The organism is Clostridium aromativorans, assembly GCF_020908015.1.
Classification (GTDB): domain Bacteria; phylum Bacillota; class Clostridia; order Clostridiales; family Clostridiaceae; genus Clostridium_B; species Clostridium_B aromativorans.
This window is the reverse complement of record NZ_JAJJPB010000020.1, coordinates 1-57,671: the sequence shown is the minus strand read 5'-3', so window position 1 is coordinate 57,671 and position 57,671 is coordinate 1. Positions and strand designations below refer to the sequence as shown.

At 32.4% G+C, this 57,671-nt stretch carries 55 protein-coding genes, 1 other RNA gene, 1 pseudogene and 1 riboswitch (1 of these 58 running past the window's edge); of the genes and pseudogenes, 7 read left to right on the top strand and 50 right to left on the bottom strand.

All coding sequences use genetic code 11. The annotated features are described in order from the left end of the window. On the bottom strand, window positions 1–356 hold the 5' portion of the coding sequence (locus tag LN736_RS13855; protein ID WP_150358177.1) for an MEDS domain-containing protein. It extends 199 nt beyond the left edge of the window; the window shows 356 of its 555 coding nt (coding positions 1–356); the start codon lies at window positions 354–356; its stop codon lies beyond the left edge, outside the window. A 331-nt stretch (window positions 357–687) separates the two neighbouring features. On the opposite strand from LN736_RS13855, the gene LN736_RS13850 reads away from it, so the two are divergent. Next, the gene (locus LN736_RS13850) at window positions 688–1,785 is read left to right on the top strand and encodes a putative NPN-dependent ornithine cyclodeaminase (protein WP_150358176.1); all 1,098 of its coding nucleotides are present in this window, start codon (window positions 688–690) and stop codon (window positions 1,783–1,785) included. A 68-nt stretch (window positions 1,786–1,853) separates the two neighbouring features. Here LN736_RS13850 and trhA read toward each other — a convergent pair whose 3' ends face one another. Continuing rightward, on the bottom strand, window positions 1,854–2,504 hold the full coding sequence (trhA, locus tag LN736_RS13845) for a PAQR family membrane homeostasis protein TrhA (RefSeq protein ID WP_229981749.1): 651 nt from the start codon (window positions 2,502–2,504) through the stop codon (window positions 1,854–1,856). A gap of 200 nt (window positions 2,505–2,704) precedes the next feature. On the opposite strand from trhA, the gene LN736_RS13840 reads away from it, so the two are divergent. Then, window positions 2,705–3,382, top strand: coding sequence for a DUF6483 family protein (locus LN736_RS13840; protein WP_229981748.1), 678 nt, complete (start codon window positions 2,705–2,707; stop codon window positions 3,380–3,382). A gap of 24 nt (window positions 3,383–3,406) precedes the next feature. Here the strand turns inward: LN736_RS13840 and ssrS are convergent. The 21 genes from ssrS to LN736_RS13735 all read right to left on the bottom strand — a co-directional run bounded on the left by ssrS (window position 3,407) and on the right by LN736_RS13735 (window position 23,804). After that, a non-coding RNA gene (gene ssrS / locus LN736_RS13835) (6S RNA) lies at window positions 3,407–3,583 on the bottom strand. Window positions 3,584–3,676: 93 nt separating this feature from the next. After that, window positions 3,677–5,467, bottom strand: coding sequence for an aspartate--tRNA ligase (aspS, locus tag LN736_RS13830; protein WP_229981747.1), 1,791 nt, complete (start codon window positions 5,465–5,467; stop codon window positions 3,677–3,679). 198 nt (window positions 5,468–5,665) lie between these two features. Next, window positions 5,666–6,916, bottom strand: coding sequence for a histidine--tRNA ligase (gene hisS / locus LN736_RS13825; RefSeq protein WP_229981746.1), 1,251 nt, complete (start codon window positions 6,914–6,916; stop codon window positions 5,666–5,668). Between the two features lie 81 nt (window positions 6,917–6,997). Then, window positions 6,998–8,428 (bottom strand): coproporphyrinogen III oxidase, encoded by a 1,431-nt coding sequence (locus tag LN736_RS13820; protein WP_229981745.1) that lies wholly within the window; start codon window positions 8,426–8,428, stop codon window positions 6,998–7,000. Between the two features lie 72 nt (window positions 8,429–8,500). Further along, window positions 8,501–9,115, bottom strand: coding sequence for an MBL fold metallo-hydrolase (locus LN736_RS13815; protein ID WP_150357334.1), 615 nt, complete (start codon window positions 9,113–9,115; stop codon window positions 8,501–8,503). A 31-nt stretch (window positions 9,116–9,146) separates the two neighbouring features. After that, a complete protein-coding gene (gene dtd / locus LN736_RS13810) occupies window positions 9,147–9,596 on the bottom strand; it encodes a D-aminoacyl-tRNA deacylase (RefSeq protein WP_179977867.1) in 450 nt (149 codons plus the stop codon). A gap of 23 nt (window positions 9,597–9,619) precedes the next feature. Beyond that, a complete protein-coding gene (locus tag LN736_RS13805; protein ID WP_229981744.1) occupies window positions 9,620–11,794 on the bottom strand; it encodes a RelA/SpoT family protein in 2,175 nt (724 codons plus the stop codon). A 105-nt stretch (window positions 11,795–11,899) separates the two neighbouring features. Further along, window positions 11,900–12,418 (bottom strand): adenine phosphoribosyltransferase, encoded by a 519-nt coding sequence (locus LN736_RS13800; RefSeq protein ID WP_150357328.1) that lies wholly within the window; start codon window positions 12,416–12,418, stop codon window positions 11,900–11,902. Between the two features lie 127 nt (window positions 12,419–12,545). Then, complete coding sequence (locus LN736_RS13795) at window positions 12,546–13,394, bottom strand: DHH family phosphoesterase (protein WP_229981743.1); 849 nt, start codon at window positions 13,392–13,394, stop codon at window positions 12,546–12,548. 162 nt (window positions 13,395–13,556) lie between these two features. Beyond that, window positions 13,557–14,429 (bottom strand): protein translocase subunit SecF, encoded by an 873-nt coding sequence (gene secF, locus LN736_RS13790; protein WP_179978320.1) that lies wholly within the window; start codon window positions 14,427–14,429, stop codon window positions 13,557–13,559. A 10-nt stretch (window positions 14,430–14,439) separates the two neighbouring features. Next, window positions 14,440–15,717 (bottom strand): protein translocase subunit SecD, encoded by a 1,278-nt coding sequence (gene secD / locus LN736_RS13785; RefSeq protein WP_150357322.1) that lies wholly within the window; start codon window positions 15,715–15,717, stop codon window positions 14,440–14,442. Window positions 15,718–15,859: 142 nt separating this feature from the next. Then, on the bottom strand, window positions 15,860–17,218 hold the full coding sequence (gene scfB, locus LN736_RS13780; RefSeq protein WP_229981742.1) for a thioether cross-link-forming SCIFF peptide maturase: 1,359 nt from the start codon (window positions 17,216–17,218) through the stop codon (window positions 15,860–15,862). An 86-nt stretch (window positions 17,219–17,304) separates the two neighbouring features. Continuing rightward, entirely contained in the window at window positions 17,305–17,442 is a 138-nt protein-coding gene (scfA, locus tag LN736_RS13775) for a six-cysteine ranthipeptide SCIFF (RefSeq protein ID WP_150357318.1), read from the bottom strand. A gap of 79 nt (window positions 17,443–17,521) precedes the next feature. After that, on the bottom strand, window positions 17,522–17,893 hold the full coding sequence (locus LN736_RS13770; protein ID WP_150357316.1) for a TIGR04086 family membrane protein: 372 nt from the start codon (window positions 17,891–17,893) through the stop codon (window positions 17,522–17,524). A gap of 87 nt (window positions 17,894–17,980) precedes the next feature. Beyond that, window positions 17,981–18,283, bottom strand: a complete 303-nt coding sequence (gene yajC, locus LN736_RS13765) for a preprotein translocase subunit YajC (RefSeq protein WP_150357314.1) — start codon at window positions 18,281–18,283, stop codon at window positions 17,981–17,983. A 31-nt stretch (window positions 18,284–18,314) separates the two neighbouring features. Further along, on the bottom strand, window positions 18,315–19,445 hold the full coding sequence (gene tgt / locus LN736_RS13760) for a tRNA guanosine(34) transglycosylase Tgt (RefSeq protein WP_229981741.1): 1,131 nt from the start codon (window positions 19,443–19,445) through the stop codon (window positions 18,315–18,317). 65 nt (window positions 19,446–19,510) lie between these two features. Continuing rightward, the gene (queA, locus tag LN736_RS13755; protein WP_229981740.1) at window positions 19,511–20,536 is read right to left on the bottom strand and encodes a tRNA preQ1(34) S-adenosylmethionine ribosyltransferase-isomerase QueA; all 1,026 of its coding nucleotides are present in this window, start codon (window positions 20,534–20,536) and stop codon (window positions 19,511–19,513) included. A gap of 6 nt (window positions 20,537–20,542) precedes the next feature. Next, on the bottom strand, window positions 20,543–21,592 hold the full coding sequence (ruvB, locus tag LN736_RS13750) for a Holliday junction branch migration DNA helicase RuvB (RefSeq protein ID WP_150357308.1): 1,050 nt from the start codon (window positions 21,590–21,592) through the stop codon (window positions 20,543–20,545). Window positions 21,593–21,606: 14 nt separating this feature from the next. Next, window positions 21,607–22,197 (bottom strand): Holliday junction branch migration protein RuvA, encoded by a 591-nt coding sequence (ruvA, locus tag LN736_RS13745; RefSeq protein ID WP_150357306.1) that lies wholly within the window; start codon window positions 22,195–22,197, stop codon window positions 21,607–21,609. A gap of 136 nt (window positions 22,198–22,333) precedes the next feature. After that, a complete protein-coding gene (locus LN736_RS13740; RefSeq protein ID WP_150357304.1) occupies window positions 22,334–22,930 on the bottom strand; it encodes a hypothetical protein in 597 nt (198 codons plus the stop codon). A gap of 52 nt (window positions 22,931–22,982) precedes the next feature. Then, window positions 22,983–23,804, bottom strand: a complete 822-nt coding sequence (locus LN736_RS13735; protein WP_229981739.1) for a ComEC/Rec2 family competence protein — start codon at window positions 23,802–23,804, stop codon at window positions 22,983–22,985. 195 nt (window positions 23,805–23,999) lie between these two features. Further along, a riboswitch (SAM riboswitch) is annotated at window positions 24,000–24,104 on the top strand. 91 nt (window positions 24,105–24,195) lie between these two features. Between LN736_RS13735 and LN736_RS13730 the strand changes: the two genes are divergently transcribed. Then, entirely contained in the window at window positions 24,196–25,368 is a 1,173-nt protein-coding gene (locus tag LN736_RS13730; protein WP_229981738.1) for a trans-sulfuration enzyme family protein, read from the top strand. A 203-nt stretch (window positions 25,369–25,571) separates the two neighbouring features. Here LN736_RS13730 and LN736_RS13725 read toward each other — a convergent pair whose 3' ends face one another. The 5 genes from LN736_RS13725 to rd all read right to left on the bottom strand — a co-directional run bounded on the left by LN736_RS13725 (window position 25,572) and on the right by rd (window position 29,980). Then, entirely contained in the window at window positions 25,572–26,312 is a 741-nt protein-coding gene (locus tag LN736_RS13725; protein ID WP_150357299.1) for a YebC/PmpR family DNA-binding transcriptional regulator, read from the bottom strand. Window positions 26,313–26,410: 98 nt separating this feature from the next. Beyond that, on the bottom strand, window positions 26,411–27,055 hold the full coding sequence (locus tag LN736_RS13720; protein WP_150357298.1) for a YigZ family protein: 645 nt from the start codon (window positions 27,053–27,055) through the stop codon (window positions 26,411–26,413). A 57-nt stretch (window positions 27,056–27,112) separates the two neighbouring features. Beyond that, a complete protein-coding gene (gene pdxR, locus LN736_RS13715; protein ID WP_179977871.1) occupies window positions 27,113–28,519 on the bottom strand; it encodes a MocR-like pyridoxine biosynthesis transcription factor PdxR in 1,407 nt (468 codons plus the stop codon). A gap of 156 nt (window positions 28,520–28,675) precedes the next feature. Beyond that, the gene (locus tag LN736_RS13710; RefSeq protein WP_150357296.1) at window positions 28,676–29,575 is read right to left on the bottom strand and encodes a nucleotidyltransferase domain-containing protein; all 900 of its coding nucleotides are present in this window, start codon (window positions 29,573–29,575) and stop codon (window positions 28,676–28,678) included. A gap of 243 nt (window positions 29,576–29,818) precedes the next feature. Continuing rightward, a complete protein-coding gene (gene rd / locus LN736_RS13705; RefSeq protein WP_150358809.1) occupies window positions 29,819–29,980 on the bottom strand; it encodes a rubredoxin in 162 nt (53 codons plus the stop codon). A 301-nt stretch (window positions 29,981–30,281) separates the two neighbouring features. On the opposite strand from rd, the gene hpt reads away from it, so the two are divergent. Further along, window positions 30,282–30,803 (top strand): hypoxanthine phosphoribosyltransferase, encoded by a 522-nt coding sequence (gene hpt / locus LN736_RS13700; protein WP_150358808.1) that lies wholly within the window; start codon window positions 30,282–30,284, stop codon window positions 30,801–30,803. 61 nt (window positions 30,804–30,864) lie between these two features. On the opposite strand, the gene yunB is transcribed toward hpt, so the two are convergent. Then, window positions 30,865–31,533, bottom strand: a complete 669-nt coding sequence (gene yunB, locus LN736_RS13695; protein ID WP_179977872.1) for a sporulation protein YunB — start codon at window positions 31,531–31,533, stop codon at window positions 30,865–30,867. 136 nt (window positions 31,534–31,669) lie between these two features. Here yunB and LN736_RS13690 point away from each other — a divergent pair, with 136 nt between their 5' ends. Next, on the top strand, window positions 31,670–34,006 hold the full coding sequence (locus LN736_RS13690; protein WP_229981736.1) for a transglycosylase domain-containing protein: 2,337 nt from the start codon (window positions 31,670–31,672) through the stop codon (window positions 34,004–34,006). 86 nt (window positions 34,007–34,092) lie between these two features. Here LN736_RS13690 and sigF read toward each other — a convergent pair whose 3' ends face one another. The 5 genes from sigF to LN736_RS13665 form a co-directional block, all read right to left on the bottom strand. Further along, complete coding sequence (gene sigF / locus LN736_RS13685; RefSeq protein ID WP_150358806.1) at window positions 34,093–34,848, bottom strand: RNA polymerase sporulation sigma factor SigF; 756 nt, start codon at window positions 34,846–34,848, stop codon at window positions 34,093–34,095. A 9-nt stretch (window positions 34,849–34,857) separates the two neighbouring features. After that, complete coding sequence (gene spoIIAB, locus LN736_RS13680; protein ID WP_150358805.1) at window positions 34,858–35,286, bottom strand: anti-sigma F factor; 429 nt, start codon at window positions 35,284–35,286, stop codon at window positions 34,858–34,860. Window positions 35,287–35,302: 16 nt separating this feature from the next. Then, entirely contained in the window at window positions 35,303–35,638 is a 336-nt protein-coding gene (gene spoIIAA / locus LN736_RS13675; protein WP_150358804.1) for an anti-sigma F factor antagonist, read from the bottom strand. A gap of 471 nt (window positions 35,639–36,109) precedes the next feature. Continuing rightward, on the bottom strand, window positions 36,110–36,937 hold the full coding sequence (gene speE, locus LN736_RS13670; RefSeq protein WP_179977874.1) for a polyamine aminopropyltransferase: 828 nt from the start codon (window positions 36,935–36,937) through the stop codon (window positions 36,110–36,112). 119 nt (window positions 36,938–37,056) lie between these two features. Then, the gene (locus tag LN736_RS13665) at window positions 37,057–38,823 is read right to left on the bottom strand and encodes an Eco57I restriction-modification methylase domain-containing protein (protein WP_229981735.1); all 1,767 of its coding nucleotides are present in this window, start codon (window positions 38,821–38,823) and stop codon (window positions 37,057–37,059) included. Between the two features lie 213 nt (window positions 38,824–39,036). Between LN736_RS13665 and pdaA the strand changes: the two genes are divergently transcribed. Further along, window positions 39,037–39,864: a delta-lactam-biosynthetic de-N-acetylase gene (gene pdaA / locus LN736_RS13660; RefSeq protein WP_407647173.1), complete on the top strand. Its 828-nt coding sequence runs from the start codon at window positions 39,037–39,039 to the stop codon at window positions 39,862–39,864. A 132-nt stretch (window positions 39,865–39,996) separates the two neighbouring features. Then, complete coding sequence (locus LN736_RS13655; protein WP_150356176.1) at window positions 39,997–40,413, top strand: RrF2 family transcriptional regulator; 417 nt, start codon at window positions 39,997–39,999, stop codon at window positions 40,411–40,413. A gap of 29 nt (window positions 40,414–40,442) precedes the next feature. On the opposite strand, the gene LN736_RS13650 is transcribed toward LN736_RS13655, so the two are convergent. The 16 genes and pseudogenes from LN736_RS13650 to LN736_RS13575 form a co-directional block, all read right to left on the bottom strand. Beyond that, window positions 40,443–41,171: a WecB/TagA/CpsF family glycosyltransferase gene (locus tag LN736_RS13650; RefSeq protein WP_229981734.1), complete on the bottom strand. Its 729-nt coding sequence runs from the start codon at window positions 41,169–41,171 to the stop codon at window positions 40,443–40,445. Then, on the bottom strand, window positions 41,172–41,825 hold the full coding sequence (locus tag LN736_RS13645; protein ID WP_179977878.1) for a sugar transferase: 654 nt from the start codon (window positions 41,823–41,825) through the stop codon (window positions 41,172–41,174). It lies immediately after the preceding gene. Window positions 41,826–41,884: 59 nt separating this feature from the next. Beyond that, complete coding sequence (locus LN736_RS13640) at window positions 41,885–42,889, bottom strand: acyltransferase (protein ID WP_150356212.1); 1,005 nt, start codon at window positions 42,887–42,889, stop codon at window positions 41,885–41,887. Window positions 42,890–42,915: 26 nt separating this feature from the next. After that, window positions 42,916–44,466, bottom strand: coding sequence for a murein biosynthesis integral membrane protein MurJ (gene murJ, locus LN736_RS13635; RefSeq protein ID WP_229981733.1), 1,551 nt, complete (start codon window positions 44,464–44,466; stop codon window positions 42,916–42,918). Between the two features lie 14 nt (window positions 44,467–44,480). Beyond that, window positions 44,481–45,593: a glycosyltransferase family 4 protein gene (locus LN736_RS13630; RefSeq protein WP_190972164.1), complete on the bottom strand. Its 1,113-nt coding sequence runs from the start codon at window positions 45,591–45,593 to the stop codon at window positions 44,481–44,483. A gap of 36 nt (window positions 45,594–45,629) precedes the next feature. Continuing rightward, window positions 45,630–46,685 carry a non-hydrolyzing UDP-N-acetylglucosamine 2-epimerase gene (gene wecB, locus LN736_RS13625; protein ID WP_150356180.1) on the bottom strand — a complete coding sequence of 352 codons (1,056 nt, stop codon included), beginning with the start codon at window positions 46,683–46,685 and terminating at the stop codon, window positions 45,630–45,632. 22 nt (window positions 46,686–46,707) lie between these two features. Further along, complete coding sequence (locus tag LN736_RS13620) at window positions 46,708–47,454, bottom strand: N-acetyltransferase (protein ID WP_150356181.1); 747 nt, start codon at window positions 47,452–47,454, stop codon at window positions 46,708–46,710. Window positions 47,455–47,523: 69 nt separating this feature from the next. Then, window positions 47,524–48,630, bottom strand: coding sequence for a Gfo/Idh/MocA family protein (locus tag LN736_RS13615; protein ID WP_229981732.1), 1,107 nt, complete (start codon window positions 48,628–48,630; stop codon window positions 47,524–47,526). Window positions 48,631–48,800: 170 nt separating this feature from the next. Continuing rightward, window positions 48,801–50,060, bottom strand: coding sequence for an O-antigen ligase family protein (locus LN736_RS13610; RefSeq protein WP_150356182.1), 1,260 nt, complete (start codon window positions 50,058–50,060; stop codon window positions 48,801–48,803). 23 nt (window positions 50,061–50,083) lie between these two features. Further along, window positions 50,084–51,343 (bottom strand): oligosaccharide flippase family protein, encoded by a 1,260-nt coding sequence (locus LN736_RS13605; RefSeq protein ID WP_150356183.1) that lies wholly within the window; start codon window positions 51,341–51,343, stop codon window positions 50,084–50,086. A gap of 33 nt (window positions 51,344–51,376) precedes the next feature. Next, window positions 51,377–52,600, bottom strand: coding sequence for a glycosyltransferase family 4 protein (locus LN736_RS13600; protein WP_150356184.1), 1,224 nt, complete (start codon window positions 52,598–52,600; stop codon window positions 51,377–51,379). 20 nt (window positions 52,601–52,620) lie between these two features. Continuing rightward, on the bottom strand, window positions 52,621–53,712 hold the full coding sequence (locus tag LN736_RS13595) for a glycosyltransferase (protein WP_150356185.1): 1,092 nt from the start codon (window positions 53,710–53,712) through the stop codon (window positions 52,621–52,623). 16 nt (window positions 53,713–53,728) lie between these two features. After that, window positions 53,729–54,835, bottom strand: a complete 1,107-nt coding sequence (locus LN736_RS13590) for a glycosyltransferase (RefSeq protein WP_179978322.1) — start codon at window positions 54,833–54,835, stop codon at window positions 53,729–53,731. Window positions 54,836–54,862: 27 nt separating this feature from the next. Then, window positions 54,863–56,011, bottom strand: coding sequence for a glycosyltransferase (locus LN736_RS13585; protein ID WP_150356187.1), 1,149 nt, complete (start codon window positions 56,009–56,011; stop codon window positions 54,863–54,865). A 28-nt stretch (window positions 56,012–56,039) separates the two neighbouring features. After that, on the bottom strand, window positions 56,040–57,524 hold the full coding sequence (locus LN736_RS13580; RefSeq protein ID WP_150356188.1) for an O-antigen ligase family protein: 1,485 nt from the start codon (window positions 57,522–57,524) through the stop codon (window positions 56,040–56,042). A gap of 16 nt (window positions 57,525–57,540) precedes the next feature. Further along, window positions 57,541–57,671: pseudogene (locus tag LN736_RS13575) on the bottom strand (Gfo/Idh/MocA family protein); the annotation flags it as partial.

The following is a 57,671-nucleotide window of genomic DNA, read 5'->3' as shown; positions in this document are numbered from 1 at the left end:
AAATCTTCAGCAGAGGTTCTTGAAATCACATAGCCAATTTGCATAATGAACCTTGCCCCTGTATAACCTTTCTCAATATTTTGCCCTATACATTTTGAAAGCTTTACTTTTACTTTTCTCAATCCCATTTTCTTATAGTAGTCCATCATATTAATTACATCAAAATATTCTATATATTTATTGTATTCACCTAGGTACTCTAATAATTTAAAATATATTCTATCTTCGGTACAAATATAGATTTTTTCCCCTTTGTCAGCGCCATCTTTAATATATCGATGCATATTTACGATCAAATGTCCTAATCCACAATAGTAAAATGAAGAATGATATCCAAAAATATTACTGTTAACCATAATTATTATCCTCTTCAAATAGATTTATTATTTATATATTCTACATAATATGTAAATACTCCTTTTAATATTTACTGAAATTTTGCCAAAACATTTCACTATTTATCTACATTTTATTCTGTAATATTTCATAAAATGATATATTTTTGTTCCAATATAATTAATTTTTGTTTATTATATCATAAATCATCTAATTAAGTCGTATTTTTGTCTTATATAATACAAATTTCTGTTTATCATTCAATGTAAAAATCAAATTTCATCACTAGCCTTAAGTCAGTATTTTTTGATATAATTGTATTTAGTTAAATCTATAAGGGAGGTCTTCACAATGAATTTTGAATTACCCGAGTACCATTCACCTAATTTTACAGACGAAATATTTCTTTCCGCCCCTAACGCAGTCACAGAAAAAGTTAAAATAAAAGGGATAGCTCCTGACAACTATCATGCAACTTCTATCTATCCTGAATATTTTAAAATAAATGGTAAATGGATATTGGCACCCGAAAGTCGAATGGACTGCGTAGTAGTTGTAGATAAGCATGACAAACTGAAAGTAAAAGAATTCCGGAATTTAGAAGTAGGAGAAGAAGTAATACTTGGAAGAAGTGAAAATACCAGCGAGGGAATTTTTATTCATATAAATGGATTTGAAAATAATTTCAAATCAGAAAATCAAACATTTTTATTTAGATCTGGAAGAAGCAGAGAAAGCTCCTGCTCCAAAGATTATGATAATTTATATGAACTGTTGAGATATGAAAAAGAACATGGATATATACTATGGGTGTTGGGTCCTGCTGTAGTATTTGATGCTGATTCTAAAAAGGCAATGTCATCTCTTATAGATTATGGGTATGCAAATTGTATTTTTGCCGGAAATGCGCTTGCTACCCATGATCTTGAAGGATCCCTTTTAAAAACAGCTCTAGGCCAGAACATATATACTCAACGTTCTGTAATAAATGGTCACTACAACCATATAGATGTAATAAATAAAGTACGAAAGTGCGGATCTTTTAACAATTTTATTAAAGAGGAACATATAGAAAATGGAGTCATTTACTCCTGTGTCAAAAATAAAATTCCTCTAATACTTGCAGGTTCTATAAGGGATGATGGTCCTCTGCCTTCTGTAATTCCAAATGTATATGAATCCCAGAACACCATGAGGCATTATTGCAAAAAAGCTACTACAGTCATATGCCTGGCAACTCAACTTCACACTATAGCAACTGGAAATATGACCCCAGTATACAAAATACAAGATGGAAAGATAAGACCAGTTTATATATACACCGTGGATATATCAGAATTTGTAGTAAATAAATTAAGAGACAGGGGAAGTTTAGAAGTGACTTCTATAGTAACAAATGTTCAGGATTTTATAGTAAATGTGGCCAATAATCTGACCAATAAAAAATAAAATTACTTTTGAAACAAATATTAAATCACTGCTGAAATATTATATTTCAACAGTGATTTTAGCTATAATTATGAATTGGGAAATAAATATAAAAGTATACAGAAAAAGTGGCACGCACTTCCTCCAATAACAAAAATATGCCATATTGCATGATTATAAGGTATTTTATTCATCATATAGAGAAAGGCTCCCGCAGTATATATGATTCCTCCTGCAACCAAAAGTGCTATTCCCATAGGAGATAGCAGTATCAGAAGTTTCTTCATTGCAAAAATTATTATCCATCCCATAAAGATATACAATAAGGTAGAGGCAATCTCATATTTTCCCACCCAGAATATCTTCATTATTATTCCCAAAATTGCCAGTGCCCATATTATGCCAAAAATTACCCACCCTACAGAACTTCTCAAAATAGTCAAAGTAAATGGTGTATAAGTTCCTGCAATGAGCAAATAAATAGATGCATGATCAAATATTCTAAGAACTCTCTTAGCTCTAACATTGGTTATACTATGATATAGAGTAGAGCCCAAATATAAAATAAACATAGAAATTCCATATATAGTATAACTTATTACATACCATTTATCACCTTTTTCCACAGAAAAAACAATTAAAAGAACAAGAGCTGCTATTGAAAGTAGGGTACCTATTCCATGTGTCACCGCATTGGCTATTTCCTCTCCCTTGCTGTAAAATTTCAATTGATCATCCATAAGGCACTACTCCTTTATAAATTAAATATCAGTATTGTAATACATAGTTTTAAAAACTATATATTACAAATATTATATTAACATAATAAATATTGATGTTCAATATTTATTATGGCTTTTTATAGTAAATAAAATAATTTTTTAGTATAATAATATATGATATTATTAGTGCTTTTTATAAAGCCCTGGAGGTATGTATAATGCTAAAAAGAACTATAACTGCAGAATTAATTAAAAAATTCAATGAACTATTGATTAAAATATTGGAGTATAAAAAAAATAAAAATTATGATGAAGCTTTAGATTCAATCGATACCGCTTTTAAAGACATGTTTAGGCTGAGTTTAAAATTTTTTAACTCTTTTTCTGTAGAAAATTTAATGGAAATGGTAAAAATTAATGGAACTGTAAACACAGATAAATGCATAATAGTAGCTAAACTGTTAGAAGAAGAGGGTAATATTTTAGAAACTCAAAATAAACTGGATTATTCATTTTACATACATCAAAAATCCCTGCATTTATTTTTAAATGCCTATTTAGGCAAAACAGATGACTGCAAATTAGAAATTTATTTTTCAGACATAGATTCCATTATAAATAAAATATCTCAGTACAAATTAACCCACGAACTCCAAAATCAAATTATAAACTACTATACAAGCTGCCACAAATATGATAAAGCTGAAGATATGGTATATGAGATTTTACAAGAAAATAATTATAGCACTGAATTCTTAAAATACTCCATAGAATTTTACAAAAATCTATTATTAAAAGATGACAGTGAATTATCTGCTGGCAACCTTCCTCGCCAGGAAATATTAGATTCTCTATCTTCTCTAACATCCCGTTTACAAAGCTCAGGCAATATATAGTAACATGAAAAATAGTCTAAATAATAAAATCCCACCATGCCGTATCGTGAGTTACTTTGAACCCGCTCCCAGCAGGTGGGCATCTCCTTCTTGCTTCTTGTGCCCGAAATAAATCAGGTTTCATTCCACAAGAAGAGTTAAATTCCCTTCTATAAAATGTTCGGTCAACATCAACTCATTCTACGTACACAGCAGGAATTCTTCAATTTTAAGTGTAAATAAAAATTTATTTTCTTTAAACTCTCAACATTATTATACTACATTTTTCAAATTTTATCTTTATCAAATATATATTTAATTGTCCCTATTTAAATCTTTTATGCCAATTCCAAGTTCCTCCAGTTGGACTTCATCTACTACGTTAGGAGCCTCTGTCAGTGGACAAAATGCATTTTGATTCTTAGGAAATGCTATGACATCTTTTATATTGTCAGTATTTGCCAAAAACATCACCATCCTGTCAAATCCATAGGCCAGGCCACCATGGGGTGGTGGCCCAAATTTAAAGGCCTCCAGAAGATATCCAAACTTTTCCCAGGCACTTTTTTGTGTAATTCCAATTACCTGAAACATCTTTTCCTGCAGCTTGGTGTCATGTATTCTTATACTTCCTCCGCCCAATTCCTCTCCATTCAATACTATATCGTAGGCCTTGGCCCTTACTCTGCCTGGATCACTTTCCAGATATTGTATATCCTCATCCATAGGCATAGTGAATGGATGGTGTTCTGCCTGATATCTCTTTTCCTCCTCATTATAGGACAAAAGAGGAAATTCCGTTATCCAGACAAACCTAAATTCATCGTTATTTTTTAAAATGCCAGTTTCCTTTGCCATATGAACTCTAAGCGCACCTAAACTTTCAAGTACAACTTTATTTTTGTCAGCAGCTATGAGTATAAGATCCCCCGGCACTGCCTCCATCCTATTTAATATTTTTTTCGTGTCTGTTTCTGTTAAAAATTTTGATGCAGATGACTTAACTTCATCTTCTCTGTACTCTATCCAAACAAGTCCCTTAGCCCCATAATCCTTTACAAACTCCACCAGCTTATCAATCTGCTTTCTACTCATAGAGGAGGAGTTCCGGACTCTTATGGCTCTCACCGAGCCGCCATTTTCAATGGCATTTTGAAATACCTTAAAGTCAGTATTTTTCACCACATCAGTTATGTCATTTATCTCCATACCGAACCTCAAATCCGGTTTATCGGTTCCGTATTTTTCCATAGCAACCTTATATGGCATTCTCTCTATAGGAAGCTTTATATCCAGATTTAGAATCTCTTTAAACACTCTCTGAAGCAATCTTTCATTTACGTCCATCACATCTTTCTGCTCTACAAAGGAAAGTTCCATATCAACCTGGGTAAATTCAGGCTGTCTATTTGCCCTTAAATCTTCATCTCTAAAGCATTTAACTATCTGAAAGTATTTGTCAAACCCCGAAACCATTAAAAGCTGTTTATAAAGTTGTGGTGACTGGGGAAGAGCATAGAATTTGCCCTTATAATTTCTGCTGGGCACAAGGTAGTCTCTGGCCCCTTCTGGTGTACTTTTTCCAAGCATTGGAGTCTCTATTTCAACAAATCCCTCTTCATCCAGAAAATCCCTTATAACTTTAGCTATTCTGTGTCTCAATCTGAGTATTCTCTGCATATCAGGCCTTCTTAAGTCAAGATATCTGTATTTAAGCCTTATATTTTCATCTGTATCCAAATTTTCCTTTATATATATAGGAGGTGTCTTAGATTCTGAAAATATTTTTATACATTCTCCTTTTAATTCCACCATACCAGTGGAAATTCCCCTATTGGGCGATTCCCTTTTTACAATAACTCCAGTAGCAGCTATGCAGTATTCGGATTTTACATTATCTGATTTCTGAAATGCTTCTTCATTTATCCCTTCTCCAAATACAATCTGGAGTATTCCAGTTCTATCTCTGAGATCCACAAATATCAGGCTGCCTAAATTTCTTTTCCTTTGAACCCAGCCCATTACTGTAACTTTTTCACCTATATTATTTTCTCTAAGTTCACCACACATATGAGTTCTTTTAAGCCCATTCAATGATTCTCCCATTACATTCGCCGTATAATGCTCCTTATCATCACATTAAATAAGTGCATTTACCCGTTTCATTGTGCATGAAGTTAAACTTCTCTGGTCCCGCACTCCAAGGTATGTTCTCACATTATAAATTTCTCAATAATGTTACTTTAACGGTTTTTCAACTCCTATTCTTCTCATTATTTGACCATTTAAATTTTTTATAAGATTTTATAATTTAACTAAGTTTAGGATTTCATCCATATTTTCTAAATTAATTGAAAATTGTTTTCCATCAAACATTCTCTTAAATTTAGCAACATTTGACTGTAATTCATCCTCACCTATTATAACTGTAAATCTAGCATCTATTTTATTTGCATATTTCATTTCGGCCTTTACACTTCTATTCATATGATCACATTCACATCTTAAATTTTTCTCTCTTAATTTATTAACCAGTTCAAGAGCCCTTATCCTTGCGTTATCTCCCATAGCACCTATATATAAATCTATATAGGGAAGCTTTGGTATTTCTATCCCATTTTCTTCCAATGTTAGAAGTGTCCTCTCTATGCCCATCCCAAATCCTACGGCAGGCATCTGTGGTCCTCCAACCTCTTCTATTAGATAATCATATCTTCCACCGCCGCATACGGTTATATCATTATCGATTATTTCAAATACAGTCTTGCTGTAATAATCAAGTCCCCTCACTATCAACGGATTTATCTTGTACTCTATGCCCAAAGCAGTTAAATATTTCTTCAATTTCTCAAAATGATCCCTGCACTCATCACATAGGTAATCCAGTATCAATGGAGCTTCCTTTACTATTTTCTTGCAGCTCTCCACTTTGCAATCCAGTATTCGCATGGGATTCTTATAAAATCTGCTTTTACAGGTATCACACAGCTCATCGTATTTTTCAGATAGAAAATTTTTTAAGATCTCATTATATTTTTTCCTGCATTTAGGGCATCCTATACTGTTTATGTTCAATTCCAGCCCGCTTATACCAAGTTCCTTATACACTCTCATAGCCAGACTTATGACTTCTGCATCCAGTGAAGCTTCCCCAGCACCAAAAGCCTCTATACCAAATTGATGGTGCTCTCTAAGTCTTCCCTTTTGAACACTTTCATACCTTAAAACCGGTGTAAAATAAAACAATTTAGTTGGCTGAGCTTCATTATACAAACTGCTTTCCACAAAAGCTCTTACCGCTGGTGATGTCCCCTCAGCTTTAAGAGTAAGGCTTCTTCCTGATTTGTCTTGAAATGTATACATCTCTTTTTGAACAACATCCGTAGTCTCACCTACTCCTCTTTCAAAAAGTTCTGTGTATTCAAAAACAGGTGTCCTTATTTCCCTGTATCCATAAGAAGCAGCTATATTTTTAAATATATTTTCTAGATAATGCCATTTGTAAGACTCCGCAGGCAATATATCTTTAGTACCTCTTGGTGCTTGTATAATCATAATATTCTATTTCCTCCCCGATTATCTGATGACAAAATTATAATTATACGAATTTTATCATCAATTTACTTACAAACATATTCAATACAATGTATCTAAAAGTTTTATTTTCTTTTGAACCATTTCGTCCACCCTGTTTATATACTCTCTCACATCCTTCACATTTGCCTGCCTTTCCAACCTATTCTCATCTAAAAATATAACTTTAGTAACAGCATCAGCTCCACAGGCTATTATGGTCTGCCGTTCCTCAATCATCTCCACATTATAAATTCCTGAATTACGAGCTCTTGTATATCCTATATTTTCCATATTGCCTACCATATTTTTTTGCCTGTACATATAATATGGCTTCATTCCCAACGTTTCAGCCAATAAAGCGGTCCTATTATACATTGAATTTAACTCTCTATTACCAGCAATGGAATACTTTATATTATTTATTATATTTTCATAGAGTCTGGATGCCCTCTTTACAGACAACCCATGCACTGTCAGATTGTCCGGAGAAAGTCTTTCTATTTCCTCACAAGTCCTATTTATATGGTCTATTCTCTCACCAGGAAGGCCTACAATTATATCCATGTTTATATTGTCAAATCCACATTGCCTTGCCATATAAAATTTTTCTTTTATATCTTCTACGGAGTGCCCTCTTCCAATAAATTTTAATGTACTGTCATTCATTGTCTGTGGATTTATACTTATTCTATTTACCTTATATTTTTTCATGGTTTCCAATTTATTCAAAGTTATACTGTCAGGTCTGCCGCATTCTACATCAAATTCACTTATTTTATGATTACATACAAAACCATTATATATTTCATTCATTATTTTTTCAAATTTTTCATCACTTACGGCTGTAGGAGTCCCTCCTCCAAAATACACACATTCTACATTTAGGCCATGTTCTATTATATAATTTGAAATCTTTCTCAATTCACAAGTCAAGCTGCAGAGGTAATCATCTACAATATTTCTACATTTTTCAATTGGATTAGAGGCAAAAGAACAGTAAATACACCTAGTAGGACAAAAGGGCATTCCTATATACACACTTACATTCCTACTATCGGCATTTACTACATCTTTCTCAGAATTTGCTATATCGACACAAAGTTCTGATTTATCCTTTTTACAGCAAAAGTGCCTATAAAAATATTCTACTATATATTCTCTGCTCCTACCCTCTTCTACCAACTTTAGCGCTATTTTGCTGGGTCTTATTCCAACCAACGTTCCCCAGGGTAAGTTTTTTTGTATCCTCTCATTAAAATATAAAAATACTATTTTTTTTATATTTTCATTTTCTGTCAAACCATTCTGGAATTCTACCCTATAACTGCTTTCTCTATCTTTTATTGCAACAATATTCTCAAGTATTACAATGTTAAAATCCCAGTTTTCGTTTTTTACAAAAATTATACGTTTGAAATCATAAAATAAATTTACTATTTCAAATATTACATATCTATACCTATTAGAATTTAATTTTATTCTTATTTCCATAATTCACTTAAAAAAGCATTGACTGTATCCATAAAATGCTAAATAAAACCCCTTTCTCATAAAAAATAAATATTATGACTTCCTACCAGATATAAATGGATTGTAAATTTTTTCCTTACCAATAGAGCTTTTGAGACCGTGTCCTGGAAGCACCTTTGTATCGTCTGGGAGAATCATGAGTTTACTTTTTATACTATCTATAATTGCATCAAAATTTCCTCCTGGAAAATCAGTTCTGCCTACAGAACCCTGAAAAAGCGTGTCTCCAGTAAAAACTAAATTTTCTGCTAAGAAACTCACCCCTCCAGGTGTATGTCCAGGTGTAAATATCACTTTCAATCTAATATCTCCAACTTTAAATATCTGATTATCTTTAAAATAAATATCAGGTTCTCCTGCAATAGTACCATACATAAGATCTTTTCTCTGCATCATTTCATAATCCAACTTATTTATTCCTATGAGAGCTTTATATTCACTCTTTATCTGATCTGCTGCTCCCGTATGATCTGCATGGCCATGGGTAAGTAATATATATTTAACTTTGCACCTAGAAGCATCTATTGCGTTTACTATATCATTTAAATCTCCACCAGGATCAATTACCGCACATTCCGCAGCATTTTCATCTGATAGTATATAGCAATTAGCCGCATACACCCCTACAATTAATTTTCTCAATTTCACAAAAAACACCTCCTACCTTGATAAATTATGTTCAAAATTTTTTCTCACTATCCACTAAAATAGTCACAGGTCCGTCATTTTCTATAGTGACCAGCATGTCTGCACCGAATTTACCACTTTCTACTCTGTCTACTGAATTTTTACATTCTCCTATAAACTTCTCATATATAAGGTTAGCTTTATCACCTGGCAAAGCTCTTATAAAACTCGGTCTTCTTCCTTTTCTGCAGTCGCCGTACAGGGTAAACTGTGAAATTATAATCAGTTCCCCCTTTACATCCAGAAGAGATTTATTTAATTTTCCATTTTCATCTTCAAATATCCTCAAATTCAATATTTTATCCTTCATATAGGTAATATCTTCATCCTTATCTTCCACAGATATCCCCAGGAGCACATTTAGACCATTTCCTATTTCCCCTATAGTTTTTCCATTCACTTCCACCTTGGAACTTTTCACTCTCTGAACTACAGCTCGCATAATCACACCCCTTAATTTAACAGTTAATTTTCTGTTCTATAAACTTCAGTAACACCCTTTACCTTTCTCAATTTTCTCATTACATCTTTGAGTTCATCAATACTGGATATCTTCAATTTCATTTTTACAACAGCTATTCCGTTTTTAATCGGTTTAGCATTTACAGCATAGAGATCAATCTTACTGTCATTTATTATATTCATCAATTCAGATAAAAGTTTTTGCCTGTCTTCGGCTTCTATTTTAATTTCGGTAATATACTCGCCTTTAGGTTTCCCCCAACTCACCTCCACTACCTTATTATCTTTGTTTTTCATCAAAAAGTCTATATTTTTACAATCTTTTCTATGAATAGAAACTCCTCTACCCTTGGTTATATAGCCTATTATAAAATCGCCCGGTACTGGATTACAGCATTTTGCAAATCTAACAAGTACATTGGTTTCACCTTTTACAATCACTCCTGGAGATTCTTTACGCCTTTTATGTGGTTTAGATGTAACTTTATCCAGTTTATCTCTTAATTTTTTCCAATCATCAATATCCATTCTGGAAGTCTGAATATACATATCCTTCATCTTTAAAACTATAACAGAAGAATTCAAACCGCCAACTCCCACTGAAGCATAGAGATCATCCATAGAATTCATATTGTATTTTTTTAGTACAGAATTTATGATTTCACCTTTCGCAATTTCTCCAAAATTATATCCTTGTTTCTTTGCCTCTTTTTCAAGAAGCTCTTTGCCTTTCAATATATTTTCTTCTCTCTTGGCTTTTTTAAACCAGGATCTTATTTTGCTTTTAGCTTGATTACTTTTAACTACATTTAACCAATCAATACTGGGACCCTTGGGGGTACTTGATACAAGTATTTCTACAATTTCTCCCGTTTTCAAGTGATAATCCAGGGGTACCATTTTTCCACTTACTTTTGCCCCAATACAGCTATTTCCTATATCCGTATGTATCTTATAGGCAAAGTCTATAGGGGTTGCCTCATAGGGCAGATTTATAACAGTACCTTTAGGTGTAAACACAAAAACTTCATCTGAAAACAGGTCTATTTTAAATCTTTCCATAAATTCTTCTGCATCCGAAGTTTCTCTTTGCCATTCCAACATTTCTCTGAGCCAGGTAAGCTTTTTATCAATATCCTCTGCGGTTTCAATTCCCTCTTTGTACTTCCAGTGAGCTGCTATACCATATTCTGCAGTTTTATGCATTTCAAAAGTTCTTATTTGTATTTCAAAGGGCTTCCCCTGGGGTCCTATAACAGTAGAATGCAGTGATTGATACATGTTGGGCTTTGGCATAGCAATATAATCTTTAAATCTTCCCGGTATAGGTTTATATATAGTATGAACTATTCCAAGAGAAGCATAACAATCTTTTACCGTATCCACTATAACTCTCACAGCAGTCAAATCGAAAATTTGATCTATAGTTTTATTTTTCTTTACCATTTTTCTATAGATACTGTAAAAATGTTTCGGCCTGCCTTCAATATCCGCATCTATACCCGCTTTTTTTAAATTTTCTTTTAATTGATTTATTATCTGCTCTATATGTTTTTCTCTCTCTACCCTTTTTTCCGCAATTTTTCTCACTATAAAGTAGTATTCATTTTGGTTTATATATCTAAAGGCTAGATCTTCCAATTCCCATTTAATTTTAGACATTCCCAGTCTATGTGCCAATGGTGCATATATATCAAAAGTTTCCTTTGCCTTTTCCTTTTGCTTTTCTACGGGCAAGTACTTCAATGTTCTCATATTATGAAGTCTATCAGCCAACTTTATCAGTATAACCCTAATGTCATTTGCCATGGCAAGCAGCATTTTTCTCACGTTGTCAGCCTGCTGTTCCTCTTTGGTCTTATATTCTATTTTTCCCAGCTTAGTAACACCCTCGACTAAATTTGCTACTTCAGGACTAAACTCCCTGCTCACATCCTCATGACTAAAATCAGTATCTTCTATAACATCATGTAAAAGCCCTGCCACTATTGTGCCAGTATCTAATCCCATTTCCGCCAATATACAAGCTACTTCTACAGGGTGCATTATATAAGGCTCGCCAGATTCCCTTCTTTGTCTTTTATGGGCTTCATCGGCAAAATAATACGCTTTTTTAACCATATCTTTATCTATATTATTACAATTTTTATCTATTAATTCCATCAATCGTTCTAACATACCGATACTCCCTAAAATCAATGGCTGGTCTATTAAACCAGCCATTATTTTTTATTAACATTATATTATATACTTTTAAAACTTGCAATTTAAAATTAACAAACTTTAAATATTATACTGAATTAAAGAATTAACATCATAATTTTTCAATTTTTCTCTTCCCTTAAGATCAGTCAACTCTATTACAAATCCTATAGTTACAATTACTCCGCCCGCTTCTTCCACTAATTTAGCAACAGAATTGGTGGTACCTCCAGTTGCAAGTAAATCATCAATTATCGCAACCCTCTGTCCTGGTTTTATTGCATCCTTGTGCATTTCCAATTCATCATTGCCGTATTCCAGAGAATAGGTGACTTTTAAAGTGTCACAGGGCAGCTTTCCCTTTTTTCTCACAGGCACAAAACCAGCATCTATAGCATAGGCTACAGGTGCTCCAAACAAAAAGCCTCTTGCTTCAGGTCCAACTACTATATCTATATTTTTATTTTTTAAATAGGATGATATTCTATCTACGGTATATTTAAAAGCCTCTTTATCTTTAAGCAAAGTAGTTACATCTTTAAAACTTATCCCCTTCTTTGGAAATCCTTCTATTACCCTTATACTGTTCTTTAGATCCACTTGTACTCCCCCTCAAAAATAGCTTTATTGTTTTACAATTGATTTTTAACCCCAATGAAATATAATCTTCTACCTTATAATTATATATTAAATATTGACAAATATTCAAGTCACAGCATTTATATCCTTATACAATTTCATTTTTTAAATATTTCGCTATCTGTTCTGCTCTATCCATATTTTCCGTTATAAAAAGTTCCACTGTAATTCTGGCATTATCTATATATCTCTTATTTTTAATTGAACGCATCATTTTATTTGAAAGTTCACATATACTTTTCCAATTTACACTGGAAATATTATTTATCTTAAGCAGGGCTTTTACTCCATAATTATTTGTGTAATTTATACAATATATGCCCTGATTCACCATAATTTCATTTTCACCGCTTACATCGGTCTGTTTTGAAAGAATCCCCAGCGCCACAAGATCCAGATATTTCCCTACGCATTTCATTTCATAATACATTGATATGGCCTGACATAATTTAAAGGTCACTCCCACTGCAGTTAAATTCTTATAAGGATATGTACACTGCTTTTGGTTTGGATCTATAATAATTGTTTCCGGTAAGATTTCTTCACTACTATGATAATCTGTTATTATAACATCAATTCCTAAATTTTTACATAGTTTTACCTGAGGAACAGAGCTGATCCCACACCCTGCAGTTATCATAAGCTTGGTACCTAAAAATTTTATATGGTTTTCTATTATATCTGATTTTATACTAGAATCATCAACTTCATCAGATATAAAATATTCCACATCCGCATTTAGATATTTGAGTACAAGTAACAACAGAGACACTGAAGTTATACCATCTAAATCGCAAGTACCATAGATCACTATTTTTTCCCTTTCATTTACAGCTTTTATTATTCTTTTTAAAGCCTCTCCCATATTTTTTAAAAGGAAGGGATTTTTCATTCCCATAAAATTAAAATGCTGTATGTTTTCCTTTTGCATCTCCATAATAAAACCTCCAAATTTATCGAAAGCACTTCTATTATAAATGATATTGTCTTCTATTACAAACACAGTATGACTAGATTTTCCACAATAAAAAAATCCAAAGTTTCAATATACTCTGGATTTTTTATTTTATCATATTGAATGTACATTTTAAATAATTAACTAAGTCGTTTTATTAAGTTTTCTCCTATTGGCCAACATATGTTTTTTTATCATAACCCAACACGGACTGGCAATGCATATGGAAGAATAACATCCTGTAATTACACCTATGAGAATAGGCTCTGAAAATACCCTTACGGAAGGGACCAAAATATACACAGAAGTCAGAGTTATTACAACGGTGAGTACAGTATTTATAGATCTGGCAAGTGTCTGTGTGACACTTGCATCTGCAACGATCATAGGATCCACTCTTCTCATGTATCTTTGATTTTCTCTTATTCTATCAAAAACAACTATAGTATCATGAATGGAATATCCTATAACTGTAAGTGCTGCTGCTATAAAATTGGAATCTATAGAAACCCTAAGTACTGCATAAACAGACAGCATTACAAGTACATTGTGAACAAGAGATATAATAGCCGCCATACCAAAACTGAGTTCAAATCTTATGCCTATATATATAAACATGGCCACTATTGCTATCACGACAGCTTCTATAGCTTTTACTCTAGTTTCCTTTCCTATAACAGCTCCTATATTTTCCTGATTTGTCAAGCTGCTTTTTTTATACTTGGCTTTAACATCTTTCACAATTTTGCTTATCTCATCATTAGTAAGAGAAGTAGCTTTTATGGTTATGGATTTATTGTCGGATTTATTGGATTGAAAATCAACAGAGTATTTCTTTACTATGCTGTCCACATCTGCTTTGTCAAAATCTGTGCCTAAATTTATCTCCACTATAGTACCGCCTTTAAAATCCAGTCCATATTCCAGTCCTTTTGTAGCCATGGTAAATATTCCAATAATAATTATTATAAGGGAAATAGTAAACCATATCTTTCTTTTTTCAACAATTTTATATATACCACTCATGTTATTTTACTAACCCCTTTCTAAAATCATGTACACCAAAAGTCCCAATAGTTTGTTTGTGGTTAAACCATCCCATATTGGCTACCAATTTCATAAGGGTTCTGGTTACAGTTACTGCGGTAAACATACTTAAAGCTACACCTATGATCAGGGTAAGGGCAAATCCCTTTACGGAACCCGTTCCCACATTATACAGCACAAAACCGCATATAATAGACGTAATGTTTGAATCCAGAATCGAGCTCATGGCCCTCCTAAAACCGGCATCTATAGATGCCTTAACTGACCTTCCACTTTTAAGTTCTTCTTTAGTTCTCTCAAAGATAAGTATATTGGCATCTACTGCCATTCCTACCGTCAAAAGAAACGCCGCAATACCAGCCAATGTAAGGGTCACATTTACGCCGGCAAAAGCCGCCAAAACTATGTATACATACAGTGTAAGTGCTATATCTGCAATAAGTCCAGGAAGTCTATAATATAAAAGCATGAACAGCATTACAAGTCCTATTCCAATTTTACCCGCCAATAAACTAAGTGGGAGGGCATTGGCTCCTAGAGATGCACCTATAGTTTTAACCTGAACCGGTTTTACCGTAACTGGAAGTGCTCCTGATTTTATAAGATCAGCCTGCCTTTGTGCCTCCTGAAGAGTCTGGTTTTTACCGCTTATGACGGCTCTTCCATCGGTTATATGTGCATCCACCTGTGGATTGGTAAGCATGTCATTATCCAAGTAAATTGCTATTTTTTGTCCCATAAATTTTTGAGTGGCATCTGAAAACTTTTTGGCTCCCTGCTGGTTTAATTCCAGATTTATCACAGCTTGATTTCCATTTGTAGAATCAATGGAAGCAGTAGCATCTTTCACATCTTTACCGGTAAGTATGGTTTTATTGTCAGGGCCTACAAATTTAAGTTCACCGGTTTTTGCCACACCATCTATTACCTCTTTGGCATCAAATTTTCCCGGTATGTCAATTCTTATTCTCTTCTGTCCTTCCCTGGCCACCACTGTTTCACTTACTCCTAATTTATTAACTCTCATAGACAAAAGTTCCACAGTTCTGTCCATGGTCTTTTGATCCACATTATTTCCCTGAACTTCTTCAAGTACAGAAACTCCACCTTGAAGATCAAGTCCCCTATTTATAACTTCACCAAAAGGTTTAAGTTTATATCCTCCTAAAGTCACTCCATATGCTCCCGAATAAGCTAAAAAACCTATCAGAATTATACATAGGAAGAAAACTATGGTACTTTTCCCCTTAGATTTCATCTTTATCCTCCTCAACCTGTAAATAAATACTATTTTTTTACAACAATCCACATTAGAAATTATATTACTTAAGAAAAACAGCGTCAATACTATGAGCCCAAATATAATGACTTTAAGTATTAACTTTATGTAAAATATATTCCTATTTTTTCATGGTTCTGACCTTAAGTGCAATAGCACACTCAATTCTCTTTTTCTGCATTTTACATCCCAGTGAATAGGGTTCTCTCATATCTCCATTGAAATTGTAATTATTAGCCTGACATCCGCCGCTGCAGTAAAACCTTGCCCAACACTGTTTGCATTTGGGTTTATTATATATATGGGCCGTCTTGAACTTTTGAACAATATCCTCCCTTAAATTATTCCAATCATTTAAATTTCCCATTTTAAAATCTTCATTACCCACAAATTGATGACAGGGGTATATGTCTCCATCGGGAGTTATAGCCACATACTCATGTCCTGCTCCACAGCCCGATATTCTTTTATATACGCAGGGTCCCCCTGTAATATCTATATTAAAATGATAGAATTTAAACTTTCCACCATTTCGAAGCATTTCTTCATACAGCTTGTCATACTGCTCATAGATAGTTGGCAGATCCTCCTCCCTTATTGAGAGTGGGTTGTCCTTAGGAAGCACTACAGGTTCTATGGATATTTCATCAAATCCTTCATCTGCAAGATATTTTATGTCTTTGAAAAAATCCGTATTTTTTCTGGTAAAAGTTCCCCTGACATAGTATTGTTTAGATTTATCCCTTATTTTTACCATCTTTTTGATTTTGGGCAATATGGAGTCAAAGGTTCCACTTCCATCTATCCTCACTCTCACTCTGTCATTTACTTCTTTTCTTCCGTCAATACTCAACACTATATTCCCCATATTTTTGTCCAGATAATCTATTATTTCATCATTTAAAAGTGTCGCATTAGTAGTCATGGTAAACCTTATACTCTTATTGTGTATCTTTTCTTGAGATCTTGCATAATCCACAATCTGCCTTACAGTATCAAAAGCCATGAGGGGCTCTCCACCAAATAAATCCACTTCTATATTTTTCCTAGGTCCTGATTTTTCTATGACAAAATCAATTGCTTTTTTCCCAATATCAGCAGACATAAGCTTTCTGCTTCCCTTATATTCGCCTTCATCTGCAAAACAATACTTACACCTTAAATTGCAATCATGCGCAATGTTTAAGCACAATGCCTTTATAAATGATACCGAATTGTCATTTTGCAACGCAATATTTTCATAGAGATCTTTAGAATACAGTATATCCCCTTTAATTAATTCCTCTATCTCTCCATATGCCTCCACAATATCCTCTTTTTCATATTTATCTTTGAGCATTTCCAGCGTCTCTTCAAGACCAGGCAGTTTTTCATCATCCAGGATATCATACACCAGCTGGTCAACTTCATGAAGTGCCCCGGAGTTTACATCCAATACATATCGATATCCACCCTGTACAAATTTATGAATATTAGCCAAATTATTCCCTCCTATAATACACTTATCTTTACGATGACATAAATTTTAGGCAGTAACTTTTTATCTGTTACTGCCTAAAATTTATATTAATTTTCACAGGCCAAATTGGCAACGGTACAGGAAGTTTTGCACGCCGACTGGCAGGAATTAGCACATTCTCTGCAACCTGGCTTTTTTAGGCTATCTCTTATATTAGAATTACTTATAGTTTTTATATGCTTCATATTAAACTCCTCCAATTAATAATATATCGTTTAGATTATAACATAAATCAATTTCAAAATAAAGCCGGACTATAAGTACCTATTGCAAGTTAATTCCAATCATTCCAGATAAGGCCCCCACTATTAGTGCAAGTACTAACCTCTTAATTCCATCTACACCTATCACAGCAGAATTTCCCGAAATAACAGAAACTACATATAGTATAAATAGATATAAAAGAGTAACTATAATACCTATAAGCCATCCCTTTTCCCCTATTTTCCTCACTGCATAAATGGAAGCGTACATTATACTGAGTATTGTCGTAATAAGATAAACTATATAACTTACCTGACTGCTGACTTCTATAAAAGTCATTACAACGGCAAAGATCAAAAGCAAAATCACAGTAATTATAAATCCTCTAATAACTCCTTCTATAGCAGAAAGATAATTATTACTTTTTTCCAAATTAAAACACCTCCTATCTAATAGTATCTATGTAGACAAAAGGCGCTTTATACCTAAATTTTAAACTTCTTTTCTTTGAATTTATTTCTATTTACCCTTATTAGAATTTTCTGAGCTTTTATCATCTGAAAGGACATTTAACACCCCTGTCTTGTCAAGTTTTATCTTTATTCTGTCAGGTCCTGTCTGAAGTGTTATAAAACTTTCATTTTCTCTGATATTTATAATTTTACCTACTATACCACCTTTAGTCATAACCTCATCATTGACTTTAAGATTACTCAACATAGCATTGTATTTTTTTCTTCTCCTGCTCTCTGGTAAAAATATAAGCAAGTAAAAAATTACCACTACAAATATAAATGGTGATATCCTAACTAATAAATCCAACGCTTTCACCTCCTTATAAAATAGTTCTTATTTAACTTTTGTCTTCCCATTGATTAAGCTTTTCTCTTTTATATGAATGAAAATAATCTCCATCAATAGCATCTCTTATTTCCTTCATCATATTATTATAAAAATATAGGTTGTGGATCACACAAAGTCTCATAGCCAGCATTTCCTTTGCCTTAAACAGATGTCTTATATAAGCTCTGCTGTAATTTTTACAAGTGGGACAGCTGCATCCTTGATCAATGGGATTATCATCTAATTTATACTTTGCGTTTAAAAGATTTAATTCACCTTCCGATGTAAATACATGGGAATGCCTTCCATTTCTTGCAGGGAGGACACAGTCAAAAAAATCCACCCCTCTTTCCACTGATTCAAGTATATTTTCCGGTGTGCCCACCCCCATCAAATATATGGGTTTATTCTGCGGAAGATATGGTATGACACTTTCTAAAATCCTGTACATTTCCTCATGAGTTTCCCCTACTGCCAATCCTCCAATGGCATACCCTTCCAGATCCATTTCGCTTATTATTTTAGCATGTTCTATTCTTATGTCATCATATACTCCACCCTGATTTATTCCAAAAAGCATCTGCTTTTTATTTATAGTATCAGATAGAGAATTTAATCTGTCAAGTTCTATCTTGCACCTTTTAAGCCATCTAGTAGTCCTCTTCACTGAATCTTCAACATAATCTCTCGGGGAAGGATTTTTCACACATTCATCAAAAGCCATGGCTACAGTAGACGCCAAGTTGCTCTGAATTCTCATACTTTCTTCAGGTCCCATGAATATCTTTCTGCCGTCTATATGGGAATTAAAATATACCCCTTCTTCTTTTATTTTTCTTATATCAGACAGTGAAAATACTTGAAAGCCGCCTGAGTCAGTTAAAATGGGTCTATCCCAATTCATAAATTTATGTAATCCGCCCAGCTGCCTAATGATTTCATCTCCCGGTCTTAAACTCAGATGATATGTATTGGACAACTCTATTTGACAGCCAATTTTTTTTAAATCCATAGTTGAAACCGCACCCTTTATAGCCGCTAAAGTACCTACATTCATAAATACCGGAGTTTGAACCACGCCATGGGGAGTAACAAACTCACCTCTCCTTATTCTTCCACATTTTTTCAGTAATTTATACATCGAAACACCTCATATTTATACAATTCACAATGCACAGCCTAAATTTTTATACCTGACTCCTAAAATCACTTGATAAACATGGCATCTCCAAAACTGAAAAACCTGTATCTGTTTTTTACCGCTTCCCGGTATGCATTTAATATATTTTCTCTCCCACATAGTGCACTTACCAGCATTATGAGGGTAGATTGGGGTAAATGAAAATTTGTTATAAGCTTATCTACTATCTTATACTTATAGCCCGGATATATAAATATATCTGTCCATCCTGACTGTTCTCTGACTCTTCCATCTTCATCCGCTATGGTTTCAAGAGTTCTGCAGGATGTGGTTCCCACAGAAATTACACTGTGCCCGCTTTCCCTTGCTCCGTTAATTACATCTGCAGTTTCCCTCGACATACGGTAGTATTCAGAATGCATATCATGGTCTTCAACATTTTCAACCTTAACCGGTCTAAAAGTTCCAATACCCACATGTAAAGTCAAAAAAGCAAGTTTAACTCCCTTATCTTCTATTTTTTGGAGTAAATCCTCTGTAAAATGAAGTCCAGCCGTAGGGGCTGCCGCTGAACCTTCTTCTTTAGAATAAACCGTCTGATACATTTCCTTGTCTTCCAACTTTTCCTTTATATAAGGCGGCAAAGGCATTTGCCCAAGTTTATCCAGTGCTTCTTCAAATATTCCCCTATATTCAAATTTAACTATCCTATTTCCGTCTTTCTTTATCTGAGATATTTCAGCTTTCAACTCTCCATCTCCAAAATCAAACCTGTCTCCAATCCTAGCTCTTCTTCCCGGCTTAACCAGTGTTTCCCAGCTGCCATCCTCATTTCTCTTTAACAGCAAAATTTCCATTTTTCCGCCGCTGCCCTCTTTTTTCCCTATAAGCCTGGCAGGTAAAACCCTGGTATCATTTAAAACAAGACAATCTCCCGGATTTAAATAGCCTATTATATCCCTAAACACCTTATGTTCTACTTTTCCTGTCTTCTTGTCCAATACCATAAGCCTTGCTTCATCTCTCTGTTTTAATGGATGTTGTGCAATCAGTTCCTTAGGTAAGTAAAAATCAAAATCCGTAACTTTCAATAAATTTCACTCCGTTTCGTTTTGTCCACGATGACTGTATTGTTTTCTCTTCAATGTGCCACCTTTTCTAGTTTTATTAAAATGTCTGTAGGCACTATCAGATGCCATTCTCCCCCTAGGTGTTCTTATTATAAAACCCTTCTGAAGCAGATAGGGTTCATACACATCTTCTATAGTATCCAATTCTTCTCCTATAAAATAAGCCAGTGTCTCTATTCCCACAGGTCCTCCATTGAAATTGTCAATTATAGCCTTTAATATTTTATTGTCTATACTGTCAAATCCCTCTTCATCCACTTCCAATAATTTTAAAGCAAGCTTGCTGGTCTCAACATCTATTGTTCCATTACCTTTTACCTCTGAATAATCTCTAACCCTTTTCAAAAGTCTATTTGCAATTCTCGGTGTTCCCCTGGACCTTTTTCCTATTTCCAGGGCAGCTTCATATTCTATATTTATATCGAGTATCTCTGCAGATCTAATTATAATTTCACTGAGCTCCTTTTCTCCATAAAACTCCATGGGACATAACATTCCAAATCTATCCCTCAGTGGAGATGTCAAAAGTCCTATCCTAGTAGTAGCTCCTATTAATGTGAATTTAGGAAGATCCAGTCTTATGGATTTTGCAGCCGCACCTTTTCCTATAACTATATCAAGTGCATAGTCTTCCATAGCAGGATACAATATTTCCTCTACGCTTCTATTTAATCTGTGTATTTCATCTATGAAAAGCACATCCATATCATTTAAACTGGTAAGTATTGCAGCTAAATCCCCCGCTCTCTCTATAGCCGGACCAGAAGTAACTTTCAAATTCCCTCCCATTTCCATGGCAATTATATTTGCAAGAGTGGTTTTCCCAAGTCCCGGCGGTCCATAGAGAAGCACATGATCCAGTGCTTCTTTTCTGTTTTTCGCAGCTTCTATAAATATATTAAGCTTATTTTTCACCTTGTTTTGTCCTATATATTCACTAAGTCTTTTAGGTCTTAAACTATGCTCGTTTTCAGCATCACCCTCCATATTAAATGGAGTGACTATTCTATTTTCCACACCCATCACCTAGCCTAATCCATTAAAAATTTCAAAGCTTCTTTTATCATAACTTCAATAGAACTATTATTATTTATGGCTTTCAATGCACTGTTTGCCTCCTTTTCAGAGTATCCAAGGGCCTTGAGAGCTTCTACAACTTCAGAAGTGGTTTTGCCTTCACCAAGCTCTTGACAATTATTCTCATGATCCCCGATTTCCTCTGGGGATACTTTATCTTTTAATTCCAAGATAATTCTCTGCGCAGTTTTCTTTCCTACTCCGGGAGCCCTCACTAAATTCTTTTCATCTCCAGATATTATAGCATACTTTAAATTAGCAACATTACTTATGGATAGGAGCGAAAGTGCTGCTTTAGCACCTATTCCATTTATAGTCAAAAGAAGATTGAACATGTTTATCTCCTCTTTCGTCAGAAAGCCATACAATCCTATAAAATCTTCCCTTACTATTTGCTGCAGATACAACAATATGTTTTCACCTATTTTAGGGGTGTTAGCAATAGTACTACCTGACGTATTTATTTTATAGCCTATGCCATTGTTTTCAACTATAATATAATCTCTACTCACGCCTCTATATATCCCCTTTATATACTCATACATCTAAAATTCCCCCGTAAAATATTGAAAATCATATAAATATTATAGCACATATTATACTTTATCATTTTGAATACCTCAGTTCAAGTGATAATTATATAGAACCAGGCTCCTTTACCTAAAAAAGCCTTAAAGGCTACTATTCATAGTCTTCAAGGCGTGCTTCTGCTTCTTCTCTGGTATTACACTGAAAATATTTGTCTCCCTTAGTCAAAAGTTTAATATCTTCTTCTTTCAACCTATTCGTACTTATACTTGTAATATCTCTTTTTTCATTTTCTATAAGCATATTTCCCTGTTTATCTGTTTTATATATAGCTATAAATCCATTTTTTATTCCCAATACATATTTATTAGGAGCATATTTGTCTACATTTTTTATTAACACTATTTCTCCTGCACTGAATTTTTCTACCTTATATCCTACATCCTTATAAGCTTTTTCAACTTCACTTTTCTTCTTGCCAGCTAACTTTCCTGCCAATTCCTGTTTTTCTATCTGAACTTCTCCGCTTTTATCATATTTTATCTTGAATATTACTCTGGCATCATTATCAACAACACCGTTTATGGAAGAATTCACTTTTACAGTATCATAGGAATTCTTGTTAGCTTGACTTAATTTCTTTTCCATATTTATATTTTGAAATCCCACTATACATATATAACAACTCAATCCAAAAATTAAAATAGTAAAAACAACTAAAATTGCCGTGCGAATTTTTCTTCTATCCACAATATCCCTCCTTTTCTGGATATTATAGACACTTTTATAAAAATTATACATGTTATTTCAATCTTATGCTGGTATAATTTTTACTGCAATACAATATGTCATTTTTAATGACTATATTGCCTTGATTATCTATTCTCCAAACTATTGCCCCCTTGTTTATAAGTCTGTTTTCAACTCTTTTATCCGGAGTTCCCACTCCATCACTCGTTATAATCGCCACTCTAGGTTCTACCCTATCCAAAAACCTATTCGTAGTACTTGTATTTAATCCATGATGGGGAACTTTAAGCACATCACATTTTTTAAGTTCGCCTGTTTTTAAAATATCTTCTTCTTCTGATCTCTCACAGTCTCCTGCAAATACATATTGTAATCCATTTACTTTTCCCTGCAGGACTATAGAATTATTATTTTCTACAGTTTTACTTTCACGAACCGGCCCGATTGCCTTAAGAACGCATCCATAATTTTTAATTTCCCAACCTCTTTTTATATATTCAACATCCACCCCCATTTTATTCAGCTTATCACTCATAATATTCTGGATATAGTTTCTATGATCTGGAAGATACACCTTACAAACTTTTCTGGACTGAGCTATTTTAATTATGCCTTCATAGTGATCATCGTGATAATGAGTGAGTATTATACCATCTATGCTTTTTACCTGATTTAAATCCAAATATCTTATAATTCTCCTGGTATAATAAGCAGCTCCTGTATCTATAAGATAATTTTTATCATCAGTTTTTATTAAAATACAGTCACTCTGACCAACTCCTAAAAAATGAACCTCATAATTTCCAAATTTAGCCAGAGCAACATTATCCATATACATTATAATTACAAAAATAATAGCTAATATTCGTTTCATACAAATTACTCCTCATAAATCGTCGCTATTATTATTTTTTACAATTAAAATTGTTATATTCTAAATTATAGGTGAGAAAATCTCATGACACATAGTACATATTTAAAATAGAAAAGTAAAAGTTCCTAACTCCATCAACAAAAATATTTGACAAAATTCCTATTTAGGTATACTATTAAAAAAATTAATAAATAAATCTTATCAAGAGCGGTGGAGGGACTTGGCCCTATGATGCCCGACAACCAACATTCTATTTAATGTATGGTGTTAATTCCAACAGATTATTCTGAAAGATAAGAAAAATTTTCAAGTCGTAACTTTAAAGCTGTTTTTCTTATGAAAAACAGCTTTTTTATTTTATACTATACACAATTAATAAGGAGGAAAATTTATGAGCAAAGAAACCAGCTTTATAACAAAATGCATTCACGTGGGAAATGGTATTGATAAAGAAACCAGGGCCATAAGGCGCCCAATAACCATGGCAAACTGTTACAGGCTTCCCGAAGATGCATCTTCAATCAACTGGAGTGATCCAAATCAGATATTATATACCAGAAACACCTCTGCAAATCAACTTTATCTTCAGCAAAGACTTGCCGCACTGGAAGGTGCAGAAGACTGCGTGGTCCTTGCAAGTGGTGTCGCTGCACTGGCAGGTGTGTTTTTTACTTTTCTTGACAAAAATTCACATGTGATCTGTTCAAATGTATCATACATAGCAGTTTACAGACTGTTAAACGAATATCTCCCTGAAAAATACAATATAGAGACATCCCTTGTAGATACCTCCAACCTAGAAGAAATAAAAAAGGCCATACACCCCAATACCAGGCTCATTCATGTTGAAACTCCAGGAAACCCCACCACGAGAATAAGCGACATTGAAGAAATTGCAAAAATTGCGAAATCCGCAGGAGCTCTACTTAGTGTTGACAGTACATTTGCCTCTCCATACCTGCAGCGCCCTCTTGAACTGGGAGCAGATCTTGTTATACACAGCTTGACCAAATATATAAATGGACATGGTGATGCCATGGGTGGAGCAGTGCTGGGCAAAAAAGATCTCATAGACAAAATTAAAGCCCAGGCTATGGTGAATCTGGGGGGAACTATAAGTCCTTTTAATGCATGGCTTATAATGAGAGGTGTTGTGACACTTCCCCTGCGTATGGAGCAACACAGCCATACCGCTCTCAAAGTCGCCCAATATCTGGAATCAAATCCTTCAGTGAAGTTCGTGGCATATCCGGGTCTTGAAAGCCATCCGCAGCATGAAATTGCCAAAAAACAGATGAAGCTCTACTCAGGAATTATAGCTTTTGCACTTAAAGCAGATGCGGAAACCCATAATAAATTTATAAATTCACTTGAGCTCATCGTTCCGGCAGTTTCCCTGGGACATGACGAGAGCCTGATTGTATACACTGGAGCAAGTGATGAAAGGATCAATTTCTATCCAGAAAATTTCAGAGATGGATACATAAGATTCAGTGTAGGACTTGAAAGTGCGGAAGACATCATTGAAGACTTAAAACAAGCATTGCAAAAATGCGGATTATAATAATACAATGCTTTCAAACTGGGGGATAATCCCCCTAGTTTTTATCCGAACGCTACCATTGCTGGCTACTCCCAACTTCTCAAAATGGGACATAAGCACTGCTGTGCGCCTGAATAAGGCAAAACGTATTATTTAACAATAAAAACCACTTTTGATATGAATATTATATATATATCCATATCAAAGATGGTTCATATGGTCCTTTACCCTTCAAATTCTTCAGGAAAATCAGCATTGTGATAAACATCCTGAACATCATCATCGTCTTCAAGTTTATCTATTAATCTCTGAACTTTTTCAGCAGTTTCCATATCAACAGAGATAGTATTATCCGGTATCATAGTAATTTCTGCTGACAAAAAATCAAGTCCATTTCCCTCAAGATTTTCTCTGACTTTCCCAAACTCCTCTACAGAAGTAATTATTTCAAAAACTTCCTCCTGGGCATCAAAATCCTCTGCACCGGCATCCAGGGCTTTCATCATGACATCATCTTCATCAATGTCATCTTTTTTCTCTATAATAATCTGACCTTTAGTTTGAAACATCCAGGACACACATCCATTAGCTCCTAGATTTCCACCGTGTCTTGAAAATGCAGCCCTTACACTGCTTGCCGTTCTATTTTTATTGTCAGTTAATGCTTTTACTATCACAGCAACCCCTCCAGGTCCATATCCTTCATAAACTATTTCCTCATAGCTTACCCCTTCCATTTCTCCGGCGCCTTTTTTGATTGCCCTGTTTACTGTATCCTGGGGCATATTATTTGCCTTAGCTTTTGCTATGACATCTCTTAATTTTGCATTGCTATCTGGACTTGAACCACCGGTTTTAGCCGCAATAGCCAATTCCTTTCCTATCTTAGTAAATATCTTACCTTTTTTCGCATCTGCCTTACCCTTTTTTGCCTGTATATTATGCCATTTTGAATGTCCTGACATATAAATTTCCTCCTAACTTACAGTTTATAACTATTTAATATTGATCATGCAAATTGTATTATATCATATAAAAGCAGATCACTACAAATATAAACGCATTATTCTTTAATCAGGTTATTATCAACTTTAAAATAAAATTCTTCATCTCCAACTATAAGTTCACATTTTCCATTGGTTACATCTATTATCTCATTTATCAGCAAATCAACATTTTCTAGAATACAATTTATTGACAACTGAACTTTGTCAGCATATTCAATATTCTCTATAGGAATAGACTTTTGTTCAAAAAAATGCTGCAATTTCCCCAAATCCTCGTAATTTATAGATATATCTATAGGTGAACCTTTTACTCTTTCCACTATCTTTGCACTGTCAATAGATAATACAGCAGATTTAGAATAAGCTTTTGCCAGCCCGCCTTTACCTAGAAGTATTCCCCCAAAATATCTTGTTACCACTGTGACAATATCTGTCAGCTTCTTTTTTTTAATCACTTCCAGGATAGGTATTCCTGCAGTTCCTTGAGGTTCTCTATCATCACTGTATCTTTGAATATTCATTTTTTCTCCAATTACATATGCATACACATTATGTGATGCTTTAGGATTTTGTTCTTTCACCCTATTTATGAATCTTCTAGCATCACCTTCAGTATATACTCTCTTTACACTCCCTATAAATATGGACTTTTTTTCCTCAAATCTCGAACCAGCTTGATTTTTTACTGTAAAATATCCCATATTACCCCGCCTTTCAAAACATCCCTCATAAATTATTTCTTAAAAATATATAATAAACTATATAGTCATAAGACTATTTAATATTTGAATTCCTCTTTTTATATTTTCTTTGCTAACATGTGAAAATCCAATTTTAAAATATTTCTTACCTTCCGAAGGATTCTTATAATATAATGAACCCGGAGTAATTAACACTCCCCTACGTTTTGCCTCTTTAAAAAGACTTATGGAATCTATTTCAATACTATCTTTAATTTTTAGATAAAAGTGCAGTCCCCCTCCTGGCTTTGTAAAGTCTACCTTATCATTTAGGTATTTAACTATACATTTTCCCATATATATATACATATCCTTGTATTTTATATTTAACATATTTATATAATCCTTCCACATACCTTTCCTAATGTATAAATCCAATGCCCTCTGCATAAGGCTGGAGGTAGCTATATCCGTGTTAATTTTAGAATTTTGAATGTTCTCTCTAAATTTTTCAGGAGGTATTAAATATCCAATTCTTATGCCAGGCAAAAATATCTTTGAAAAACTTTTTATATAAATGACTCTATCATTATGATCCAAACTTTTAAAACTATTATATTTTATATTACTATCGTAAATTAATTCTGAAAGATAATCATCTTCTATTATATAAAAATTATATATCTCTGCCAACCTCAATATTTGTTTTTTTTTGTCATCATCATAGCTTATACCAGATGGATTTTGAAAATAGCTCATAGTATAAAAACATTTTATATTATTTTTTTGAAGTATTTTTTCAAGCTTATCCACATTTACACCATTCTTCTCTACTGGTATTTCAATTATCTCTGATCTTCTGGACTTAAATACGGATAGTGCTCCGCTGTAAGTTGGCTTTTCAACTATTACACTATCATCTGTATTTAGGATAGCTTTTGAAACTACATCTATTCCCTGTTGAGCTCCAGAAACTATAAGTATATCTTCTGGATTTACACTATCCTTCCAAAAGACATCACTTATACTTTTTCTCAATCCCTCATATCCCAACGGTTCCTGATAAATTAAAGCCCTGGACCCATCCCTGTCCAATACCTCATTTAAAACATTTTTAAAGAGATCTATTTGAAAAAATTCGCCGCTGGATGTCTCTCCTGTAAAATCTATATAGTCTCCTATTTCATTGCTGAATATTCTCTTCAATGCCCTAGAATACTCTCTATTAAGGTTCCTATTTATATCCCTCTTCTTGGCATAAGTTCCACTTCCCATTTTTAAGACGGCATATCCTTTACTTTGCAGCTCCTTATAGGCATTTACTATGGTAATATTATTTACTTTTAATATTCGCGCTAGTTCTCTTATAGCCGGCAGTTTCTCACCATCCTTTATTTTATTTTTGTCTATTAAATTTTTTATATGCTCCTCTATCATTAAATACTTAACTTTCCCTTTTCTTAAATCCATCAAATATTTATTCAATAGAAACTTCATTTCCCTTCTTTAAATTAAAATATATTAAAACATCCTATAGATATTATCCTACATCATCACAATAACATAAAAATAAAAGATTTAGTACTAAAAATCAAAATAAATTTTTGGTACTAAATCCCATTTCATTATATGGAAAAACCACTAAATAAAATATACATTTTCTTTAAATAAACACGTTCCATCTTTAGTTCTATAATCTCTGGATTCTTTTTTAATCAGGTTTCTCTTCCACAACTCATTTAGGATCTCTTCCATATTTATATTATAATTACAAAATAACTCGTCGTTTTTTATATCTTCCGAACTCAAAAAACAGTCTTTTTCTCTCATATAATTCAAAAGTATCTTCGCAACATTTCGAATATTTTTATCTACATTTTTCTTTAAATAATTCATAGTATCTTCTATAGACTTCTCCACTTCTCTAATGTCATTAAAAAACAAATTATCCACACAGACTTTAAAGTCATTATTTAAATTCATAGTCATAGTCATAGCATCCTTACTTATCATATGGCCTGATGAGTTTATATATAATTTGGAAAATTCTTCTATTGACCGTACTGCAGCAATATAAGAAGTATGTATTCCATTATTCTGAAGGTATTTTTTACATATACTCATACTTTTAAATAATTCTCCAAGATAAAACATATTCCACCTTTCTCTATCCAAATCGGGGTAATATCTTCCCACATCATATTTGGACGTTATATCCATGTCTTTAGAAAATATCAATCTAGAAGAAGATATTATCCTGTGAATGAATCCACCTTTTAAATCCTGTTCAGGCAATTGTAAAAAATTGTTCTTGCTCATAAACTTGACATGAATAGGCACACCTACCTCCTCTGTATACAAGTTTTTTACATCATCCATGTCATTTTCGCATACTATAAGTAAATCAATGTCAGACTCATCCCATAAATCCCCTGTAATCATACTTCCAAAAACCATAACTGCAAGAATAGAATCGTTAGTCCTAAGTCTTTCAATAGTAATATTAAAAGCTTTCTGATACTGTAAAATAGTTTTTTCCATTTTCCTGTCGGCCCCCTTTTAAATTTTGAGTATAAAATTATATTATATATTATACAATTATATACTATTTTTTTTACAAAAATTCAAGAACATATTTAATTTATATAATACTCTATTAAATTTTAGCTGCATAAATAAATATTTATAATAACAAAAGGTATCTGAAGATATAACACTTTAAGAGTACTATATCTTCAGATACCTTTTGTTACATTATTTAGCATTATTATCTCAACATACCAATTATTTTTCTTTTTCAAAATCGCTTTTTGGCACACCACAAAGTGGACATACCCAATCTTCAGGTAAATCTTTAAAAGCAGTTCCTGGCTTAATTCCAGAATCAGGATCCCCTACTTTAGGATCATAAACATAACCACAAGCAGTACAAACATATTTATCCATCGTAATTCCTCCTACGTAATATAAATTATACTATAATTATGGCACAGTCAATTTTTTAAGTCAATATGTACTATTCTATAATACATGCTATCATTTAATTATAAATTTTTTAGCTTTATCATATACTTTTTTTTCTATACTGATGCAGTTGTACAAACTTCTCCCCAATCAAGCAATTCTTGAGCACAGTTAAAAATTAATTATTAAAGAGTACCTAGTATTGAAAATTCGTAAAAATGTTGTTAATATTAATAATGTAAATTTGAGACCATGTTTTATAATATATCATTGGAGGTTTGTAATGGAAAATAAATCAAAAAATATACTGATAACTAAAGAAGAAATTGCAAAAAAAATAAAAGAATTGGGGAAATTGTTAAATCAAGAATACAAAAATAAAAATTTATATGTATTATCTCTTTTAAGAGGAAGTTTTATATTTACATCAGATTTAGTGAGGGAAATAGATCTTCCACTAAAAATAGGTTTTATGACAACTTCAAGTTATAAAAATTCCGAAACGTCATCGGGAAAAGTAAATATCTTAAATGATATATTGGATGATATTCACGGATATGATGTATTGATTGTAGATGACATAATAGATACAGGTATAACTATGGATTTTGTTATAAATTATATAAAATCGCGAGGTGCTTCCAGCATAAAATCCTGTGTGTTATTGGATAAACCTGAAAGACGAAAAATTTCCCTGGAACCGGATTTTTACTGTTTTAAAATTCCTGATGTATTTGTAGCAGGCTATGGTCTTAATTATGGAGATTATTATAGAAATATACCTTACATATTTAACTGGGACTAATTATATTCATAGATGATTTTAGGGGAAATCTTCTGTTATTTCCCCTATTAATCTTTTACAATTAATTTGAAATTTTAAACCCTGATTTATCAATTCCTAAATTTATAGCAGTTTCCGGGACCTTACCTAATACAATAGTATCCGATATGGGTACTTCATTTTTTACTTTTATATCTTCAGTTCCAAGGGGAATTATAATTTTCATATTCGTGTTTACTTCAACATATATTTTATGTCTTGATTGGTTTATGCCCACACTTTCAAAACTAGATATATATTTGGTTTCTATATACCCTACAGGCTGCATTTTGACAGTTATATTAGGCCCTAAAAATACCAGTAAATTATTTTTCATTATATATCCCAAAGGAACTTTTAATCCAACTTTTCCTATCTTCTTTAGTCTTTGCTGACACTTAATAGCCACATCACAAGCTATTTTATTCATCTTTAACGTATCTGTCCTTATCATATTTATATTCCCCTGATTATCTTTTTCTACATCTATAATATTTTTGTAATCAAATTGTTTTGAATACTCTTCTATAATTACCGAATTTATGGTTTCAGTAATTATAGTTCTAGCTTGCACATCAGTAGCTTTCACAATTGCTGGACTTATTTCTGCATTCACAAAATAAATAAACAGTCCTAAGATCATCAATGTACACCCTATTATAAATAGGATTTTCACTCTATTATCAGTAACATGAAATCTTCTTATATCCATCACACCCTTATAATCATATACCATAATATATGACAATAAATGATTCTTTATTTACCTAAAAATTTATATGTTTCATTAACACTTTAATTTATGTTATAATAATTTAAATGTAAAGGTTAAAACAAGGAGGACAATTATGGTTAAAAGACATAAAAAAACCCAAACCAAGACTTTTAAAAAAGTAGCTATCATTTTATCTGGTCTGTTAATAATAGCATTTATAGTCTTAATGGGTATATCCCTTGCAATTATAAAAAACTCCCCTAAATTAGATGTAAATCAAATATTAAATTTAAGCGAACCTTCTGTTCTATATGATGATAAGGATGAGCTAATGGATGCAGTGGTCACTCCTCAACAGAGAACAGTAATTCCATTTAGCAGTATGCCCCAAAATTTGAAAAATGCTTTCGTCAGCATAGAAGATGAACGGTTTTATACCCATAAGGGCATAGATTTAAAAAGACTTATCGGGGTAATATTCATAGATATTAAAAGCAAATTTATAAAAGAATCAAATATTCAAGGTGCATCTACAATAACACAGCAGCTGGTGAGAAGCATATTTTTGTCACCAGAAGTATCTTACAAACGAAAATTACAGGAGATATATCTTTCTCTGCAGCTTGAACAAAAATTAAGTAAAGATCAAATACTAGAAGCATATATGAATACAATTTTTTTAGGCGGAAGAGCCTTAGGTGTTGAAGCTGCTTCCAAACAGTATTTTGGAAAGCCTGCAAAAGATTTGAATTTAATTCAATGCGCTTTTATTGCAGGTATGCCTCAAAGTCCATCCGTATATTATCCTTATTCTCCAGCCTCACGAAAAAATCCATCTATATATTTAAATAGAACTGCCACCGTAATAAAAAAAATGTATGAAAATGGATATATATCTCAACCTCAATATACTTCAGCAATAAATGACATTTCTACAGGTAAATTGAATATTAATCCACAGCCTACTGTAAGCAATGGTTACAATAATGAATGGTTTACAGTATCGGTAATCAATTCGGTAAAAAAAGACTTAAAAGCACAATACCATTATAGTGATGACGAAATAGAAAATTTACTTATGTACGATGGTTTAAAAATACATACTACAATGAATAAAAATTTACAGCAAGAAACTCAAAATACTTTGGATAACAGCAGTGTTTTACAAGCTTCATCATTGGATAAAAACGGAATTGTACAGCCTCAGGCTTCTGCTGTAGTCATGGACTATCATTCTGGAGAAGTCAAAGCATTGGTAGGTGGAAGGGGCACACAGCCTGCAAGATCCTTTAACCGAGCTGCATCGGAAAATTATTTGAGACCTTCTGGTTCCAGTATAAAACCATTAACTGTATACGGTCCTGCCATAGACTCTAAAAAATTTACAGCAGCCAGTATTTTTGAAGATTCTCCATTATCAGATGAAGTTTCTTACAAATATACCACCAACGGAGAACCCTATCAGCCTAAAGATGATACCTACATAGGTGGAAATATGACCTTGAGGACAGCTATAACTCATTCTATAAATCTAGTTGCAGTAAAACTTGAAGACAAATTGGGATTAAATACCGCTGCCGATTATGCAGAAAAATTTGGAATTACTCTAGACAATGATGATAGAAGTAGTATAGCTGCACTGTCCCTCGGAGAACTCCATCATGGTGTAAATACATTGATAATGTCTGCCGCTTACGGGGTGTTTGGAAATTCAGGCACATATACTTCACCGAAACTCTACACTAAAGTTGAGGATAGAAATGGAAAAATTCTACTGGAGAATAAAACCAAGACAAAAAAAGTTCTTTCTCCCCAGGCAGCATATATAATGTATGATATGCTCAAAGGTCCGGTCAGTACTGAAGGTACTGCTCCTAGTGCAAATATAGGAAATATGCCTGTAAGAGGTAAAACTGGAACTTCCAGTGACAGCAAAAACCTGTGGTTCTGTGGGCTAACGCCTTACTATTCCGCTGCAGTTTGGATTGGAAATGATGACAACACAGTTTTGGACAGTTCCCTCAACAGCAACTCTGCGGCAAAACTCTGGGCAAATATAATGTCTCCTCTTCATAAGAATTTACCTGTAAAAGATATTAAAATGCCTTCCGGAGTAGTGGCCCAGTCAATTTGTTCCGAATCAGGTAAGTTACCTGTTTCAGCCTGTTATACAGATCCTGAAGGAAGTAAAGTCTATACTGAATTTTTTATATCAGGTACAGTTCCAACTGAAAAATGCGACATGCATCGCTCCTGGAACATTTTTGACTATTTTACAAAACACAAAGATAAGACAAATAACAATAAGTCCACAGATGACACCAATACTGGAAATACAAAAAAAGATGACACCAATTTAAACAGGGGTCAGAATAATTCTGACGGCAGTTCAGAAGATGATACAAACGATGGTGAAAATGTTAAAAATCCTGGAGATATACCTCCTAAAACACCAGATACAAATAATTAGAATAAAATATCAAAGTACAAGTTTAGACAATTCGCAATGTACAATTAATGAAGATTTAAACTTTGTACTTTGATATTTATTTTCAGCTATCCACCTAATATTTTTCTCATGTTCTTTAACACTTTCTTTTCTATTCTAGAAACCTGTACCTGATTTATACCCAACATTTTAGCTACCTGAACCTGAGTTTTATCTTTAAAATATCTAAGCATTATAATCTGTCGTGATTTTACATCTAAATCTTTAAGTGCCTCTTTAAGTGCAATTCTATCTATCATTTCTACGTCTTCATTTGGATTATTACTTATTTTATCTATTAAGAGAACCGGGGAGCCATCATCCTGGTGTATAGTATCATAGAGATACTGCAAACTGGTAACAGACTCCGTAGCAAATATCAGATCTTCAACTTCAACACCAGAGTATTCAGCCAGCTCTTCCACAGTAGGTTCTCTATTCAACTTTTTTGTCAATGCCTCTCTATCATAATGAAGTTTTTTAGCTGTATTTTTTACACTTCTACTCACTTTTATCATTCCATCGTCTCTTAAAAATCTCTTTATTTCTCCTAATATCATTGGTACAGCATATGTAGAAAACTTTACATTGTAACCTGGATCAAAGTTATTTATTGCCTTCATGAGTCCCATACATCCTATTTGAAATATATCCTCATACTCGTATCCTCTATTTAAAAATTTTTTGCTTATAGTTGATACCAATGGCAAATTCAATTTTACCAATTTATTTAAGGCATCTTTATCCCCTTGCTTTGCATATTTAATTAAGTCCAAGTTATCTTCATAACTACACTTTAATTTTTTTACTGCTTCTTCATCCATATCATTCACCTAACTTAATGAATTAAAAACTTTTTTCATTATCAATCTTGTCCCTTTATTTTTTTTAGATTCCACTTTAAGCGAATCCATAAAAGTCTCCATTACAGTAAATCCCATTCCTGATCTTTCAAGATCAGGTCTAGATGTATAAAGCGGCTGTCTCGCTAAATCTATGTCCTCTATTCCCACTCCCGTATCTTCCACAGTTAAAGTAAGTTCTCTGTTTTTAATAAAAGCCTCAATTTTAACTATTCCTTCCTTATTTTCATAACCATGAATAATAGAGTTCGTAACAGCCTCCGAAACTGCAGTTTTAACATCCGTTAATTCTTCTATAGTAGGATCTAACTGAGACACAAACGCTGCTACTGCTACTCTGGCAAAACTTTCATTTTGTGATTTACTAATAAACTCTATTTTCATACTGTTATCGTACATAATATTTATCCCCCCATTAAATATTCTCAATTGCTTCCTCAACATTATCATAAAGCTTTATAATTTTAAACAATCCTGAAAGTTCAAATACTCTCTTTACCAAATCAGTTGCTCCTGCAATACACATGGAACCGTTCTTTAAATTTAGTTTTTTATACCTTCCAATAACCACCCCTATTCCAGAACTGTCCATAAAACTTACTCCTGAAAAATCCATTATAAGTTTGTTCAATCCATCCCTGTCCAATCTATCATCAATTTTAATTCTAACTTCCTCTGCACTATGATGATCTAATTCTCCTTTTATACTCACTATGAGTTTATCGATTTTAATTTGAAATTCTAAATTCATGAATTATCCAAAGCTCTACTAAAATTACACTATAAAACTTCTAACATAATTTTAGCGTTAAAACATAATTTTAACTTTAATTTACCATATAACATATAATAGCCTTAATGTTATATGACTAAAGTTTAGTACACTAAACTTTAGCATATGCAAATATGCATAGTCCGAGCCAGACATTTTTACCCCCCTTCTGTTATTTTTTACGTAATACCCTTGTAATCTATAGAATAAAATGTTTACCTTAATTATTATTCTATAAGTGTAATAATCTTCCTTTTTTTTTCGTTAGTCATTTTATTATTCATTTTTACCATATATTATATTTTTAAACATATATATAAATTATTATCAAATATATGTCATTTTTCAGCGCCCCTATAGAAAAATATAGGTAAAAAAAACATATACAGCAAGTATATTACTCTACTGTATATGCTTTTTACCAGTTTAAAAATTAAAACAAATGTATTTTTATTTTGTTAAATTCTCTATAAATTTTGGGAGCACAAAACAGGCTTTATGCAATTCTTTTGTATAGTACTTCGTATTTATATTCACCGATGAAGATAAATCTACTTTTTGTGGATCATATTTTTTAGAACCCAATGTAAAACTCCAAAATCCACTTGGATAAGTCGGTATACCTGCCATAAACAATTTTGTTATTGGGAAAACAGCTTTTGCATCATTGTAAATGCCTTTTACCACCTCAGGCAAATAAAAAGGTGTTTCCGTCTGAGCCACAAATATACCATTTTCTGTCAAGCACTCATCTATTTCCTTATAAAAACTTCTACCAAAAAGGCCTTCTGCAGCACCAAAAGGATCTGTGGAATCCACTATAATAACATCAAAACTGTTCTTATGTTCATGTACATACTTTATCCCGTCCCCAATAAAAATTTCACATCTTGGATCATCTAATGCAAAGCTTATTTCAGGAAGGTATTTTCTACACTGTTCAATGACCTCCTGATCAATTTCACAGAGAACAACTCTTTCCACCGTAGGGTGCTTTAAAATCTCCTTTACGGCGCCACCATCTCCTCCCCCAACTACAAGCACTTTTTGGGGATTCGGATGGGTAAATAGAGGTACATGGGTTATCATTTCATGATACACGTATTCATCTTTAACAGTGGTTTGCACTATTCCATCTAAAACAAGCATTTTTCCAAAACAATATGTATCCACTATAGCTAAATCCTGATATTTAGTTTTCTTTCTAATCAAAGTTTGTTTTATCTTATACGTCATAACAGCATCTGAGATTTGACTTTCTCTTAACCATAAATCCATAAATATACCCCCCAGCCATCTTAAAATATAATTTTTTCCTACAGCAAACATCATTATAATAATAATTTTATATCGTGACAATAAAATTTTCAATAACCTCATAAAAATCTCTATTACAGCTATTCATCAATACAATAATTCCTTTTTACAATTTTAATTTCACCTTCTGTCAATCCAAAAAATTTGTATAAATAGCTTTCTGCATCATATTTTTCACAAAAATCAATAACGGGAATACTCAGTTTCATCAAATTATTTGGATAGTATTCATACAAATTCTCTCCTAATTTTTTGCCAAAGGTTTTAAAGTAAAATTCATATAAAGGGCTGTTTAAAATTTTAAGCAGATTATCATACGTAAAGTTTACATTTTTCTTTAACACCAGTGAATATACGTCTGCACTAAAATAACTTCCTTCATCTAAAGCAAACCTATTGTTTTTAGATTTGTATGGAAATACAATTTTCTTGCCTTCAAATATCTCAGGTTTTCTTCCCCATTGAAGCTCATACCATTTTCTAATACCCTTTTTACACTCTCTTCTATGTAAAAGCTTCTCCTTACAGGTCTTTATATAATTTATGGAATTTGGATAATCTTTCTCATTTTTTATAAAATTAGAATATATAATAAACTTTCCTTTATACATTATTTTATTTCTATGTATATAGCTGCTTTTTATCCAGGGTCTGATTAATTTACCTTCAATATTTTTTTCCTTCAAAATACATTCGTCTATTATAAACGCCTTATCACAACCCGTTATTACTCCCTGGTGGCTTTCACAAATATCCTTTAAAGTATATTTACTTCTTTTTTTTATTTTATCAACTATTCTTCTCTCAATTTTATCAATAAATATCCAACCTTTATTTTCCAGAGAATCCTGATCTATAAAGAAGCTCCTATATTCTCCATATTTTTTCAAAAATATGGAGCCGTAAGATCTATTTTTTCTCAGCTCAATACCTTTTTTAGGTTTTATAACTTCTATATTATTATGTGAATTCTTCTCTTTTATCAAAAACATTATTATAGGGTCAATCCCCACATTCTTAAAGGGACGTATTCCATAAAAATCTACAATTTTATATATAGAGGCATTTTCAATTAAAAATTTTCTAAGTTCCTCACCGCTGCAGGATTCACAAAAATATCTAGAAGTAATAAATCCAAGCTTTCCTACTTTTTTCAAACAATCCAGAGACTTTTTTAAAAAGCAATAGGATATATCACTTTTATCTCTGTATATATTTCCATATATTTTTTTTAAATCCTTATAGTAATCTCTATCTACACGTTTATGTCCTATATAGGGCGGATTACCTATAAATATATCAAATTTTTCGTCTATATTCCCTATTAAAAAATCCTTTACTTCAAAATTTTCTGAATTGAATCCTCCGCTAATACTGAATAGATCTATTTTTAAAATTTTTATTGCGGTTTCATCTATATCAAAACCGAATAAATTATTGCACACTATATGCTTGTTTATATCCTTAATTTGTAAATCAATATTATTGTGATTATCTATGGCTTTTATATTATTTTCAAATATGCTTTTTAAATAGTAAAAACATGGACATATCAAGTTCCCGCATCCACAAGAAGGATCTATTATTTTTATAAATGGATTTTCAATTACATCCATGGGATTTATTAAATTTTCAAGCATATATCTTGATATTTCATAAGGTGTATATATTACATCTTTTGCTTTACTTACTATTTCCTGATTATAGTAATACTCAGCAAAATATTTATCTCTTTCGATATTAAATTTTTTTTTACAATTTTCTATAGATCTAAATTTAATTTTACTATCTAATTTTGTATTTATAAGTTTATAAATTTCTTCAATATTTTTAATAAAATCATCCACGCCGTTATCTCCAATTTTACTATACACTTACTTAAAGAGGTTTATATTTTTATTGAACAATTTACTAATACTGCCTCTAAAGCCCAAGTATAAATTATCAGATTAAGTATACCATAAATTATATATTATAAGGTAGGTGATGATACAACTATGTTCAAAAAATTAATATCCATCTTTTTAATGTGCATAATTTTTTTGTATTCCTATACTGTTATGGCTTTTTATAAAAAAGAGGCGCCTTTAATATATAACAAATCTTGGGCCTTTCAAACAAAAGCCAATCCTAAAGAAAATAGTACTCAAAAGTCCGCCAGCAGGCTTCAGAATTTAGATGTATCTAAATTGGACAGAAGTGAAAAAAACTGGTTTTTTAAACCCAACAACAAAGGCACTCCTTCAGAGATACCTGAAGACATTCTAAAACTTACAAATAAATACTCTGCATACTATTTAGGCAATACCTCTAAAAAAGTACTCTATTTAACCTTTGATGAAGGATATGAAAACGGCTATACTTCAAAAATACTGGATATACTAAAATCAAATAATGTTCCTGCTGCTTTTTTTGTTACAACACCCTATATAAAAGGCAATGCAGATTTGATAAACAGAATGGTAAAAGAAGGACACCTAGTATGCAACCATTCTACAAAGCACCCTTCAATGGCGGAGACTGCAAAAGATCCTATAAAATTTGAGAATGAATTTTTAGTAACAGAAGATGCCTATAGAGAAGTCACAGGCAAGGAAATGCCGCATTTTTTTAGACCCCCTATGGGAAAATACAGTGAGCTTTCTCTATTTTATACTAAAAAATTAGGTTATAAAACTATTTTCTGGAGTTTTGCCTATAACGATTGGAATGTTAAAAGGCAGCCTTCTCCTATAGAGTCTCAAAAAATGATAAGCCGCAGGACTCACAATGGAGCAATTGTATTGCTTCATGCAGTTTCGAAAACAAATTCTGAAATATTGGACTCTGTAATAAAAGATTGGAAAAATCAAGGTTATACCTTTGAAAGCTTAGATAAATTGCCATAAATATTCGTATTTTATATATATTTTCTTTATATTATAATATAAATTAGGTATAATTAAATTGTATATTATATTTTTAATTGTACCTAATTTATTAATTATTTAAAAATAAATATTTTTGGGGAGATATTGCATATGAGGATTACACAGGAATCAGATTATGGCCTTAGAGTTGTACTTTATTTGTCAAAATTGGGTTATGGCAAGAGAATTGAAGCTAAATCCATAGCTAAAAATGAAAATGTACCACTTAGATTTCTTCTTAAACTTTTAAGGAAGTTAACTCACTCAGGTATAATTAAATCCTATAGAGGGGTTAATGGAGGCTATGCATTAAATCTTATGCCCGAGGAGATAACTCTTATGAGTATAATCAAAGCTATTGACGGACCTATTTATTTAAACAGATGTTTATATGATCCCGGACATTGTACTGCAAATAGAAATGGACACTGCTATATACATAACTCACTTTTAAGAGTACAAAACAGATTGATCAAAGAACTAGAAAGTATCAATTTCAAGGATATACTGGAAAACAAAATTAAATAATTATTACAGTCTAAGCCTGATTAAAAACATTAATCAAACTTAGATTTTTTTTTATTAAAAGCTATCACTTTTAATAAAAATTTTGGTATAGATATCAGCCTCTTTATTCTAGAAGGTTCCTTGATGACTCTATAAAGCCATTCAAGTCCTAGAGCTATCATCCACTTTGGAGCCCTTTTTACTTTTCCTGCAAATACATCAAAACTTCCTCCTACACCCATATATATACTGCAGGGCAGCTCATTCATATTTTGTGATATAAAGATATCCTGTTTTGGAGTACCCATTGCTACAAATAGAGCATAGGGAGCACTGGATTTTATATCAGTAAGTATACTTTCACAATCATCTAGATCAAAATAACCATTATGACTGCCGGATATATTTAAAGGAGGATATCTTTTCTTTAAATTTGTCACACACACATCCAGGACATTCTGCTTTGCCCCAAGTAAATATATAGCTTTCCCCTCCTCCTCACATTTTTTTATTATATTCTCCATGACTTCAATACCGGTTATCCTTTGCCTTATAGGCACGCCAACAATTTTAGAAGCTAAAAGAGTGCCAATTCCATCTGGGATTATTACAGTATTGGCATTCGTAAAATTTTTTAACAGTGCATCGTCCTTAAGTCCATTGTACAATACCTCTGGATTACCTGATACTATATTAACTTTTGAAAATTTATCTATATAATTCATAAGATCTGATTTACTTCCATTGAATACATTGTATTTTAACAACCTAGTAAACATTTAAAATGCCCCTTCACTTTTAAATACGGAAAAGATTGTTTTAAATAAGATCTTTACATCCATTAAGAGGGAAAATTTTTTTATATATGTCAAATCATAATAAACAGTTTTGCCAAGCTCTATTTCCCCTCTTCCACTTACCTGGGCAAGACCTGTTATTCCTGGAGTAACCAAAAGTCTTTGTCTATAAGCCTTAGGATACAGTTTAACCACATCAGGTATTTCAGGTCTTGGTCCTACCAGACTCATATTCCCCAATAACACGTTGAAAAGTTGAGGTATTTCATCCAGACTTGTTTTCCTCAAGAAAGCGCCGGACTTAGTCACTCTGCTGTCGCTTCTACTTTGGAACACAAAATTCTCTAAATTATTTGGATCAATGTTCAGCTCATGTTTTTTTTCCGCATCTACCACCATTGTTCTAAATTTATATATTGTAAAATTTTCTCCATTCTTACCCACTCTAATCTGTTTAAAAATAGCAGGCCCCTTAGAATCCATCTTAATCCAAATTGCAATTAAAATAAAAACTATACTCAATAATATCAATCCTACAGCAGAAAATACAAGATCAAATGCTCTCTTTAAAAAAAACTGTACCCTTTTGCTTTTTATATCCTCTTCAACATTTATTTCTATTTCATCCGCCTGCATAACTTAGCAAGTTCACCTACTCTCCTATATTTTTACTTATTATATCATAGATGTTTTCACTATAAAACTTTTTTTACTTTACTTATAACAATAGATCCAAAAATAGTTATTAAAAAGGCGTTTATTTCAAAACTCAAATTATCTGCATGAATATACCTACTCATATAATATTGAGTATAAAGATACAGTATACCAGACTGAACCAGATATATATCATAAGAAATATCCGATATATATCTTACGATATTCATAATAAATCCCCTGCTAAAGTTAAAACTAAATATAAAAAATATGAAGAATGTAGAATAAACAAGTACTGCCGGTCTCTGAAAAGTGGTTACATAGTCTACATTTTTAACAAATTGATTGCCAGATATAAAGCCGTATATAACTATAAAAGCCGAAATTAAAAACAACACAGATACAAAAAGTCTGTGGCTATTCAATTTTTCGGAAATCCTATCAATATTTTTACCTATATAACCTCCCATTGAAAAATAAAAAAGCCAGTATAATAGATTTTTTTTATTCCAGAACCATTCCTCCGGAGAAACACTTTTAAAATAATATGTATATGCAAGTAAAAGGACTGTAATGATAAAGCTAAAAAATACCCACCATCTTTTACCCATAAATCTATATATAAATGGAAATATGATATAAAATTCAATTATCAGCGGTACATAATAAAAATGATAGAATACATTTCCATAAATTATGTCGTTTATGTCCTCCTGTATGTTAAAATTTTTGGTTATCAGCAGTATATAAATTATGCACCATACTATGTATTGAGGTACCACTCTGAAAAATCTCTTCATTATGAATTCAGAATAACTTCCACCTTCTTTATAATTCACAGTAAGTCCCATGCCTGAAATAACTATGAAGGCCGGAACACAAAACCTGGAAAGCTGATTTATTATGAATGATATATTATACGTAGTAGAATAAGGCATGCATCTGTAGAGCACAGTTGCTGAAGCATGCAGTGTTATAACCGCAATTATTGAAACAGCCCTTATAACATCCATACCCAAAATACGCTTTTTTATTATGCCCACCACCCTCTTTATCTAAAAATAGGTTACTATATTGGAATTTTATCTTTAACTGCATTAAGAATGTACTCATACTCTTCAATTCTGGTAAAATGCAGGCATATAAAGTAAACTGCACTGCCAAGCACAAAAGATACAAAGATAGATATAATATTGCTCCACATAAAAGAGGAAATTTCATTCATGCAAATATAATTTACAGTATATATACATACACCCATAACTGTAGAAGAAAAACTTATCTTCAATAGACCATAAAAAATTTTTTTCATATTCATGCCGTTTAATTTTTTGTTTAAACTTGTCGTCATAAGCATTGTAGTTATAATTGCTGAAATTGTAGTAGCTAAAGCAAGCCCTGAAACTTTCATATGTTTTATCAGAATAAAATTTATGATTATATTTATGATTATTCCCACAAAGCTGTTTATCATAGGCGTCCTAGCATCCTTAATGGAATAAAAGGCCTTATTTAATATATCCCTTATCCCATAGGCAATCATTGCAGGACAATAAAATAAAAGTGCATTGGAAGTCAAATCTGAAGCCGTCAAATCAAAGGCTCCGTGTCTAAAAATCAAATTCACGAGGGGATGTCTTAAAATCCCTATGGCAACTGCTGCTGGTATCATAATTATCATTATTATATTTATAGCGTTGACCAGAGCTTTTTTATACCTTAAAATATCCTTCTTTACTGCCAATTCCGAAAGGGTAGGATATACAATCATGGCAATTCCTATGGCAAAAACTTCATAAGCCAGGGTATTTATCTTATTTGAATAATCGAGCACCGTAACCGCACCAAAATATATGTTATTGGCAAAAGATCTGTTTATAAACAAATTAAGCTGCACCACTGAAGTACTTATAATTATAGGTACCATCAACTTGAACATGGAATGGGCATCTCTATTTTTTATATCCATTACAAATTTATATTTATATCCAAGCTTTCTATACCTTGGAAGGTTTATAGCGAACTGAACAAAAAATCCTATTACAGTAGCTACGGCAAATCCCTTTATTCCATATCTGGATGTTAAAAATACCAGGTAAACTATATATACAAGATTGGAAACCAACGCCATAGCCGCAGGTTCGTAAAATTTTTTATGTGACTGCAATACTCCCGTAACTACGCTTTGAAGTGTTACAAATACAAGGGATAGCAGCATTATCCTGGTTATTTCAACGGATTGACTGTATATGTCCACATTTGCAGTAAATGCATGACCAAATACATACACTATCTGCTTTGAAAATACAATGAGCATCATCGTAATTATAACTGTGAAAAAAGTAGACAAAGTTATTATATTGTTTACAAACTCATTTCTTTTTTTGCTGCTGCTGTGTTCAATATGTTCTGAATTGAGAGGTATAAAAGTCGTAGTAAGGCCATAGCTTATAGTAGTTAAAAGATATACAAGCCCCAGTGAAAAATTATATATATCACTTATATAAGTTGCCCCAAACTTTGCGGCTATGAGAGAATCTCTCACCATTGCCAAAATTTTGCCCCCTATTATGAGAAGCATAACTACAACAGAACTTTTTATTATCTTTTTTCCTGCCATCTAATTCACTCCAACTATTTTTGTGAAATTATTTCATTGTATATATCATTATATTGTCTACAAAAATTATCTATTGAAAATTTTTTCACACAGATATTATACAGATTTTCTCCCATTTTCGCTAGGTATTCTCTTCTATCATAAGCCAACTTCATTTTACTGCTTATACTCTCTATGGAATTGGGGTCGACTAAAAATATGGAATTTTCATCTAAAATTTTATCCATATCACCTACGTCTGGAGCTATAAAAGGTTTTTTTACAGCAGCACTTTCAAGCAGCACTAGTGGAGGCGCCCCTCCCTCACTAAATGATGTCAATATTCCCACATCCCCTGCATTTATAAAATCTAAGGCATTTTCACTATACCCTGTAAGTATTACATCCTCCTGCAGCTTTAAGTCCACAATCAAATTCCTCAGCTTCAATTCCTCTGATCCATCTCCAACTATTATGAGCTTTACATTTTTAACTTTATCTCTAATAATTCCAAAGGCTTGTATAAGGGACATCTGATTTTTTACAGGATGCATTCTGGCCACATTTACATACAAAAAATCCTCTTTAGGTATGTTATACTTTTTTCTTATGTCTTCCCTATTTTCTCTTACAGTGAATCCATTTATATCAATACCGTTGTTAACCCTGAATTTTCTCCCTCTAAAATTTTCTTCGTCTAAAATGTCTTTTATATAATCCGATACACATATGTATCTGTGAAAACTTTTCAATCCTTTTTTGCTGAGAGGAGTAAACAATTTATATTTCACACTATTATTTAAAAAATCATCTCTAAAGTCGCTGTGTACTGTAGCCACTGTAGGAATTTTTATTTTATCCTTTAAAAAATAATGGGCAAAAAATGCCTTTGCACCATGGAAATTGACAATGTCGATTTTGTTTCTGTCTATGTACTTTAACATATACCTGTCATAAGTAAGACTCTTCTTGAATTTTATCGTATCTACATTAAGTCTTTTACTTTTTTCATAAAGTCCCCCTCCACCTAAGGTGCCTATAATACTGTGAAACATGGGATTTGAATAAAGACTTAAATTAAGTACATGGCTTCCACCACCGCCCGTATCATTCCCGGATATAATCTGTAATACTTTTATAACTGCCACCTCCCATTTAAAAGGCTTTAAAATTAATTTTCCAAATCATCTTTTATCAAGTATTTCAAGTATCTTAGAGGAGGCACTGCCGTCTCCAAATATATTCTTCTGCTCCCTTGAAGGTATAAAGTTCAATACAGCATCCAATATTTTTTCTCTGTCAGTTCCCACTATCTTGTTCCAGCCGTTTTCTACAGTTTCAACCCATTCTGTCTCCTCCCTCATAGTTATGCAGGGCTTTCTCATAAAGAAAGCTTCTTTTTGGACTCCACCGCTGTCCGTAACTATTTTTTGTGAATTCATCTCCAGGTTTATCATTTCCAAATACCCCACAGGATCTGTTACCTTTACATTTTCACTGAACTCAAGTCCATAATTCAGCATATATTTCCTAGTTCTAGGGTGAAGTGGAAGTACAACCGTTTTACCGCATTCATTAAGAGCTCCTACTATATTGCTCAATTTATCTATATGATCTGTATTTTCAGCCCTGTGTATAGTAGTTAGTATGTATTCTTTACCCTCAAGGTCAAGTTCCTCTATAATTTCACTCCTGCTTCTCGCGAGCTTTTTAAAATTCAAAATGGCATCAAACATAACATCACCCACATTATAGACGCCTTTTTTTATTCCCTCATCTTTCAAATTCTTTTCTGCAGATTTTGTAGGTACAAACAAAATATTGGAAATATGATCTGTAAGAACCCTGTTCTGTTCCTCCGGCATCTCCATATTAAAGCTCCTGAGCCCTGCTTCCACATGGGCCACTGGAATCAATAATTTGCTGGCACACAGCGCTCCTGCAAGAGTCGAATTGGTATCACCGTACACCAGCACAAAATCAGGTTTCTCCTTTTCATACACTTCTTCAAGTTTTATAAGCATGGTTCCCGTCTGCTTTCCATGACTTCCCGATCCCACGCCTAAATTGTAATCCGGCTTAGGTATGTTAAGTTCTTCAAAAAATACTTTGGACATATTTTCATCATAATGCTGTCCGGTATGTACCAATATCTCACTGTGATGTTTTCTTATTATGTTGGAAACAGCAGCAGCCTTGATAAATTGAGGCCTTGCTCCTACAACTGTCAATATTTTCATGGATATCCTCCTGTTAAATTTATTATTGGTTTTTAAGAAGCTGATCTTCAGGAACGTTTCTAAATTTCCTGGCCGGGTTTCCTGCAACTATAGTTTCTTTTTCCACATCTTTTGTAACTACACTTCCCGCTGCGGCAAAACCATCTTCATTTATGATCTTACCTGGCAGTATAGTTGCTTGGGCACCTATCCTTCCACCTTTTTTAACAGTCACACCTTTAAAATGCTTATATCTTTCTTTGGATCTAGCTGCAAAATTATCGTTTGAAGTTACAACTCCAGGCGCAATAAACACATTGTCTTCAATATCAGAATAAGCCGTAATATACACATTTGTCTCAATCTTGCAGTTTGAACCAATCTTCGAGAAATTCTCCACAGCTGTTCCTCTCCCTATTATAGTCTTGTTTCCTATGCTTACATTTTCTCTTATGGTTGCAAGATCCGCAACGAGTACATTTTCACCTATAGTACATCCACAGTAAATTATAACTCCTGCACCTATAAGACACCCGCTTTTTATTAAAGCTGGTTCGAATTTTTTATCATCTTTGAATATACTGTTTACCGATCTCATTGGCTCCTTGCCTATTACAGTATTATCATCTATTCTCACATTGTCGCCTATTTTAGATCCCCTGTGAATCACCACATTATGGCCTATTACACAGTTGTTACCCAATATGACCTCATCTTCTATGACAGCAAATCTTCCAATAGTTATATTATTGCCAATTTTGGCATTATTAGATATATATCTTTCACACATATTAACTCTCCTATTCTCATATATTTGAAGATTGAAAATTAAATTATTTCATTTCCAATACTAAAACTGCTAGTCATTAATTTTTGCAATGCCTTTCATATCCATAGTTGAAAAATCTTTGAATGGAAATTTAACCGGCATACCTGTAAGCCTCGATTTATATGCTGCCAAAATTATAGACATTCCCTTTTTACCCTCTTTCCCATCTATGAGAGGTCTCGTATTATTGTTTACTGCATCTATCATATCCTTGAAAAGAGGTATGTGTCCAAAACCATATACGGTATCGGGATTCCCTTCCTGTGTCCTTGACATCTCATCATCTACGTCCCTGTGATCTGCAAATTCCCAGGTCTCTATCTTATTTACTGCAAGTCCGCCTATGCACACGGTGCCTTTTTCTCCAAATATGCTGAGGGTTTCTTCCAGATTCTTTGGATAAACACAGGCACTTCCCTCCACTATTCCTATGGAGCCATTTTTGAATCTTATTATAATCGCCCCAAAATCCTCCGCCTCTATATTTCTTATAAAGGTATCACACTGGGCATATACACTATAGATTTCTCCACCCATCATCCACTGGAGTAAATCTATATTGTGTATACACTGATTCATCAGTGTGCCTCCATCGAGTTTCCAGGTCCCTCTCCAGGGAGCCTGATTGTAATAGTCCATATCTCTGCTCCAGAGTATTCTGGCCGTGCCGTTTACAAGCCTGCCGAACCTGTTTCCCTCCACAGCTTCTCTAAGCTGCTGCACCGGCTTGTTGAACCTGTTCTGATGACATATGCACAGCTTTACATGGTTTCTTTCAGATGCTTCTATCATCGCATCTGCATCCTGTATAGAAAGTGCCATGGGCTTCTCGCATATGACATTTTTATTCTTGTCCATACAGTAGATGGCTATTTCAGGATGATATCCACTTTCAGTAGCTATGGTAACCACATCTATGTCCTGGTTCGCAAGCATCTTCTTATAGTCTGTATAAATTTCCGGAATATAAGCTCTGTCTATTTTATCCGCATATTCATTTTTTCTTTTCTCAGCCTTTTCACTTACTACATCACATACTGCCACTAAAACTGCTTCATCTTTATTGGCTGCCAGGGCTTCAACATGTTTATATGAAATCCTTCCGCAGCCTATAATGGCAAATCTCAATTTCTTCATAAAAACACCTCTTAAATATAAATAATTAATCAACTTACAATTGCGACATGTTTTTATTTTTTAACTTAACCTGCTCGCATGCTTTTCATTATAATACATACTCTCTCTTTTGTCACTTTCACCCTTTTACCGCTTTTTTTCTACATTATCTCTACATCTAACCGCTGATCCTAGTGCAAATTATTGATTTCAGTAAAACTATACTCATCCTTTAATTCATAGGATTGGAGTATGGCCATTGTGATCCAAAAAAAGGATATGACTTTTGGTGCAGAAAAAAAATCATCAATTAAATTCATCAATATAAAAACCACAAAAGACACAAAGAACCCTCTATAAAACTTTAAAAAAAATTTATCTTTAACATTCTTAAGAAAATATATGAGTTTTACCATAGATGAAATTATAATTGATACAAATGCAGCTGTTCCAAATATTCCCATTTCTGCTTGCATTTCCAGAAAAATATTATGGGGATGTTTTGGAACAAAATTACTTGTTTTCAGACCCGGTTTTTGATACATGTATCTAGCACATGCTTTTTCAAAATTTCCATTTCCTACACCTATAATGGAATGATCCTTAATTATCATTATAGCTGTATCCCAAATTTTTATTCTAGATGTATTTTGGGTAACATCTGTCAATTCCCTCAACCTACTAGAAATCTGCGGTATAAAAAAGCTGACTATTCCAATGGGGATTAGTGTAAATAAAAATTTCAGGCTGTACATAAATGCAATTATTATACATCCTATCCCAAATCCAAGCCATGCATTCCTGGAAAAGCTAAATAGTATATTCAATAAAAATATGGATGCAATCAATATATAAAGTACCTTCCTCTTTATGTCCTTTTCCTTAATAGCAAGCATTATTATGGGAAATATAATTAAAATAAAATAGGCTCCTAAATTATTAGAATTTTCCAGCGTTGAACTAATTCTGAGTCTGCTTACAGATTCCCCTGCTTGAATCACACCTATTCCTGAAGCATAATCCCATATTCCTATAATTCCTACTATAACAGAAATAAATATATAACAATATAAAATTCCTTTTAAAAATTTCTTTTCAAACCCCTGGCTAAATATTATGAAATATAAAATTATGTAACTCATATATCTCAGAGTTTTATAAACAGATTCCATTTTATAATCTGCATAGATAGATGAAACAGCCATTATAATTATCAGGGCCATTATAGATATACTCAAATAATCAGATAAAAATCCCTTTATACCTCTAATAAAACTCTTTCTCATGTCTTTAAAAAATACAAGTCCTATAAAATATATAAAAAATACTACTAGCATCCATATATCTCCACTAAATGGTATTCCCATAAATTTGAATTTACTATATACTAGCGGCATAATAATTACATACATATAGATGGATAAATACAATATCAACTGATAAATTGCCATAATTTAGTACTCCTTTTTTAAAATTATTCATTGACATATTTTCTAAGATATACATTGGATATGATTGAAGACAATATATAAGTTGAAACTGTAGATAATGATGCCCCAATAGATCCAAACTTAGTTATAAGAACTATATTAAGAACTATATTGACTATACCTGTTATCATTGAATTATAAAAGTTGACTTTCACAAGTTTCATACTGGCAAGCACATTGCCCGATGGTATTCTAAAGGTACCTGCTATAAGATATCCCACAGTCAATATTCTAAAATTGGTAATTGAATCAGAATATTGCTTAGTAAATACAGTTTCCACAATAAAAGGAGCAAATACTATAAGGACAATCGTTATAAATATATTTAAAATAAACAGATACTTAACAAGTATATAATATTTATCTTTAATCCATTTTCTATCATCCCAATGCCTTGCAAAATAAGGATAGGCAAAAGTCAATATTGACATAGGAATAAACATCAAATTAAACGGAATTAACATAGCAACATTATAAGACGCTATTATCTCACTACTCTTGGTTATAGCTCCTACAAAAAAAGTATCCATTAGATACAGCAGCTGCGACATTGCATTTGTAAGACAGCTAACCACAGAATATTTTAAAAAATCCCTTTTTTCTTCCTTGGCGGGATAAGCTATCTTAGCAATCTTTTTCACCTGATTACGTATAAGATATATGCCAATAATAATAGAAATTATATATGCCATATATCTCCCAGCAATTATACCATTTACACTAAAATAATATCCAAAACAAACATTGCCAAAAAAGTACAATAAAGTGTTTGTGATTGTAAGCAGTGAAAATTCGTTATTCCTAAGTTCCGCTCTAAGCAGTGTTTGAATTTCATTAAAAAATATTGTCATAAGGGGAATTGCCGACAGATAAAAAAGCATCTGGGTACTTCCCTCTACTGGCAGTTTGAAAAATACAGTATATACTATAATTGATATAGCTATAAGTAAATTAAAGGCACTTCCTATTTTAACAGCATATTTAAAATAAGATAGTCTTCTATCTTCTCTTTTCTCCATACTGCAGTATTGCAGCGAACTAGACACCATTCCCAGGCCTTCCAGTGTCAAAAATATATTCAATATATTTTGAGCATATGTAAAATCTCCATATAGTTTTTTCCCCAATATTCTAGTCATAAAAAACATTATGCCAAACTGTATCACTTTATTTACAAAATTCGCACTGAATATTTGCACAAGTCCTTTTTTCAATACCAGCTTAATTGTACTTGCATCTTTCATATTAACCTCCAGATTCCGAAACAAATATACTGATCATTTCACAATACTGGAAAGTATATTCTCCAGTTTTCTAGTTATATTATCTCTGGAATAATTTGTTATAGCATATTTCCTTCCATTACTTCCGAGTTTTCTTCTCAATTCATCATCTTTGGATAATTTTAAAACCGCATTCGCCAGATCAGATGAATTTTCCGGTTCAACCACTATTCCTGCCTCAGCTTCTTCTATCAATCTTGCAGCTTCACCATCAACGGCAAGTACAATAGGAAGTTCTGTTGCAAGTGCTTCAAACATTTTTGAGGGAAGGGCACCTTTAAATATATCCAGTTTTTTCAATGGTATAATAGAAGCATCCATGGAGGCAATTATCTTAGGCATATTAGCTTTTGGCTGAACTGGTAAAAAAGTAACATTTTCAAGTTTTTTTTCAGCCGCCATATTTATAAGTTTTTGCTTTTCGGGACCATCCCCTACAAAAACAAATTGTATGTTCCTATGTTCTTTTAAAATTTCTGCCGCATTTATTATAATTTCAAGTCCTTGAGCTAAACCGTGTATTCCACCGTAACAGGCTGCGAATTTACCGTTTATGCCTATAGATTCTCTAAATTTTTCATCTCTGTTCTCTTTTCTAAAAAATTCAGTATCCACTCCATTGGTTATAAGATGAATTTTTTCACTATCAAATCCCCTGTCAATTATATTGTCAACTATTCCTCTTGTTTGGCCTGTAATTGCATCAGCCTTTCTATAACAAAACTCCTCCAGCCATGTAGATGCTTTTATCAACAGCTTATTATGAAGTACACCGAGTTTAACAGCAGATTCAGGCCATAGATCCGATACATTGAACACAAATTTAGCCTTTATTTTTCTAGCTATCACATAACCTGACCATCCTAAAAAGAGAGGGGGTGATTCAGTTATAACTACATCTTGTTTCTCAATATATTTAGAGCCGGTAAATACAGAAGAAAAGGTAAAAGAAAGATAATTTCGGAGTCTTTTTAGAAATCCCTTTTCTTTAGTAGCATATATTCTCGTTCTAATTATCCTTATTCCATCTATTTTTTCTATTACAACCTTCTTGCCTTTATATCCTTCAAATATTTCTCCTTTAGGGTAATTTGGCATAGCCGTAAGTATCGTAACTTCATGTCCAAACTTTTTTAGACGTTTTGCAAACTCAAAAATTCTATTTTGAGGTGCACCTACTTCTGGAGGACAGTACTGTGTCAAAAACAATATTTTCATAATTTCACCACCAAATATAACTATGAATTCACTACATTCTTGTATATAATATCAATTTTATTAAAATTATCTTCTACATTAAAATTATCTTCCACAAATTTTCTTGCATTTTTTCCCATCAGTATTCTCAAATTCCTGTCTAAAATCAGCTTCTCCAGAGCTAGTTCTATATCATCACTGTTCTTCTTTTTAACAAGAATACTTGATACATTAGGATCTGTAGCTTCTGGAAGTCCTCCAACATCCGATACTATAACTGGAGTGCCGCAGGACTGGGCCTCAACTACTGCAACTCCAAAGCTTTCACTATCTAAAGTAGAAGGAAATACAGCTATATCAAATCTATTAAATGCCTCTGCAACCTGTTTTCTATCTAAAAATCCAAGAAACCTAATTTCATCTTTTATTCCCAAATCAACAGCAAGATTTTCTAGATAATCTCTCTGAGATCCCCTTCCGCCTATTTCCAACTTCAATTTTTTATCTGGATACTTTTTATGTAATTTTCCAAAGGCCCTAATTAAATACTCTATTCCATATTTTTCTTCCAGAGTTTTTATTGTCCCTATAGTTATACAATCCTTACTTCTATATTTATCCTCAGATGGCTTAAATAAATTCAAATTGACACCAAAAGGTGTTACCTCTATTTTTTTATCTGTATATTTATTGGTTTCAATTGCCATGACTTTACTTGTAGAAAGTATCCTATCGGCTTTTTTTAAATTGTATTTAAGCATGATTTTTTTTAATATACCGTTTTGTGGAAAATCAAATACGTCACTTCCCCATACCGACAATATAAATGGATGAAATTTAGATAATGCTCCCAATAGTCCATAACTAGTTGCATAGTGAGCATGAACTATATCAGGCTTTATTTTATAAATAATATTTTTCACTTTTGTAATAGAAGATAGATACTTTAATTTTTTTATAGAACTATTTTTTCTAGTTTCCGTTAAATCATAATCCAAAGTGTATACACAGACCCCGTCTATTTTGCCAGGATTCAGAGATATAACATATATATCATATCCTCTATTTTTAAAAAAATCACACAGTTTTTTAGTATGTATACTATTTGCATCGGACAGATAACATATTTTCATATATACTCCTCCAAAACTATTCTTTTAAATCATCTACAACTTTTCTCGCTCTTGCCTCCCAAGTATTGTACCATATAATTTTTTTTATATTATTTATTTTTTCTCCGTATGACTTAGGATTATTAATTATATATTCCAATTGTTTTTTTAATTCTTCTCTTGAATAGTCTATAGCCCATCCTATATCATTATCATTTATAAACTCCCCAACAGATGTCATATTTGTAGCAATTACAGGTTTGCCATAAGTAAGGTAGTCAAACAACTTTACAGGCATAGCAAATTCCCTATACTTCTGAGGTTTTACAAAAATACTAAATAAATCTGCCTTTTTAAAATATGGAATCAATTTGTCTCCTGATTCGTGAATTATATGTATTCTGTCATTAATATATTTTTGGTATTTATATTTTTCTGAATTCCATTCCTTTTCCCTGCAACAAACTGTCAAGCTCAAATTTTTATTCTGATTGACTACTTCAAAAAGATATTCCAGATTATAGAGATAATTTAGTCCCCCTACATAAAATATATTCAAATTCTTTTTCATATCATTTATGTCGCTTTGAAAAGATATTTTATGTTTTTCAGCTGCAGGAGGCAATTCCTCAACTTTTCCTTTAAAATCTATCGGTATATAATCATACATCTTCAATGATGGAAGATAAAAAACATCCAAAAGATACTTATACCTCAATAAATCATATTTGTAGAACATACATGCTATAATTCTCTTTACAAATGATACTGATAACTTGTATTCGTCAAACTTCCAATATACATCTCTATAAAATAATCCAATTTTTATTCCGTGTCTCTTACAAAAACTAAAAAAACCAAAATCTAAAAATGGAAACATTGGAATATGATTTTTTTCAGTTAATATTGTTGGCTCCGTAGAACTTTCCGAGTACATAAAATCATATTTTACTCCATCTTTAATTTTTCTTTTTATTTGCCCTATACTATATTTTCTTTCTTTTCCATATCCCATAACAATATCTACATTATATCCAATACTTTTAAAAGCATTCAGCATCCTCAAAGGTCTTATTTGAGATGCTGACGGCCAATTTTCATTTATTTTAAATGGTATATGAAATATACAATTTGACAATATAATCCATCCTTTCAAAAATCACTTCAATAATTAACTTGAAAGAATACTAATATATAATTCTTTAAGTTCTTCACCAATTGAATCATAATTGAACTTAGATTCAGCATAATTTCTTATGTAATTGGGATCAAAATAATCATAATTTTCTATCATGGATTTTATCCCAATTTCCAATTGCTTTTTACTGCCAGGTTTAACTAATATTCCAACTTTTTCATTTACAAAATCCTCTGGTCCGCCGCACTCAGTTGCAAGTACAGGTTTCCCTCCAGCCATGGATTCTATCAATACGCTGCCAAATGTTTCCTTAATACTAGGCAATATTAAAAAATCATTCCTATCTATTAATTTTGGTATTTCAGATTTATCCACCTTTCCATAAAAATTGCATTTATCTGATATGTGAAGATCTTTACACATTTTCTCATATTTATGCCTTTTAGAACCATCACCTACTATATTAAAATCTATATTATAGTAAGGATTTTCAGTTATAAAATCAGCAAGTGCAGGTATAAAATATTGTAGTCCCTTTACTTCACTGTCAGGCATCAATCCTATAAACAACAAACGCCAATTTTTTTTATCATTATTACCTGTTTGCTTATTATTGCAAAAATATAAAGATGTATCTACAACATTCCCTATTATCTTACTTTTAAATTTGAATTTTAAGCTGGCAAGCTCTTTTGCCAGATATGTACTTACCGTAATTACATATCTGGCTCTTTTATATGATAAATAAAATAAAATCCTATTATAAATTTTATTTGAGAATTCATGAACTTTTGAGGAATGTTCTGTTATTATATATGGTATATTATTAAAGAACTTACTATATATGTATCCTATAAAACCTGCTGTATAACATACATGGCAGTGTATTAAACTTATATTGTTTTCAACTACTATTTTGTTCAACATTTTGGCTGCCTTGATCATGCTGAAAAGCCTCGATATTTTAGCTTTTTTAAAATAATCAGTATTGGCCCTATATACAATTATTTCATCTTCAACAAATCTCATACATTTTCCCCTGTTTATATTCTTGTCATAGGGGTAAAATACAACTGGTATTAATCCAACCTGTTTCAAAGCTTTAACTTGTTCTTTAATGAATATACCATTTACAGGATTCACACTGTCAGGATACCAGCTTGCTAGTATTAAAATCTTCAATTAACAGCACCTCAGATTCTAATTATTTTTAAATTTTTCTGTTACTCGTTATAAGAGCCATTGACATACCCATAGATATCCAAAAAGGTGTATACCACATAATAGTACTGGGTCCAAAAGATAAAAACACTATTCCAAACAAATTTGATGAAAACATAATTGAGTATTTCTTCATCTCCCTATCTGAATAATCATAAGAACGCAGCGGAGATCTTATCATGTTGGCATATATATATATTGTGTATAAAAAAATTGCCACACCAAAATTTCCCAATATTTCAAACCAGAAACTGTGAACATTCAGGACTCCAAAAGTATTATTCATCTTTTTTACATAGTTTTCAATATTTCCAGGACCAAAGCCCAGATAATGTTTTTGAATAATAACTCCATGTACTACATCATAGATAAGTGTATATCTCTCGTTCTCCGATCCTTTTTTGCCCAGCTGCAGTAATTTTTCATCCTGCGGGTTCAAACGATAATCTGAATTAAAAATATTCAATTTGCTCAATAATCTTGAACCTGTTATTTTCCCATAAAAAGGCTGCATATTCGGTATAAAAGAAATTCCTAAAAATACCGCTATGGTAACAGTTGCCAAAATTGCAAGTCTTTTTATATTATACACACTTCTATTATTTGAGAAAGAATAGAAAATTATCATAAATAATAATACAATAAATATAGTAATCCAGGCTGTTCTGGATCTAGTAAATATTAAATTTAACTGACTTATGAAATATAACAACAAATAGATCCTTTTATTAAATCTGCTATTGGTGAATAGCCATGCTCCAATTAATATCGTCATGCCTATAACTAAAAATGCTGCATAATTATTGGGATTGTAAAAAAACACAACTGGTATCTTTTTAACATAACTTATCTGGGTTACTATAGGATCCCACTCTTCAAAATGATTTCTAACTCCATACCTTACTCCAAATATTTCCAATGTTCCAAGAAACAATACGCCCATATATATATATTCTAAAAGCTTTAGGCTCTTATTCATGACTGTTCTAGATCTATTTTCCCAAATCATCATAATCATAAGGGATATCATAATAAAAAAATTAAATATATACTTAATGGACAACTTTTTATCTTCAGAAATAAAAAAACCAAACAGCATATATACAATGAATATACTGATAAAAATAAAATACTTATTATTCTTAATTAAATCAAAACCAATATTATTATAGTGTTTCACAAAACCATATATGAAAAATAGCATATATATAAACAAAGTCACATAAAAATAATATACTTCATATCTACTTCCTATGGGTATCTTCAGTGAAAAATTTATAATAGCAAACAATAATGTAGAAAAATATATAAGATCCAATTTGCAGGTAATAAATTTCTTATAAATTATAGTAACATAAAAAGCTGCAAATAACTGGACTACAATCAAACTTGGAAACATAAGGTAATTTGCTATTAAACTCAAGATAATTAATATGTATACAATTCTGCTTTGGCCATTAGAAGCTGTTTTCATCAACATTTCCACCTTTTCATTTATTACTGAGTATTTTGTCTACATCTACCATATCCATAGTTGAAAAATCTTTGAATGGAAATTTAACCGGCATACCTGTAAGCCTCGATTTATATGCTGCCAAAATTATAGACATTCCCTTTTTAC

Coding starts and splice junctions, on each gene's coding strand:
- LN736_RS13850 (WP_150358176.1), top strand. CDS start 688: ATGAATTTTGAATTACCCGAGTACCATTCACCTAATTTTACAGACGAA.
- trhA (WP_229981749.1), bottom strand. CDS start 2,504: ATGGATGATCAATTGAAATTTTACAGCAAGGGAGAGGAAATAGCCAAT.
- LN736_RS13840 (WP_229981748.1), top strand. CDS start 2,705: ATGCTAAAAAGAACTATAACTGCAGAATTAATTAAAAAATTCAATGAA.
- aspS (WP_229981747.1), bottom strand. CDS start 5,467: ATGGGAGAATCATTGAATGGGCTTAAAAGAACTCATATGTGTGGTGAA.
- hisS (WP_229981746.1), bottom strand. CDS start 6,916: ATGATTATACAAGCACCAAGAGGTACTAAAGATATATTGCCTGCGGAG.
- LN736_RS13820 (WP_229981745.1), bottom strand. CDS start 8,428: ATGGAAATAAGAATAAAATTAAATTCTAATAGGTATAGATATGTAATA.
- dtd (WP_179977867.1), bottom strand. CDS start 9,596: ATGCGAGCTGTAGTTCAGAGAGTGAAAAGTTCCAAGGTGGAAGTGAAT.
- LN736_RS13805 (WP_229981744.1), bottom strand. CDS start 11,794: ATGTTAGAACGATTGATGGAATTAATAGATAAAAATTGTAATAATATA.
- LN736_RS13795 (WP_229981743.1), bottom strand. CDS start 13,394: ATGGAGATGCAAAAGGAAAACATACAGCATTTTAATTTTATGGGAATG.
- secD (WP_150357322.1), bottom strand. CDS start 15,717: ATGAAATCTAAGGGGAAAAGTACCATAGTTTTCTTCCTATGTATAATT.
- scfA (WP_150357318.1), bottom strand. CDS start 17,442: ATGAAGCATATAAAAACTATAAGTAATTCTAATATAAGAGATAGCCTA.
- tgt (WP_229981741.1), bottom strand. CDS start 19,445: ATGTATAAATTACTGAAAAAATGTGGAAGAATAAGGAGAGGTGAGTTT.
- ruvA (WP_150357306.1), bottom strand. CDS start 22,197: ATGTATGAGTATATAAAGGGGATATATAGAGGCGTGAGTAGAGATTAT.
- LN736_RS13735 (WP_229981739.1), bottom strand. CDS start 23,804: ATGAAACGAATATTAGCTATTATTTTTGTAATTATAATGTATATGGAT.
- LN736_RS13730 (WP_229981738.1), top strand. CDS start 24,196: ATGAGCAAAGAAACCAGCTTTATAACAAAATGCATTCACGTGGGAAAT.
- LN736_RS13725 (WP_150357299.1), bottom strand. CDS start 26,312: ATGTCAGGACATTCAAAATGGCATAATATACAGGCAAAAAAGGGTAAG.
- LN736_RS13720 (WP_150357298.1), bottom strand. CDS start 27,055: ATGGGATATTTTACAGTAAAAAATCAAGCTGGTTCGAGATTTGAGGAA.
- LN736_RS13710 (WP_150357296.1), bottom strand. CDS start 29,575: ATGGAAAAAACTATTTTACAGTATCAGAAAGCTTTTAATATTACTATT.
- rd (WP_150358809.1), bottom strand. CDS start 29,980: ATGGATAAATATGTTTGTACTGCTTGTGGTTATGTTTATGATCCTAAA.
- hpt (WP_150358808.1), top strand. CDS start 30,282: ATGGAAAATAAATCAAAAAATATACTGATAACTAAAGAAGAAATTGCA.
- yunB (WP_179977872.1), bottom strand. CDS start 31,533: ATGGATATAAGAAGATTTCATGTTACTGATAATAGAGTGAAAATCCTA.
- LN736_RS13690 (WP_229981736.1), top strand. CDS start 31,670: ATGGTTAAAAGACATAAAAAAACCCAAACCAAGACTTTTAAAAAAGTA.
- sigF (WP_150358806.1), bottom strand. CDS start 34,848: ATGGATGAAGAAGCAGTAAAAAAATTAAAGTGTAGTTATGAAGATAAC.
- spoIIAB (WP_150358805.1), bottom strand. CDS start 35,286: ATGTACGATAACAGTATGAAAATAGAGTTTATTAGTAAATCACAAAAT.
- spoIIAA (WP_150358804.1), bottom strand. CDS start 35,638: ATGAATTTAGAATTTCAAATTAAAATCGATAAACTCATAGTGAGTATA.
- speE (WP_179977874.1), bottom strand. CDS start 36,937: ATGGATTTATGGTTAAGAGAAAGTCAAATCTCAGATGCTGTTATGACG.
- pdaA (WP_407647173.1), top strand. CDS start 39,037: ATGGCTTTTTATAAAAAAGAGGCGCCTTTAATATATAACAAATCTTGG.
- LN736_RS13655 (WP_150356176.1), top strand. CDS start 39,997: ATGAGGATTACACAGGAATCAGATTATGGCCTTAGAGTTGTACTTTAT.
- LN736_RS13650 (WP_229981734.1), bottom strand. CDS start 41,171: ATGTTTACTAGGTTGTTAAAATACAATGTATTCAATGGAAGTAAATCA.
- LN736_RS13645 (WP_179977878.1), bottom strand. CDS start 41,825: ATGCAGGCGGATGAAATAGAAATAAATGTTGAAGAGGATATAAAAAGC.
- murJ (WP_229981733.1), bottom strand. CDS start 44,466: ATGGCAGGAAAAAAGATAATAAAAAGTTCTGTTGTAGTTATGCTTCTC.
- wecB (WP_150356180.1), bottom strand. CDS start 46,685: ATGAAAATATTGACAGTTGTAGGAGCAAGGCCTCAATTTATCAAGGCT.
- LN736_RS13620 (WP_150356181.1), bottom strand. CDS start 47,454: ATGTGTGAAAGATATATATCTAATAATGCCAAAATTGGCAATAATATA.
- LN736_RS13615 (WP_229981732.1), bottom strand. CDS start 48,630: ATGAAGAAATTGAGATTTGCCATTATAGGCTGCGGAAGGATTTCATAT.
- LN736_RS13610 (WP_150356182.1), bottom strand. CDS start 50,060: ATGGCAATTTATCAGTTGATATTGTATTTATCCATCTATATGTATGTA.
- LN736_RS13605 (WP_150356183.1), bottom strand. CDS start 51,343: ATGAAAGATGCAAGTACAATTAAGCTGGTATTGAAAAAAGGACTTGTG.
- LN736_RS13600 (WP_150356184.1), bottom strand. CDS start 52,600: ATGAAAATATTGTTTTTGACACAGTACTGTCCTCCAGAAGTAGGTGCA.
- LN736_RS13595 (WP_150356185.1), bottom strand. CDS start 53,712: ATGAAAATATGTTATCTGTCCGATGCAAATAGTATACATACTAAAAAA.
- LN736_RS13580 (WP_150356188.1), bottom strand. CDS start 57,524: ATGAAAACAGCTTCTAATGGCCAAAGCAGAATTGTATACATATTAATT.